This is a genomic window from Brevibacillus sp. MER 51 (assembly GCF_023714195.1).
In the GTDB taxonomy this organism is placed as follows: Bacteria; Bacillota; Bacilli; order Brevibacillales; family Brevibacillaceae; genus Brevibacillus.
The window spans coordinates 402,468-460,138 of the sequence record NZ_JAMAUS010000003.1; the positions used below are offsets into that span (position 1 = coordinate 402,468).

General features: G+C 47.6%; 58 protein-coding genes (1 of these 58 only partly in view). 49 read left to right on the forward strand and 9 right to left on the reverse strand.

The genetic code is table 11. The annotated features are described in order from the left end of the window. Positions 1–78: 78 nt before the first annotated feature. The 8 genes from M3630_RS09120 to M3630_RS09155 all read left to right on the forward strand — a co-directional run bounded on the left by M3630_RS09120 (position 79) and on the right by M3630_RS09155 (position 5,736). Positions 79–1,197 (forward strand): hypothetical protein, encoded by a 1,119-nt coding sequence (locus tag M3630_RS09120; RefSeq protein ID WP_173609494.1) that lies wholly within the window; start codon positions 79–81, stop codon positions 1,195–1,197. Between the two features lie 9 nt (positions 1,198–1,206). Continuing rightward, positions 1,207–1,422 (forward strand): IDEAL domain-containing protein, encoded by a 216-nt coding sequence (locus M3630_RS09125; protein ID WP_173609493.1) that lies wholly within the window; start codon positions 1,207–1,209, stop codon positions 1,420–1,422. A gap of 88 nt (positions 1,423–1,510) precedes the next feature. After that, positions 1,511–1,933, forward strand: a complete 423-nt coding sequence (locus tag M3630_RS09130) for a DUF2487 family protein (RefSeq protein WP_173609492.1) — start codon at positions 1,511–1,513, stop codon at positions 1,931–1,933. Between the two features lie 251 nt (positions 1,934–2,184). Beyond that, the gene (locus tag M3630_RS09135) at positions 2,185–2,703 is read left to right on the forward strand and encodes a Rieske (2Fe-2S) protein (RefSeq protein WP_173609491.1); all 519 of its coding nucleotides are present in this window, start codon (positions 2,185–2,187) and stop codon (positions 2,701–2,703) included. A 1-nt stretch (position 2,704) separates the two neighbouring features. Beyond that, entirely contained in the window at positions 2,705–3,376 is a 672-nt protein-coding gene (gene qcrB, locus M3630_RS09140) for a menaquinol-cytochrome c reductase cytochrome b subunit (protein ID WP_007716591.1), read from the forward strand. A 28-nt stretch (positions 3,377–3,404) separates the two neighbouring features. Then, entirely contained in the window at positions 3,405–4,196 is a 792-nt protein-coding gene (locus M3630_RS09145; protein ID WP_173609490.1) for a menaquinol-cytochrome c reductase cytochrome b/c subunit, read from the forward strand. A gap of 76 nt (positions 4,197–4,272) precedes the next feature. After that, positions 4,273–4,872: a DUF1405 domain-containing protein gene (locus tag M3630_RS09150; protein WP_017248137.1), complete on the forward strand. Its 600-nt coding sequence runs from the start codon at positions 4,273–4,275 to the stop codon at positions 4,870–4,872. Positions 4,873–4,920: 48 nt separating this feature from the next. After that, positions 4,921–5,736, forward strand: coding sequence for a sporulation protein YpjB (locus tag M3630_RS09155; RefSeq protein WP_251251873.1), 816 nt, complete (start codon positions 4,921–4,923; stop codon positions 5,734–5,736). A gap of 68 nt (positions 5,737–5,804) precedes the next feature. On the opposite strand, the gene M3630_RS09160 is transcribed toward M3630_RS09155, so the two are convergent. Next, a complete protein-coding gene (locus M3630_RS09160) occupies positions 5,805–6,662 on the reverse strand; it encodes a YitT family protein (protein WP_251251874.1) in 858 nt (285 codons plus the stop codon). Between the two features lie 215 nt (positions 6,663–6,877). Here M3630_RS09160 and M3630_RS09165 point away from each other — a divergent pair, with 215 nt between their 5' ends. The 15 genes from M3630_RS09165 (at position 6,878) to M3630_RS09235 (ending at position 22,435) form a co-directional block, all read left to right on the forward strand. Further along, a complete protein-coding gene (locus M3630_RS09165; protein ID WP_016740047.1) occupies positions 6,878–7,225 on the forward strand; it encodes a nucleotide pyrophosphohydrolase in 348 nt (115 codons plus the stop codon). Then, positions 7,218–7,970: a 4-hydroxy-tetrahydrodipicolinate reductase gene (dapB, locus tag M3630_RS09170; RefSeq protein ID WP_251251875.1), complete on the forward strand. Its 753-nt coding sequence runs from the start codon at positions 7,218–7,220 to the stop codon at positions 7,968–7,970. Before M3630_RS09165 ends, dapB begins: the two co-directional genes overlap by 8 nt. Before the next feature lie 50 nt (positions 7,971–8,020). Further along, positions 8,021–8,431, forward strand: a complete 411-nt coding sequence (locus tag M3630_RS09175; protein WP_173609486.1) for a methylglyoxal synthase — start codon at positions 8,021–8,023, stop codon at positions 8,429–8,431. After that, positions 8,428–9,123, forward strand: a complete 696-nt coding sequence (bshB1, locus tag M3630_RS09180; protein ID WP_251251876.1) for a bacillithiol biosynthesis deacetylase BshB1 — start codon at positions 8,428–8,430, stop codon at positions 9,121–9,123. The genes M3630_RS09175 and bshB1 overlap by 4 nt, the downstream gene beginning before the upstream one ends. 16 nt (positions 9,124–9,139) lie before the next feature. Next, on the forward strand, positions 9,140–10,282 hold the full coding sequence (gene bshA / locus M3630_RS09185) for an N-acetyl-alpha-D-glucosaminyl L-malate synthase BshA (protein WP_251251877.1): 1,143 nt from the start codon (positions 9,140–9,142) through the stop codon (positions 10,280–10,282). A gap of 127 nt (positions 10,283–10,409) precedes the next feature. Further along, positions 10,410–11,633: a CCA tRNA nucleotidyltransferase gene (locus M3630_RS09190; RefSeq protein ID WP_251251878.1), complete on the forward strand. Its 1,224-nt coding sequence runs from the start codon at positions 10,410–10,412 to the stop codon at positions 11,631–11,633. Further along, on the forward strand, positions 11,623–12,606 hold the full coding sequence (locus tag M3630_RS09195; RefSeq protein ID WP_251251879.1) for a biotin--[acetyl-CoA-carboxylase] ligase: 984 nt from the start codon (positions 11,623–11,625) through the stop codon (positions 12,604–12,606). The genes M3630_RS09190 and M3630_RS09195 overlap by 11 nt, the downstream gene beginning before the upstream one ends. 259 nt (positions 12,607–12,865) lie before the next feature. Continuing rightward, a complete protein-coding gene (gene panB / locus M3630_RS09200; RefSeq protein ID WP_173609481.1) occupies positions 12,866–13,729 on the forward strand; it encodes a 3-methyl-2-oxobutanoate hydroxymethyltransferase in 864 nt (287 codons plus the stop codon). Next, positions 13,726–14,592, forward strand: a complete 867-nt coding sequence (gene panC / locus M3630_RS09205) for a pantoate--beta-alanine ligase (protein ID WP_251251880.1) — start codon at positions 13,726–13,728, stop codon at positions 14,590–14,592. The genes panB and panC overlap by 4 nt, the downstream gene beginning before the upstream one ends. Positions 14,593–14,612: 20 nt before the next feature. Beyond that, positions 14,613–14,996 (forward strand): aspartate 1-decarboxylase, encoded by a 384-nt coding sequence (gene panD / locus M3630_RS09210; RefSeq protein ID WP_007723146.1) that lies wholly within the window; start codon positions 14,613–14,615, stop codon positions 14,994–14,996. Positions 14,997–15,078: 82 nt separating this feature from the next. Continuing rightward, positions 15,079–16,533, forward strand: a complete 1,455-nt coding sequence (locus M3630_RS09215; RefSeq protein ID WP_251251881.1) for a tetratricopeptide repeat protein — start codon at positions 15,079–15,081, stop codon at positions 16,531–16,533. Positions 16,534–16,624: 91 nt separating this feature from the next. Then, a complete protein-coding gene (dinG, locus tag M3630_RS09220; RefSeq protein ID WP_251251882.1) occupies positions 16,625–19,528 on the forward strand; it encodes an ATP-dependent DNA helicase DinG in 2,904 nt (967 codons plus the stop codon). Positions 19,529–19,569: 41 nt separating this feature from the next. Next, positions 19,570–20,475 carry a ComEC/Rec2 family competence protein gene (locus tag M3630_RS09225; RefSeq protein ID WP_251251883.1) on the forward strand — a complete coding sequence of 302 codons (906 nt, stop codon included), beginning with the start codon at positions 19,570–19,572 and terminating at the stop codon, positions 20,473–20,475. 15 nt (positions 20,476–20,490) lie between these two features. Next, the gene (locus M3630_RS09230; protein WP_251251884.1) at positions 20,491–21,114 is read left to right on the forward strand and encodes a redox-sensing transcriptional repressor Rex; all 624 of its coding nucleotides are present in this window, start codon (positions 20,491–20,493) and stop codon (positions 21,112–21,114) included. Positions 21,115–21,130: 16 nt separating this feature from the next. Continuing rightward, entirely contained in the window at positions 21,131–22,435 is a 1,305-nt protein-coding gene (locus tag M3630_RS09235) for an amidohydrolase (protein WP_173603902.1), read from the forward strand. A gap of 63 nt (positions 22,436–22,498) precedes the next feature. On the opposite strand, the gene M3630_RS09240 is transcribed toward M3630_RS09235, so the two are convergent. Continuing rightward, positions 22,499–22,678, reverse strand: coding sequence for a hypothetical protein (locus M3630_RS09240; protein WP_133257456.1), 180 nt, complete (start codon positions 22,676–22,678; stop codon positions 22,499–22,501). Between the two features lie 133 nt (positions 22,679–22,811). Between M3630_RS09240 and M3630_RS09245 the strand changes: the two genes are divergently transcribed. From M3630_RS09245 to M3630_RS09350, 22 genes are all read left to right on the forward strand, one after another. Then, the gene (locus M3630_RS09245) at positions 22,812–23,513 is read left to right on the forward strand and encodes a hypothetical protein (RefSeq protein WP_251251885.1); all 702 of its coding nucleotides are present in this window, start codon (positions 22,812–22,814) and stop codon (positions 23,511–23,513) included. A 29-nt stretch (positions 23,514–23,542) separates the two neighbouring features. Continuing rightward, complete coding sequence (locus tag M3630_RS09250) at positions 23,543–24,022, forward strand: cell wall elongation regulator TseB-like domain-containing protein (RefSeq protein ID WP_251251886.1); 480 nt, start codon at positions 23,543–23,545, stop codon at positions 24,020–24,022. A 151-nt stretch (positions 24,023–24,173) separates the two neighbouring features. Then, positions 24,174–24,701, forward strand: a complete 528-nt coding sequence (locus tag M3630_RS09255) for a hypothetical protein (RefSeq protein WP_173609474.1) — start codon at positions 24,174–24,176, stop codon at positions 24,699–24,701. Next, entirely contained in the window at positions 24,694–26,205 is a 1,512-nt protein-coding gene (locus M3630_RS09260; protein ID WP_173609473.1) for an AAA family ATPase, read from the forward strand. The genes M3630_RS09255 and M3630_RS09260 overlap by 8 nt, the downstream gene beginning before the upstream one ends. 177 nt (positions 26,206–26,382) lie before the next feature. Continuing rightward, positions 26,383–29,169: a WIAG-tail domain gene (locus M3630_RS09265; protein WP_251251887.1), complete on the forward strand. Its 2,787-nt coding sequence runs from the start codon at positions 26,383–26,385 to the stop codon at positions 29,167–29,169. Between the two features lie 216 nt (positions 29,170–29,385). Then, positions 29,386–30,675 (forward strand): asparagine--tRNA ligase, encoded by a 1,290-nt coding sequence (gene asnS / locus M3630_RS09270; RefSeq protein WP_221867089.1) that lies wholly within the window; start codon positions 29,386–29,388, stop codon positions 30,673–30,675. 120 nt (positions 30,676–30,795) lie between these two features. After that, the gene (locus tag M3630_RS09275; RefSeq protein WP_173609470.1) at positions 30,796–31,479 is read left to right on the forward strand and encodes a DnaD domain-containing protein; all 684 of its coding nucleotides are present in this window, start codon (positions 30,796–30,798) and stop codon (positions 31,477–31,479) included. Between the two features lie 105 nt (positions 31,480–31,584). Then, positions 31,585–32,007 carry a hypothetical protein gene (locus M3630_RS09280; protein WP_251251888.1) on the forward strand — a complete coding sequence of 141 codons (423 nt, stop codon included), beginning with the start codon at positions 31,585–31,587 and terminating at the stop codon, positions 32,005–32,007. Beyond that, positions 31,988–33,160, forward strand: coding sequence for a glycosyltransferase family 4 protein (locus M3630_RS09285; protein ID WP_232773199.1), 1,173 nt, complete (start codon positions 31,988–31,990; stop codon positions 33,158–33,160). Before M3630_RS09280 ends, M3630_RS09285 begins: the two co-directional genes overlap by 20 nt. Positions 33,161–33,282: 122 nt before the next feature. After that, positions 33,283–34,329: a glucose-1-phosphate thymidylyltransferase gene (locus M3630_RS09290; RefSeq protein WP_173609467.1), complete on the forward strand. Its 1,047-nt coding sequence runs from the start codon at positions 33,283–33,285 to the stop codon at positions 34,327–34,329. After that, the gene (locus M3630_RS09295; protein WP_251251889.1) at positions 34,326–35,129 is read left to right on the forward strand and encodes a glycosyltransferase family 2 protein; all 804 of its coding nucleotides are present in this window, start codon (positions 34,326–34,328) and stop codon (positions 35,127–35,129) included. The genes M3630_RS09290 and M3630_RS09295 overlap by 4 nt, the downstream gene beginning before the upstream one ends. Further along, complete coding sequence (locus M3630_RS09300) at positions 35,126–36,076, forward strand: NAD-dependent epimerase/dehydratase family protein (RefSeq protein WP_173609465.1); 951 nt, start codon at positions 35,126–35,128, stop codon at positions 36,074–36,076. The genes M3630_RS09295 and M3630_RS09300 overlap by 4 nt, the downstream gene beginning before the upstream one ends. A gap of 26 nt (positions 36,077–36,102) precedes the next feature. Next, positions 36,103–37,176: a glycosyltransferase gene (locus M3630_RS09305; RefSeq protein WP_251251890.1), complete on the forward strand. Its 1,074-nt coding sequence runs from the start codon at positions 36,103–36,105 to the stop codon at positions 37,174–37,176. Between the two features lie 12 nt (positions 37,177–37,188). After that, positions 37,189–38,475, forward strand: coding sequence for a UDP-glucose dehydrogenase family protein (locus tag M3630_RS09310; protein ID WP_251251891.1), 1,287 nt, complete (start codon positions 37,189–37,191; stop codon positions 38,473–38,475). A gap of 97 nt (positions 38,476–38,572) precedes the next feature. Further along, positions 38,573–40,432, forward strand: coding sequence for an oligoendopeptidase F (pepF, locus tag M3630_RS09315; protein ID WP_251251892.1), 1,860 nt, complete (start codon positions 38,573–38,575; stop codon positions 40,430–40,432). Positions 40,433–40,679: 247 nt separating this feature from the next. After that, positions 40,680–41,903 (forward strand): efflux RND transporter periplasmic adaptor subunit, encoded by a 1,224-nt coding sequence (locus M3630_RS09320; protein ID WP_251251893.1) that lies wholly within the window; start codon positions 40,680–40,682, stop codon positions 41,901–41,903. A 4-nt stretch (positions 41,904–41,907) separates the two neighbouring features. Beyond that, positions 41,908–45,003, forward strand: coding sequence for an efflux RND transporter permease subunit (locus tag M3630_RS09325; RefSeq protein ID WP_221867084.1), 3,096 nt, complete (start codon positions 41,908–41,910; stop codon positions 45,001–45,003). Between the two features lie 124 nt (positions 45,004–45,127). Then, a complete protein-coding gene (locus M3630_RS09330) occupies positions 45,128–45,916 on the forward strand; it encodes an SDR family oxidoreductase (RefSeq protein ID WP_251251894.1) in 789 nt (262 codons plus the stop codon). A gap of 20 nt (positions 45,917–45,936) precedes the next feature. Further along, complete coding sequence (locus tag M3630_RS09335) at positions 45,937–46,428, forward strand: YajQ family cyclic di-GMP-binding protein (protein WP_047069044.1); 492 nt, start codon at positions 45,937–45,939, stop codon at positions 46,426–46,428. 126 nt (positions 46,429–46,554) lie between these two features. After that, entirely contained in the window at positions 46,555–47,031 is a 477-nt protein-coding gene (locus tag M3630_RS09340; protein WP_173609458.1) for a hypothetical protein, read from the forward strand. Between the two features lie 141 nt (positions 47,032–47,172). Beyond that, positions 47,173–48,831, forward strand: a complete 1,659-nt coding sequence (locus M3630_RS09345) for an AMP-binding protein (protein ID WP_251251895.1) — start codon at positions 47,173–47,175, stop codon at positions 48,829–48,831. A gap of 115 nt (positions 48,832–48,946) precedes the next feature. Continuing rightward, a complete protein-coding gene (locus M3630_RS09350; RefSeq protein ID WP_251251896.1) occupies positions 48,947–49,453 on the forward strand; it encodes a GNAT family N-acetyltransferase in 507 nt (168 codons plus the stop codon). Positions 49,454–49,527: 74 nt separating this feature from the next. Here the strand turns inward: M3630_RS09350 and leuD are convergent, their stop codons facing one another. Beyond that, the gene (leuD, locus tag M3630_RS09355) at positions 49,528–50,112 is read right to left on the reverse strand and encodes a 3-isopropylmalate dehydratase small subunit (RefSeq protein ID WP_251251897.1); all 585 of its coding nucleotides are present in this window, start codon (positions 50,110–50,112) and stop codon (positions 49,528–49,530) included. Continuing rightward, positions 50,109–51,539 (reverse strand): 3-isopropylmalate dehydratase large subunit, encoded by a 1,431-nt coding sequence (leuC, locus tag M3630_RS09360; RefSeq protein ID WP_173609828.1) that lies wholly within the window; start codon positions 51,537–51,539, stop codon positions 50,109–50,111. The genes leuD and leuC overlap by 4 nt, the downstream gene beginning before the upstream one ends. A gap of 114 nt (positions 51,540–51,653) precedes the next feature. Between leuC and M3630_RS09365 the strand changes: the two genes are divergently transcribed. Then, complete coding sequence (locus M3630_RS09365) at positions 51,654–52,541, forward strand: LysR family transcriptional regulator (RefSeq protein ID WP_251251898.1); 888 nt, start codon at positions 51,654–51,656, stop codon at positions 52,539–52,541. Between the two features lie 28 nt (positions 52,542–52,569). Here the strand turns inward: M3630_RS09365 and M3630_RS09370 are convergent, their stop codons facing one another. Then, on the reverse strand, positions 52,570–53,157 hold the full coding sequence (locus M3630_RS09370) for a class F sortase (protein ID WP_251251899.1): 588 nt from the start codon (positions 53,155–53,157) through the stop codon (positions 52,570–52,572). Positions 53,158–53,291: 134 nt separating this feature from the next. Beyond that, positions 53,292–53,510 (reverse strand): hypothetical protein, encoded by a 219-nt coding sequence (locus M3630_RS09375; protein ID WP_173609453.1) that lies wholly within the window; start codon positions 53,508–53,510, stop codon positions 53,292–53,294. 150 nt (positions 53,511–53,660) lie between these two features. On the opposite strand from M3630_RS09375, the gene M3630_RS09380 reads away from it, so the two are divergent. Genes M3630_RS09380 through M3630_RS09390 form a run of 3 tightly spaced genes read left to right on the forward strand, consistent with a single transcriptional unit; the run spans position 53,661 to position 56,128 of the window. Then, on the forward strand, positions 53,661–54,008 hold the full coding sequence (locus M3630_RS09380) for a thioredoxin family protein (RefSeq protein WP_173609452.1): 348 nt from the start codon (positions 53,661–53,663) through the stop codon (positions 54,006–54,008). 33 nt (positions 54,009–54,041) lie between these two features. Then, positions 54,042–54,950 carry an RluA family pseudouridine synthase gene (locus tag M3630_RS09385; protein ID WP_251251900.1) on the forward strand — a complete coding sequence of 303 codons (909 nt, stop codon included), beginning with the start codon at positions 54,042–54,044 and terminating at the stop codon, positions 54,948–54,950. A gap of 59 nt (positions 54,951–55,009) precedes the next feature. Continuing rightward, complete coding sequence (locus M3630_RS09390; protein WP_251251901.1) at positions 55,010–56,128, forward strand: YheC/YheD family endospore coat-associated protein; 1,119 nt, start codon at positions 55,010–55,012, stop codon at positions 56,126–56,128. A 66-nt stretch (positions 56,129–56,194) separates the two neighbouring features. Here M3630_RS09390 and M3630_RS09395 read toward each other — a convergent pair whose 3' ends face one another. From M3630_RS09395 to M3630_RS09405, 3 genes are all read right to left on the reverse strand, one after another. Continuing rightward, positions 56,195–56,995, reverse strand: coding sequence for a VOC family protein (locus M3630_RS09395; RefSeq protein ID WP_251251902.1), 801 nt, complete (start codon positions 56,993–56,995; stop codon positions 56,195–56,197). Positions 56,996–57,079: 84 nt separating this feature from the next. Continuing rightward, on the reverse strand, positions 57,080–57,532 hold the full coding sequence (locus M3630_RS09400) for a GNAT family N-acetyltransferase (protein WP_173609448.1): 453 nt from the start codon (positions 57,530–57,532) through the stop codon (positions 57,080–57,082). A gap of 18 nt (positions 57,533–57,550) precedes the next feature. Then, a protein-coding gene (locus M3630_RS09405) for an NUDIX hydrolase (protein ID WP_285860368.1) crosses the window boundary here: on the reverse strand, positions 57,551–57,671 show its end. Its footprint extends 371 nt past the window's final position; only the last 121 of its 492 coding nucleotides appear in the window; its start codon lies off the right edge, out of view; it ends in the stop codon at positions 57,551–57,553.

Sequence of the window (57,671 nt, forward strand, 5' to 3'; positions counted from 1 at the left end):
CGGTGGCTTCCTGTTTATTTTTCCGCATTTTGGCAAGAATGAGTGACAAGTAAGCCATCGTAAAGAAGGGATGCACAGATGAACTTGGCTGAGATCTTGGTTTACACCGATATCCGGCAGCTCCATCAGATTGCCAACCATTACGGATGCGAATGCAACCCTCATTCCAAAAACGAATTGATTACGTCACTGTTGTCTAGCTTGAGGCACAGGTTGACAATCTCTCAAGAAGTTGAACAGCTGAGCAGTGTAGAAACCCATTTTTTGCTGCAATTGTTCCTGGACAAGCGTACGGTCATGTCGCTTGAGGATTTGTTGGCGAAGGCTGGAGTGGCACTGGCGTGTGAAAAGGAAAAAAAGCAGGAGGAAGGACGGAAGTTTGTCGCGGCTGCAATGAAGCGAGGATGGGTTTTTCCGGCGAAAAGTAAGACAGTAGGGCAGTACCAAATTCCGCTGGACATCCGCGAGCCGTACTTGCAAGCATGGCTGACAAAATGGCGTGAGTCAAACGCATCTTTTCATCCTGGGCCGCAAGCGTATAGGGATGAAGGAACAGCACTATGCGATGATATCATGCAATTTTTACAATTTCTCCAGCAGGAGCCAGTACCGCTAACCGCAGAAGGTGGCATGTACAAGCGACATCAGCAGCAGCTTTTTCAATTTTTGTACGTAAAAGAAGAGCCGCTATTGCCACAAAAATGGCGTTTTGGGTACGGGCTGCATTTTGATTTATACCCTGACCGCTTTTCCTTGCTCTACGATTTCTGCTACTATCACCGATGGATCGTCGAAGTCGACGGCAAAGTAGCCGTAACGGAAGCAGGAAGAGAACGACTGGAGCAACCGTATACCGATCAATTGTACCATGATGTCATTCGCTTCTGGATGAGGCTGTACAAGCGGGCTGTCCCCAACTTGCCGATGTTGGTTCAGCTCATTCCGTTGATCGCGTCGGCTGGATGGGTAAGTCAGCAATCTCTAATGGACACGCTACTCCATTGGATGAAAGAGTTTTACTACGATTCACCCACAGATATCTTGGTGAATCGGGTATGCAAAATGATGGTGCATCTTGGATTGTTGCGCGTCGGCCAAGACGAACAGGAGCAGTGGCTATACACCGCGACGTATGCGAGCCAGACTTGGCTTCGAAAATACAATGGTTTTACCGAAACGACTATTTTATTGAAGTGAGGGATGGGTATGGAGTGGCCGAATTTCTATTCCAACGCGTACGGAACGAACAATCAAATGGTTTCCGGTTTGCTATCTGAAATGGTGATCGACGAGCAGATGCGTCAATACCGCAAGCGCACGCTGATCCAGGAGATTGATGAGGCACTTGCATCGAAAAACAAAGAGCTGTTTATGCGCTTAACAGACGAATTGAAAGAAATCATGGCTTACGAGCAAGCCTAAATACATATCGTATGCGTTATTGCGAGTCTCCAACCATTCATGGTACGCTTGTTTCCAGAAATGAACAAGGAAATGAGGAGACGGCTCTATGCAGTGGAACTTGAACGATTTTGAAAACTGGGAGGAGTTGCGATCCTTTGTGGATACCGCGCTGCTCCCTCTTTATTTGTACAGTACGGACAGAAAAGTAGAAGAGCATGTTGTTCGGATGAACTACTTGTTAAATGTAGCTGCCGGGATTGAACAGCGCCTAAAGGGGCGCGTGCTGCTGTTTCCGTTAAGCTATCAAATAGGAGAAGAACAGCTGGAACAACGAACACCGGCGGAATTCCCCTATAAAGTACTGCTTCATTTTCGCGGAGAGCAGATTCAAGTAATGGAGAGGGCAGAAGAAGGCGTGTTGACGTTATTGGTAGGGGATGAAGACTTGGAATCTTCTTTGCGCTTCGAAGTGACCGTGGATGTGCTGTACAAAGAGGTCATCAAGTTGTGGCAAACTGGGCAGCGATAATCGATTTGACTAAAAAAAGAGACGCAATAGAGAAAGCGTTTTCCGGTAATACTACAGAAAAATGGGTGGGGCAAGGTCTTAAATTTGACAATCTGGCAACAATATACTGTCACACATCGTTTGGGCAAAGACATGTCCACTGGACATTCTTGACATCTTTATAGGCGTTAGCTATGATTGGGATTGACCTAGTGTATATGTATAAAAATGCCATCGTAGCGCTATTTTACAGGATAAGGAGGGAAAAAGATATGGGAGACAAACGCGAAATTTCCAGGCGTACATTTTTGAACTACGCCCTTATGGGAACTGGCGGATTCCTTGCTGCGGGAATGATCACCCCAATGATTCGTTTTGCGGTAGACCCCCTTCTGCAAGGACATGCAGGTGGAGATAAAGTAGCTGTCGGCAGTCCGGATGAGTTTAGTGCCGTGCCAAAACGCGTTGAATTCAAGGTCCATACCAAGGACGGTTGGTATGAATCAGAATCAACACTTACTGCATGGGTTACCAAGAACGACAAGGGTGAGATTCTTGCTCTGTCCCCGATCTGTAAGCACTTAGGGTGTACGGTTGACTGGGGAACTGGTGCAGGCCAACCGAATGAGTACTTCTGTCCTTGCCACATGGGTCGTTATACGATCAATGGCGAGCACATTTTGGGAACGCCACCCACGGCCTCTCTCGATGAGTATGAGACAGAAGTCAAAGATGGAAAATTGTATTTAGGTAAAGTAAAAGCAAATCCTCGTCCGGGGGTGAACGGCTAAAATGATGCAAAAAATGTATGATTGGGTCGACGAGCGCTTAAACATCACTCCGATGTGGCGTGACTTGGCTGACCACGAAGTACCTGAGCACGTGAACCCGGCACATCATTTTTCCGCTTTTGTTTACTGCTTTGGTGGACTTACGTTCTTTATTACCGTTATTCAAATCTTGTCTGGTATGTTCTTGACGATGTACTATGTACCAGACGTTATCAATGCTTACGAATCCGTTAAGTACCTGCAGAACGAAGTAGCGTTCGGGGTAATCGTGCGCGGTATGCATCACTGGGGTGCCAGCTTGGTCATCGTGATGATGTTCCTACATACTCTGCGTGTATTCTTTACAGGTGCATACAAAAAGCCTCGTGAATTGAACTGGGTAGTCGGCGTATTGATTTTCTTCGTTATGCTGGGTCTCGGTTTCACAGGTTACCTCTTACCTTGGGATAACACCGCATACTTTGCGACCAAAGTAGGTGTGCAGATCGCTGACTCTGTACCTTTAATCGGTCCATACGTGAAAACATTGCTTACAGGCGGAGACATTCTAGGAGCGCAAACGCTTACCCGTTTCTTCGCAATTCACGTGTTCTTCCTTCCAGGCGCGCTGCTTGGTCTGTTGGGAGCTCACTTTGTAATGATCCGTTCGCAAGGTATCTCGGGTCCACTATAATCGGTCTTCGAAAAAAGGAGGAAATAGCATGGCAAAACAAGATAAAGATGCTACCTTCGTCGGAGATTCCCGAGTATCGGCGAAGCGTATTCCAAACATTTCTCCATCCTACTCCGACTTTCCAGGAAAAAATGAGCCGTTTTGGCCAAACTTCCTGCTGAAAGAGTGGATGGTGGCAGCCGTTTGCTTGGTTGGTTTCCTTGTGTTAACGGTTTCACACCCGTCGCCGTTAACTGACAAAGCAAACCCGAATGATACATCATTCATTCCGTTGCCAGACTGGTACTTCTTGTTCCTGTATCAATTGCTGAAATATCCATGGGCTGCAGGGGATTGGGTCGTTCTTGGAATCGTTGTTATTCCAGGTATCGCATTTGGTGCACTTATGCTGGCTCCTTGGCTGGATACCAGCAAAGAGCGTCGTCCTAGCAAACGTCCAGTTGCTACAGGCTTGATGCTGACTGCACTCGTTGGTATTTTCTACCTGACTTGGGCAGCAAACCATGAATATCATCTGGCTCACCCAGATAAAGGTAAAGGAACTGGTGGCAAAGAGGGATCGAGTGCAACTGCACCTGCTCCAGCTGACACCAGCTTTAAAGCAGATGCGCTTTGGAAAGCGCAAACAAGCTGTATGGGGTGCCATGGTAAAAACATGGAGGGTGGCATGGGTCCAAACCTCCAAAAAATCGGCGCAACTTTGGATGCAGCCAAGATTACTGATATCATCAAGAACGGTAAAGGCGCAATGCCAGGCGGTATGATCAAAGATGATGCAGAAATCGCAAAGCTGGCTGACTACTTGGCTGGCTTGAAATAAGCTAATAGGGGAAAAGCTGGCTGGTAATGCGGTCAGCTTTTTCGTTAGCGGCGTACACAGCGGGAGACGATTATAGATGATCTGGATATGGGAGTGGTTTCGGCAATCTTTGGGCAAAAGGTGGTTTCTTTGGACGCTGTTCGTCGTCAACTTTTTAGGAACCATATATGGATTCATCTGGTATGGTAACCAATTGGCTGAGACACCAGCATATTTGATTCCTTTTGTTCCGGACAGCCCGACAGGTAGCGGACTTTTTTCGCTTGTACTCCTTACCTATTTGTTGGGTCGCCACATTCCTGTACTGGAAGCTTTGGCTGGCATCACCAATTTTAAGTATGGTGTCTGGGCCGTCTGCATTATCGTGGCTGGTTGGATGATGGGCAATGAAGTGCGTTGGACAGACGTGATGCTGATTATTTCCCACACGGGCATGGCTGTGGAATCTGTTTTGTACGCACGTTTTTACAAGCTAAGTCTTCTGCCGGTGGGAATCGCTGCTCTGTGGACACTGAATAATGATTTTCTCGATTACGTCATGGATATCCATCCATGGCTGCCGAGTGTGCTGGATCCGTATGAGGGCTTCGTAGGTTTGTTTACGGTTCTTCTCAGTCTGATCTCGATCTCGGTGATTTGGTGGGTAAATATGAAGTATACGACAAATAAGGTCTAATCTTGTCCTCCTTTCCATAGTCTGTACTAGGGAAGGAGGTTATTTGCGTTGAAGAAAAACATCCGGTTTTTATTATTCTTTCTCATGATCGGGTTGTTGTTGTCGTGGCCCATTCATAACTTGTACACGAAGCTAAATCAACCGATAGAACAAAAGCAGTTGGCAGCATTGGATCAAATTGCGCATGAGTTCCTGACGTATGCAAAAAAGGGAGATCTTGAAGGCGCAGAGCAGCGCATCGTCCAGCTAGCAGACCGATTTCCGAACCAGCATTTGCCCAATCCGATACGTATTGAGAGTCTGAATGCAGTGACCCAGTCTATATTGGCAGCCAAGCAAAGCTTTGCTTCCGCAAATGCAAGTGAACAGCAATTGCTGTGGCATGCCACGCGGGTCCGTATCGCCATAGACGCCCTTACCCATGATCACCAGCCGATGTGGCGTAGCTACTATCCTTCTCTCGTAACACAGGTCCAAAACCTGCAGCTATCCGCTGTTGAGCGGAATTTCAGTCAGTTTCGCGAACAGTTCGATGAGAACTACCGGTTATTTTTGGCCATCAAGCCGGGGATGAGTATTCAGCTTCCAGAGGGGCAAATGTCCTCGATTACGGTTGCGTACGATATCATATCCAAAGAGATGCGGAACACCCAAGTAGATTGGCAGCTGGTTCGAGAGGCATTGCGAGAATTGAACAGTTCCTTTCAAGTGGCTTTTGTGGGAGAAGAGAAGAGTACGCTTGCTCGTTTGATGATGCGTCCAGACTCTCCGATTGTTACTCTCGCTTCTATCATGATAGCTTTGATCATGGCCTTGTCTTATGTGGCATGGAAGAAATACAACGGAGAAATCCGTTCGACCTAATAGGTGCAAAAAGGTGCAAAAACCCTTGCCTGTATGAAAAGGCAAGGGTTTTTCTGTGCTGCTTCATGTTAGTCGTGAAGCGGTTTCTTGTTTTCATCAAGGGTGAAGCCTTCTCCGAGAACTTCATGCACATCATTAACGATGACAAAAGCATGCGGATCAATTTCTTGCACAATGGTTTTAAAACGCATGACTTCGTTTCGGCTGACAACGACATAGATGACTTTCTTTTCCTCGCCAGAGTAGGCGCCTTTACCGGCTAAGAGTGTCACACCACGACCTACATCGAGAATGTGCTTGGCGATGCTATCTGCTTCGTTGGAGATGATCGTCAATGCTTTTCCTGCATAAGCGCCATCTTGGAAAAAGTCGATGACACGTGCTGCGATAAAGACGACGACAAGGGTGTACATGGCGCTTTCTAGATTCAAATAGACGAGGGACGCCCCAATGACCAAGATGTCTCCGAAGAACAACGTCCTTCCCATACTGATACCCATGTATTTCTGAAGCAGTCTGGCAATGATGTCCACACCGCCGGTCGTTCCGCCGTAACGGAAAATAATCCCTAACCCGACACCAACAGCTACCCCGGCATACAGGGAAGCAAGCAAGCGATCTTTCATTGGCAACAGAAGCACGCCATCAAATAAGGATAAAAAGACGGAAAGAGAAACCGTTCCCAAAATCGTGTAGAAAAAAGAGGTTCGTCCAAGAATTTTCCAGCCCAAGAAAAATAACGGTACGTTCAGGACAAAGAAGACGATTCCCTGATCCACAACAGGAACTAACAGCTTGATCAAAATACTGATACCGGTGATACCGCCCTCAGCTAGATGATTGGGAATGTTGAACGCGTTAATACCAAATCCCATAATGGCAGAACCGATGATAATGGCAATGATACTGTCAAGACGAATTTTCATATTTCCTCCTGTTCGCCGGACCAGGAAAAGGCTTCCCCCCGGACTTGATGTGCAGGTAATACTTGTGTTACCTGAGGGCTATCCGAAAGCCATTATAAATGAACGCTCGTTTGATTGTCCATATGCTGGAAAGACGAAGTATTGTGATTTGGCAAACGAAGCCTTTTTTAGTACGATAGGTGAAAGAGAGAAGAATGTGAAAAAGGAGTGGTCGGATGGAACGGCAAAAGACTATGCAAGAGATGCAGCAAGAAGTTGATCAATACATATCGCAATTTAAAGAAGGATATTTTTCTCCGCTGTCCATGCTGGCTAGAATGACAGAAGAAGTAGGCGAATTAGCCAGAGAGATTAACCATTTTTATGGAGAAAAACCGAAGAAAAAGGACGAAGGCGAAAAAACAGTAGAGGAAGAGCTGGGTGACGTACTCTTCATTGTAATTTGTTTCGCAAACTCACTCGGAATCGATTTGCAGGAAGCGTTTGATCGTATTATGCACAAGTTTAATACACGCGATAAAGATCGCTGGACAAGAATAGAGGAGAACGAGCAGCATGACTAAACAAATTCGTGTAGCAGTTGCTGGCGCAAATGGTCGAATGGGGCAAGAAGTAGTGAAAATGTTAGCGCAGGATACCGCGCTCGTTTTTACAGGCAATTTGGATACGCGTGTGAGCGAAGAGGGAATCAATCAACAATTGGACGAAATGAAGCCGGATGTTTTGGTAGACTTTACGACACCGCATACGGTGTATCGTCATATGGAGATCTGTCTGGCTCGTGGTGTGCGACCGGTGGTTGGTACAACAGGGCTGACAACAGAGCAGCTACAAGAGATGACGGAGCGCTATAGAGAAGTGGGACTGGGCGCCATCATTGCTCCGAATTTTGCAATCGGAGCGATTCTATGTATGAAGTTTTCCGCAATGGCAGCAAAATATATGCCACATGTGGAAATTATCGAGCTGCATCATGACCGAAAGCTGGATGCGCCAAGCGGAACGGCATTGAAGACCGCCGAGATGATTGGAGCCGTTCGTGAAGAGCTCAAGCAAGGGCATCCTGAAGAGGTAGAAACAATTCCAGGCGCTCGCGGAGCAGATTACGAAGGATTCCGAATTCACAGTGTCCGCCTGCCAGGCATGGTCGCCCATCAAGAGGTTTTGTTTGGGGCAACAGGCCAAACGCTGTCCATACGCCATGATTCGATTAACCGGGAATCTTTCATGCCAGGGGTAAATATGGCTATTAAAGCCGTAATGAATATGAACGGATTGATTTACGGATTGGAACATCTGATTGATTAAACGTTTGATTAACATACACACGATACCCAGCCATAAAGGGAGAGGTTTTCTTGAAAATTGCATTGATTGCCCATGATCGAATGAAAGAACAGATTGTGCAACTAGCGATGGCCTATGAATCCATTTTGGCAAAGCATGACCTGTATGCCACAGGAACAACTGGGTCGCGAATCATGGAAGCTACGTCGCTTTCCCTAACCCGATTTCTTTCAGGGCCATTAGGAGGCGATCAACAAATCGGTGCGATGATCGCCCGCAATGAGATGGATTTGATTATCTTTTTGCGTGATCCGCTTACCTCTCAACCGCATGAACCTGATATTATCGCACTGCTTCGACTGTGTGATGTGCACAAGATACCGTTTGCCACCAATCTCGGTTCGGCAGAAATCATGCTGAAGGCCTTGGAAATGGGACAACTGGATTGGCGCGAAGTGGTGCGTGAGGAGAATGAAGCATGAGTTCACTCGATATTTTGGCAATCGGCGCTCATCCTGACGATGTCGAGATCGGAGCGGCAGGCAGTCTGATATTGGCAGCTAATGAGGGAAAGCGCGTGGGGATTCTCGACTTGACCTACGCAGAATTGTCTTCGAATGGAACGGTGGAGAGAAGGCAACAAGAAGCGGCTGCGGCTGACCAAGTGATGGGAGTGGCTGCACGCTTTAATTTTGGACTGCCTGATCGCGGCTTGGAAGCAGTCAGGGAAAGTGCGATTGAACGTGTCGTAAAGCTCATTCGTGAAACACGCCCAGCCATTGTGCTTGCGCCTTATTACGCGGATCGTCATCCAGATCACGAAAGCGTAAGTCGGATCGTTCGAGAAGCGGTGTTTAATGCGGGTATCCGCAAGTATTTGCCGGAGCCTTCTTTGCCTGCCTATCGCCCATCGCAATTCCTCTACTATTTTATTAATTCCACTGTCACGCCACAGGTTGTCGTGGATATCACTGCTGTTTATGAGCAAAAAATGGAAGCGCTGCGTTGCTATCGCAGTCAGTTTGAGCTTGAAGAAGGCAGTGTCCAAACACCACTTACCAACGGTTATCTGGAGTCTGTTGAGTATCGAGAGCGACTGTTTGGTCAGCAGGCTGGTGTAGCCTACGCAGAAGGATTTGTCAGTGCAGCTCCGTATGTATTAAAGAGCTTGTGAGAAGGGGTGACACTGTATGAAGATCGGGATTACTTGCTATCCGTCATTGGGCGGATCGGGCGTAGTAGCCACAGAGCTGGGCAAGCTATTGGCTGAGCGAGGACATCAAGTCCATTTCATTACAGGTGGAATGCCATTTCGTTTAGGCGCGTTTCACCCGAACATTTTCTATCATGAAGTAGAAGTGAACAACTATGATGTTTTTAAATATCCACCCTATGACTTGACCTTGGCGAACCGAATGGCGCAAGTGGCGAAAAATGAAAGCCTGGACTTATTACATGTGCATTATGCTGTGCCACATGCATTGTGTGCGTTCCTCGCCAAGCAAATGGTAGGGGATCATTTGAAAATTGTGACCACACTGCACGGGACGGATATTACTGTTCTGGGTTATGACTCGAATTTGAGTGATATGATCCGCTTCGGCATTGAGCGAAGCGATTTGGTAACAGCGGTGTCCAATGATTTGATCAGGCAGACAAAAGAGCTGCTGCATACTGAAAAAGAAATTGTTCCTGTGTATAACTTTGTAGACAAGCGGCGTTATTACCCGAAAGAGGTTACGAAGCTGAAAAAGGTATTTGCACCGAATGGTGAAAAAATTCTTATGCACATTTCCAATTTCCGTCCGGTCAAACGAGTGCCGGATGTGATTGAAATATTTTCGCGTGTACGTGAAGAAGTGCCTTCCAGACTGATCCTTATTGGGGAAGGTCCCGAAATGGGGCTGGTCCGCAAGATGATTGCCGAGCTGGGTCTGAATGACGATGTATGCTTCCTCGGCAAGCAGGAAGACGTCGCCGAGGTATTGTCGATGGCAGACATTATGCTGCTTCCATCAGAAAAGGAAAGCTTCGGTCTCGTCGCACTTGAAGCAATGGCTTGCGGTGTGCCAGTCGTTGCAACAGTGGCAGGTGGTTTGCCTGAAGTCGTACTGGATGGTGTGAACGGCTTCTTGCGTCCAATTGGCGACGTGGAAGGCATGGCGAAAGAAACAATACGTCTCTTGCAAAACGAAGAGCTCTACCGCGAATTCTCCGCGAATAGCATTGAGCGATCCTGCAAAACGTTTTGTCACGAAACGATTGCTTCGCAGTATGAAGCACTGTACGCCAACTTGCTGGCAAGAAAAACTGAAGAAAACCTAAGTTTTTGAACGTAAGATGGAGTTTTTAGCTAGCTGATGCACCTTGGATATAAAAATAAACAATCCATACAAAACTCTCATGATAAACGCCTCCTTGAGTAGATCAGGCGGAGCAAACCAGAAAGGGGGGATTGGATTGGCGATAGAATTGGCAAAGCGTGTTCTCGACAGATTGGAGGAACACGGTTTTGAAGCTTACTACGTGGGTGGTTGCGTCCGCGATTGGCTATTGCAACGACCTGTTCATGATATAGATATATGCACGAATGCCCATCCCGGCGACGTCATCCGATTGTTTCCCGATCATGTCCCGACTGGTCTGAAACACGGTACTGTATCTGTAAAAGTCGAGGGGCAGCTGTTCGAAGTCACCACGTTTCGGACGGAAGGAAAATATGAAGATTACCGTCGACCCGCTGAGGTTCAATTTGTTTCGGAACTTCGGCTCGATCTGGAGCGACGGGATTTTACGATGAACGCAATGGCGATGGATCGTCATCAAGTATTGCACGACCCGTTCGGTGGACAAGAGGATATGGAGCATCGGCTGGTTCGTGCTGTAGGCATTCCGCTAGAGAGATTTCAGGAGGATGCCCTTCGGCTTTTACGGGGTGTGCGATTTGCTTCCCAGTTAGGTTTTGCTATAGAAGACCAGACCATGCTCGCCATGAAACAGACTGCGCCATTGTTAGCTCATATTGCTGTGGAACGCATACGGGAAGAGCTGAATAAAACGCTCGACAGCAAAGCCCCAGAGGTTGGTTGTCAGTTGTTGAATGAAACGAGGCTCATGGCTTATGCCCCCGAGGTAGAAAAACTGTTCATCTTCTCGAATGAGCATACTTGGCGGCTCCGTCATTTGCAAACCGTGACGCAAAAATGGTCGTTGCTACTGTTTGCAGCGAAATATTCGCCTGTGCAATCGCGTGAAGTATGCCAATTCCTCAAAATGTCCAAACGCGAAACAGAAGCAATTTGTTGCTTGGTTGAGCTTTTGACGCGATTGCAGCCGCAATGGGATGTCCCCCAAGCGATGGAGTGGGGGCCATTGCTGCTTGAAGTCGGGTGGGACACTTGCAACGAGTTTTTCCTTTTACTGCAAGCGTGTTGGTGGAAGGAGAGGCATTCGTTTTCGAAGCAAGCACTCCTCGATCAATACGAAAACATGCCTGTCAAAACCATCAAGGATTTGGCAATTACGGGGCTTGACCTGCAAGTAGCCGTTCAGAAAAAGCCCGGCGAGTGGATTGTCCGCGTCTTGGAATCGTTGCTTAGACAAACGGCACTGCACGGTTTACCAAATACACCAGAAGCACTCGTCGAAGTTGCAAAGAAAGAGGTTGCACAAGATGAAAATTAAGCAAGTCATCCTTCAAGCATTCCGTGATCAGCCAGGCAGTTTCATCTCAGGTGAAGAATTGAGCCAAACATGCGGTTGCTCCAGGACGGCGGTTTGGAAACATATCGAAGAGCTGCGCCGGGATGGTTACGAGGTAGAGGCGGTGCGGAAATCGGGGTATCGCCTGTTGGTTGCCCCTGATCGCTTGTCAGCAGCAGAAATCATGGCTGGATTGGAAACGAACCGGATTGGTCAAAATGTCATCGCTTACGATGAGGTGGTATCTACACAGCCACTCGCACACGAGGCTGCGGCAAAAGGGGCAGTAGAAGGTACGATTGTACTGGCAGAGCTGCAAACAGGTGGGAAAGGCAGACTCGGTCGCCCCTGGCATTCTCCGAAAGGAACGGGGATCTGGATGAGTTTGATCATCCGACCTGCGATTCCGCTACCAAAGACACCTCAGATGACGTTGCTAACGGCGGTTGCTGTAGCGAGAACGATCCGGGAAGAGACTGGGCTCCCTGTCAAAATCAAATGGCCGAATGATATTTTTATTGGTGACAAAAAAGTATGCGGGATTTTGACAGAACTCAATGCCGAATCTGATCGGGTCAATTATTTAGTGATCGGAATCGGGCTCAATGCCAACAGTATCGAGGCGGATTTTCCATCTGACTTGGCACAGATTGCCACTTCACTTCGAATTGAATCTGGCGAGCCACTGAAGCGCGTTTCGTTTATTCAACGGCTCTGCCGAATTTTTGAAGAAGAGTACGACCACTATTTGCAGGCTGGCTTCGAGCGTGTAAAACAAGAGTGGGAGAATCATTCGTACACCATTGGCAAATGGGTGACCCTCCAGACGATTTCACAACAGCTGGAAGGTCGTGCCGTTGGCTTGGATGAAGAAGGGGTACTCAAAGTCGAGGATCAGACTGGACAGATTCACAAAGTTTATTCGGCTGATGTCAATTATCGTGCAAATGATTAAATCATTTGCTATACTCCAATTTGGAGGCTGTATCACCTGGTGAACGGTACTCCCGGAGTATTTTTGTATCTATCGTGTAATCTTAAATCAATACGTGTAAGGACAAAAATCTGCTCAGAGCCTGTGTGGACCGAGACAGAAGGAATCCGCTAACGCAAAATGTCTTTTTGACATGGACAACCTTCTCCCGATTGACGCGAGAAGGTTTTTTTATTCCTCACACGATCCACGGGCTTGATGCGAAGAGGAGCAATGAAAAATGGCACAAAACGACAGACCTATTACGACTTCGAGTATCCGCAAGAAAAAAGAAATGCGAACCCCGATTACCATGGTGACCGCTTATGACTATCCGTCAGCGAAATTAGTGGATGAAGCTGGCGTTGATATGATTCTGGTCGGTGATTCGTTGGGAATGGTCGTACTCGGTTATGACTCCACCATCCCTGTTACGATGGAGGACATGCTACACCATACGAAAGCAGTAACGAGAGGGGCCAAGCGAGCATTTGTCGTGGCAGATTTGCCTTTCCTCAGCTATCACGGAACAGTTGAGGAAGCGGTGAAAAACGCGGGCAGACTAATGCAAGAAGGGCTGGCCAAGGCCGTCAAAATGGAAGGGGGCCGCGAACTCGCCCCAATCATTACACGCTGTGTACAAGCAGGCATCCCTGTCGTTGGACATATTGGACTTACTCCGCAATCGGTACATCAATTAGGCGGTTACAAAGTACAAGGAAGAGATCTGGAGGCAGCCAAAAAATTGCTGGACGAAGCCCTTGCGATTCAAGAAGCAGGTGCATTCGCCATTGTGCTGGAATGTGTTCCGGAAGAGGTCGCTGGCATGATTGCAGACAAGCTGGACATCGCTGTGATTGGAATCGGAGCGGGTGCGACTTGTGATGGGCAAGTGCTGGTGTTCCATGATATGGTCGGCTACGCATCGGATATCACACCGAAATTCGTGAAGCGCTATGCAAACATTGGCGAAACAATCCGTGAAGCAGTGGAGACTTATAACAAAGAAGTGGAAGCAAGAAGCTTCCCAGCGCAAGAGCATGTCTTCCATGCCTCCGAAGAAACCATCAAGGAACTGTACGGGGAAGGAGTGAAGCAGTCATGATGCAAACCATGATGCAGCAAGTCTCCACGATTGCAGAGATGCGTGTTCATATAAAAGAAGCGCGTCGGCAAGGAAAAACGATCGGAATGGTACCAACCATGGGCTTTTTGCATGAAGGACATCTCAGCTTGGTGAAAGCTGCCCGTGAAGTATGTGATTTGGTTGTGATGAGCATTTTCGTAAACCCGCTGCAATTCGGACCGAATGAAGACTTTGAACGTTATCCACGCGATATCGAAAGGGATAGCAAAATGGCGGAAGAAGCGGGAGTGGACTTTCTTTTTACCCCGGAAGTCAGCGAGATGTATCCGACGCCGATGTTGACCAATATTTCAGTAGGAAATGTGACGACACCATTGTGTGGAGCTTCTCGTCCAGGTCATTTTGATGGCGTATCGACCGTCGTCAATAAATTGTTTCAAATTGTCCAGCCCGATCTCGCCTTTTTTGGACAAAAGGATGCCCAGCAGGTAGCCGTTGTAACGCAAATGGTCCACGATTTATCGATGCCAGTACAAATCGTTCCATGCCCGATAGTACGGGAAGCGGATGGGCTTGCCATGAGCTCTCGGAACGTGTACTTGTCAGCAGATGAGCGAGCACAAGCACTCGTGCTATCACAGAGCCTGAGGCAAGCAGAAGAATGGCTAAGTGAGGGTGTGGCTCTTTCTACAATCAAGGATCGTATCACGCAAATGATTTCCGCGAAGCCGTTGGCTGATATTGATTATGTGGAAATTTTGAGCTATCCAGCGCTTACTCCATTGGAGCAGGAAACGGCAGGTCAGACCATCATCATCGCGCTGGCTGTTCGTTTTGGCAAAACACGTCTGATCGACAATACGATTACATCAATCAAGTAGAGATAAGGGAGGAATTGTTAGTGTTCCGCACCATGATGAAAGCAAAAATCCATCGCGCAACAGTAACTGAAGCAAACTTGAACTATGTCGGCAGTATTACCATCGACAAAAATTTGTTGGATGCGCTGGATATTTTGCCAAATGAAAAAGTACAAATCGTCAATAACAACAACGGAGCGCGTCTGGAAACATACGTTATCGAAGGTGCTCCAGGCAGTGGCGTCATTTGCTTGAACGGAGCAGCTGCACGTCTTGTACAAGAGGGCGACATCGTTATTATTATTGCCTATGCGATGATGACGGATGAAGAGGCGAGAACCTACAAGCCACGTGTCGCCATCATGGATGAAAAAAATCAGATCAAAGAATTGATTGCAGAAGAAGTACACGCGACGATTCTGTAAGCGATCTGTCGACTCCTGCATAGAGCCACCTGCCTTGTGAGACAATGAAAGTACTCATGCCTCATAGGGGGTGGCTTTTCTTGTGAAAATCGAAGACTGGTTTCATACGCTTCGGAACAAAGCGCAGACGATTGAAGAGAAGTGGCAGGGGGCTTCTGAACAAGAACGTCTTCAGCTCGCGGAACAATTGTTTCAATTGCGCCAAGTAAGTGATACAGTCGTAGACCTGTGGCTGCAATTCGAAGAAAAATTATCAAATGCGATTCGTAACATCAAGGAAATGGAAGGACAGCTTCCGGCAGAAGAGAAAAAGCCGGATCAGTTGAAGGGTAATGCAGAATCACCAAAGGCAGTAGAAACAGAAAAAACAGCAGAGGGAAAAAAGAAAGGGTATTCCCCGGAAGCGGGTCCATACGAGCCGATTTTTCGACGTGGGGAAGGCTTTTATCATCTGCGCATGTTTCAAGACGCAAAAAAGTGCTTTGCAGAACTAGTTCAAAAATCGCCAGACTGGGAAAGTGGGCGCTTGTACTACGCTTACAGTCTCCTTTTGTGTGAGGAAACAGAATTAGCCTTTCGGGAATTCCGTCTTCTCGGCAGGACGGCAGGCTCACCTACCGTTGTGGCCATCAGTTTTAATGCCATCGGATGCATACTTGCGGAGGAGGAGCAATGGCTGGAGGCGGCGCAAGCTTTCAAGACGTCTCTCGAGATCAAGCCAGAACAGGAAGAAGCCAAATACAACCTCGCGCTATGCTATTTAAGAGATGGCGATGCACAGGAAGCTTTGGACGAATTGGAACCGTATTTAGAAAAAAACGAGCACGATTGGGAAGCGCAGATGCTATGGCTGCGTGCTGCCAAGTTATTGCATACGATGGACCAGACGGTGGAATGGAGCCCACCGAAAGGCTTGCAACTGCCGACACGTGATTTGGACAGCGATACTCTTCAGGAAATGGCCTCTTTATACGAAACAGTGGGCAATTACCACCGGGCACAGATTTGCTATCACTTTTTGACGGAGCGTTCCCCAAAAGAAGGCTGGGCGTGGCATGGCTTGGCCTGGAATACATGGCTCATTGCGGGTACGAAAAGGGCATTGACGCTCGTTAAAAAATCGATTAGTCTCGCACCCGAAAATGATGACTTTCTTTTTAGTTATGGCTGGATGTTGTTGTTTGACGGAAGGGTAGACGAAGCGATCAAAGCGTTTCGGATCATACTGGAAAAAAACCGAGACAATCGCCTCGGACAATCCGGGATGATTTCCGCATACGAAAAGCTGGGGGATACACAAGAAGCAAAACGGTTGGCAAAGTATTTCCTGGAAGACGCTGAGCCATATGTACGTTCGTTAGGGTATTTTCATCTGGGAAGAATCGCGGTTGTGGAAGAAAATTGGCGCCTAGCTGAACAATATTTTCAACGGGCATTGCCATTCGCAGAACAGTTATGGGAAATCCCCATCTATCTGCAATTGTGTGCAAGCAAGCTCGGTCAAACAGAAATGCAAACCGAGCTCGTACAGCCTTAAATGTACAGGAGAGCAGGAATATTTCCCATCGTTGCCGAATGTGAATGGGTGCGGATTGAATGTTTCCGCCCAGGTTACGAGGTGACAACGTTTGAATCGATTACTAGTTGTAGATTTTGAGACGACGGGAAGCCATCCACGCCAAGGCGATAGCATCATTCAGATTGGTGCTGTCGCAATCGATGACGGGCAGATTACCGAGAGTTTTTCCACCCTGATTCATCCGGGCCAGGATATTCCACCGTTTATTACTCAATTAACAGGGATTACCAATGAAATGGTTGCAGATGCTCCTTCCTTGGAAGAAGTGTTTCCAGATTTCTTACGTTTATTGGACGGACGAGCATTTGTAGCACATAATGCAAGCTTTGATCTCCAATTTTTACAAGAAGCCCTGCTGAGCCAGGGCTATTATGCGTTTGACGGCTACGTGCTCGATACAGTGGAGCTATCCCGTGTTCTTTTGCCAATGCAAAATAGCTACAGACTCGGAGAACTGGCGTCTGAGCTGGAAATCGAGCACGATAATCCCCATCAAGCAGATAGTGATGCACTCGCAACGGCGCAGCTGTTTCTCCACTTGCTGGATATTTTAAAGAGACTGCCACTCGTGACGATCCAGCGCCTGCAGATGCTCGTTTCTTCGTTTCGCTCGGATATCGAGGTTCTTTTACGTCAGATCGAGATGGAAAAGCTCATAGAACTGCCAGAGCTGGATGGAATCACAACCGAAACGGATTCCTCAGACATGTGGGATATTTATCGCCAGTTGGCTCTACGGAAGCGCGAAGAAAAATTAACAGCGTCTCTAAAGCGTCCTCATGTCGATGCGACAGTGACTAAAGCGTTTGCCAACCAGCTCGAGGAGGTTTTGGGCGAAAACGGGTACATGCAGGCAAAAATGTCGGGATATCAACGTCGGGATGCTCAGGAAGCAATGATGCATGCCGTTTATGAGGCAATGGAGAATGGCGCCCATTTATTGGTAGAGGCAGGGACTGGTACGGGAAAATCATTAGCCTATCTCTTGCCGGGGATCATTTGGGCTCATTACAATCAGCAACAGCTGGTGGTCAGTACCAATACCATTCAATTGCAGGAACAGCTATTCCATAAGGAAATCGCTACCTTGCAGGAGTCGTTGCCGTTTTCGTTTACGGCTTCGACGCTAAAAGGCAGAGGAAACTACTTATGCTTGCGTAAATTTGAACAAGCCGTAGACGAACCTGTAGAAGGAAGCAGCCAAGAAATGCGCTTGGTCAAAGGACAGATGCTGACGTGGCTCACGCAAACCGTTACCGGTGACGTGGAAGAGCTAAGCATGCCTCCAAGTGGTCAACTGCTGTGGCAACAGGTAAAAAGTGATACGAGCTCTTGTTTGAATCGGGCTTGCCCGTGGTTTAGTCGCTGCTACTATTTCCAGGCGAAGGAACGGGCTCGCGATGTCGATGTCCTCATCGTCAATCACGCCCTATTCATCAGCGACTTGCAAGCGGAAAACAGAATCCTCCCTTCGTATGAAGTTGCTATCGTCGATGAGGCCCATCATTTGGAGGATGCAGCGACACAGCATTTAGGCAAGCAGTTTTCAACCACGCAGCTTCTTTTCTTGTTAGATCGTGCATCGGTTGAGGAGGGTGGGGCTATAGCCCGCTTCGCAGAAGAGCTGCAAAGCTGGATGCCTGCGGTACAAGAAGATGTCGCTGCCAAGCTTTTGGAGCTAAGAAAACAGTCCGCTGCCTTGCGAGAGAAAGCGCAGCAATGGACACAGCTCTTGTATGCATGGGCATCAGATCGTGCGGAGGAGACGACGGACGCTGGTCGTGAGACAGTACGATATCGGATCGAATCGTTTGTAGGTAAACACGAGAAGATACGCAAAGTAACCAAAAAGCTGATTGAAGGGATGACCGCATATGCAGCGGGCATCGAACAGCTTTTGCGAACGACTCCGCAAGAGGAAAAGCCTCCTTTTGCCGTACGCAGTCTACTGACAGATTTATTCGGTCTCATCAAAGACTGGCAGAACGCCGTGGAGCTGCTTCACTTCTTTTTACTTGAGCAGGATGCCGAGTATGTGTATTGGATGGAAGTAGAGTCCCGTACAGCTCGCAAGCAGGTTCATTTGTCAGCGGCACTCTTGAAGGTTGCCGACTCACTGGCAGAACCGCTTTTCGCACAAAAGCGGAGTCTGATTTTGACATCAGCCACTCTGACGGTCAAGAACAGCTTCTCCTACATCAAAAGCCAGTTTGGTCTCGACCAGCTTCCCGAGGAACGAGTGCGTACCTTGTCACTGCCATCGCCGTTTCATTATGAAGAGCAGGGGCTGCTGTTGATTCCATCTGATTTCCCTGCACCAGGCAAAGAGAGTGACCACACGTACTTGGAGGCGGTCATTCAAGGGTGCGTGGACGTCGTACTGGCTTCGAAAGGAAGGACGCTGATCCTGTTTACCTCACATTCGATGCTTCGACTTGTTTACCAAGCGATGAAAGAACGACTGGCAGATGCTCCAGAACCGTATACGTTATTCGGTCACGGGATTGATAGCAACAATCGGAGCAAGCTGGTGCGACTGTTCCGAAGCATGGAGAGAAGTGTGCTGCTTGGAACTAGCAGCTTCTGGGAAGGTGTCGATATCCAGGGGGAATGGCTGAGCAGTTTAGTTATTGTTCGCCTTCCGTTTGCTCCGCCGAATCATCCTGTCTATCAAGGAAGGGCAGAGCTTTTGAAGGCAGAAGGAAAAAACGCCTTTATGTCGTTGTCTCTTCCACAAGCCGTTCTGCAATTTAAGCAAGGGGTGGGGCGATTAATTCGCCATCACTTGGATAGAGGGGTCGTGATCGTTTTCGACACGCGTGTGGTTGAGTCCAGATATGGACGCTCATTCCTTCAATCTTTGCCGCCATTTCAAATCGAAAGCGGTCCATGGCCAACTCTGCGAGAGCGCATAGAGCCATTCCTTAGTATGCAATCCCTGTCAGATTCATAAAATGAAGCAATAGTCTCATAGGGATTAAGGTGATAAAATAAATGTTATGGAAAAAAGAGTGGCGTTGGTGGATAGTAGTTCTGAGTGTGTTTTTCCTTTGCGCATGCTCGATTGATAGCCATTTGTATTTGCAAGAAGCAGCAGTGAAGATAGATGACCCGTTTGAAACCGAGACAGAACAGGAATTTTCGGGTCTCATAATCACCTACTTCGCACTTCCACAAGGTGAGAGTACGCTTTTGAGAATGCCAGGCGGCAAAACGATGCTGATTGATACGGGTACGTCAGAAGATTGGCCCGTTCTTTCAGCGCGCTTGGCAGAGCTCAAGATTACACGGCTCGATTATGTGGTGTTGACGAACGACCAGCCGGAACATATGGGAGGCTACACTTCATTGAGCCAACAAGTGCTCATCGATGCTGTCATTTTGCCAAAGCTGATCGCACCATCCATTCGGCATGTCGTGCTGCTTCGCTCCAACCAAAAGCAGATGGAAGCAGAGCAAGGACAAGTACTCACTCTTGACCAAGAAATCTCCATGGAAGTATTGCTTCCGGATGAACCGTTATTTTTATCGCCTCAGAACAATTCTCTTGTTTTTCGATTGACGCACGGTCAACTGCGATTTTTGTTTATGAGTGCCGTGAATGAAAAAGCAGAGGAGCGACTGTTGGAACGGCAAAATGACAAACTGAAGGCGGAAGTGCTAAAGGTAGCCGGTCAAGGAAGCAATCAGGGATCTTCGCAACCGTTTCTGACGCAGGTCGATCCTCAGGTCGCCATTATTCAGACAGGCCGATCACGGGATCAAATGAAAGACGGTCAGACGGAGGTCATGGAGCGTTTGGGTGAGTCATGGGCCGAGACATACGTTACCAGCCACGACGGTTCCATTACCATTTTATCGAATGGAAAAGAATATCGGATTTTGAAGCAAAAGAATTAGGGGGGAAGACCGAACGTGGCAAAACACGAAAAGATTTCAGAAGCGGTCGTCCGTCGTTTGCCGATTTATCTGCGTTACCTCAGTTATTTGCAGCAAGTTGAGGTGACCACCGTTTCCTCCCAACAGATGGGCAAGAATCTTGATGTGAATCCTGCCCAAATCAGAAAAGATCTTGCAGCTTTTGGTGATTTTGGAAAAAAGGGAATCGGCTATGATGTCGATTATCTGGTGGAAAAAATACGTGAAATCCTGAAGCTAACGGATGAAATCCGTGTCGCTTTGGTCGGAGCTGGGCATTTGGGCCATGCCATCAGTAACTACAACGCTTATTTGAAAGATAACATGCGGATTGCGGCCATCTTTGACAATAATCCAGAGAAGCAGGGCAAAAAAGTCGCAGGTATACCGATTCAGCCTTTATCAGAGCTGGAAGAGACAATCGTTAAAAAGCAAATCAAGCTGGCGATTATTACGGTACCGGCCCCTGCAGCGCAATCCGTATGTGATCAGTTGACTCAAGCGGGTATCAAGGGGATCTTGAATTTTGCCCCTACGACGATTCGCGCAGGAAAGGATGTTCGCATTCACTATGCGGACGTGACGTCCAACCTGCAAAGCTTGGCCTACTACTTGACATAAGAATGGAGTGTATACTATGAAAAAGACGATCCTCATTCACGCAACAGTCATTACCGTTAACGATACGAATGAAGTCATTTACGATGGTGCCGTAGCATTCGAAGGCAACAAGATTACGTATGTGGGCCCAACTCCTGAGGACCTGTCGGAAGCGGGATACGATGAAGTTATCGATCAAAAAGGAGACTACATACTGCCTGGGTTAATCAACACGCATGGACATGCTGGTATGTCCCTCCTACGTGGTTATGCAGATGATTTGCCGTTACAACAATGGCTGGAAGACAAAATGTGGCCATTGGAGGCGCAATTCACGGGTGACACAGTAAAATGGGGTACCCAACTGTCGCTTATTGAGATGATTCGTACCGGAACTACCACGTTTGTGGATATGTATGACCATATGGATGTTGTGGCGAAGGAAGTCGATGCAGCTGGAATGCGTGCCCGCCTTTGCCGAGGAATGATCGGTCTGTGCTCTGAAGAAGAACGTCAAACAAAGCTGAAAGACGCGACACTTTTTGCAAAAGAATGGCATAATCAGGCAGACGGGCGTATTACCGTCATGATGGCACCGCATGCGCCGTATACCTGCTCGCCTGAATTTATTACCCAAATTATCGAAAAAGCCGATGAGTTGTCCTTGCCGCTTCATATCCATATGTCAGAAACCGCTTGGGAAGTCGGTCAAAACGAGAAGGACTACGGACTGCGTCCAGTCGCTCACTTGGAAAAGCTGGGTATGTTCAATCGTCCAACACTCGTCGCGCACGCTGTTCACCTAACGGATGAAGAAATCGACATTTTGGCAAAATACAACGTGAGAGTTTCTCATAATGTAGTCAGCAACTTGAAGCTGGCAAGCGGTGTTGCGCCTGTTCCGAAAATGTTGGCAAAAGGCGTAAGCGTATCGCTCGGTACAGACAGCTCTGCAAGCAACAACAATTTGAATCTGTTCGAAGAATTGAAGCTCGCTGCGATTTTGCACAAAGGTGTGAACAACGATCCAGTAGCAGTTCCAGCAGAGGAAGCGCTTCGCATGGCTACCCGTTATGGCGCAGAAGGGGTATTCCAAGAAGAAACGCTTGGAAGCATTGAAGTAGGCAAGCAAGCTGACTTGATCGTGATGGATAGCCATCAAGCCCATTTCCACCCGGCGCACCAACCGATTTCACACGTGGTGTACGCAGCAAATGGACGAGATGTGAAAGATACGATTGTAGCGGGTAAATTCTTGATGCGTAACCATAAGCTGTTGACCATTGATGAGGAGCGCGCGATTTACGAAGCGAACCGCGTATTCCAAACGTTAAAACGGTAAAAGGCTCCTGTCAGGTGGGGGACAGGAGTAAGGCAGTGCAGGTGTAGGTAGGGGAATTGGATACTACGACGTTCCGTTGTTCATTTTTGCCACAGCTTTTGTCAGGAGATGATGGCGAAAATGAAGAGTGGGTGTGTGCGACCATTGACGCAAGGGAGACGACAATCCTGCCCAGGAGACGCGGTATTCCTGTAACAGAAACCCAAGTATGTCAGGAGATGTAGTTTGTTGCGAAGATGTCACGCGCTCACCTCCTCGGGGTGTATGTGTAGTATGACCGCCCGACCTTAAGCTATGATTAGCAACTTTTCCGTGTCGTTCTAAAACCTTCCCGTATAGCATAGGCTAAAGACAAAAATGGGACAGGGGGGACGACATGTACATCCGGCCCAAATTGCTGTGGTGGCTCATTCCTATCCTACTCGGTCTATTTCTCCTGGGGATTGTATTGGGGACAGTAAGTCGATCAGCCAATACAGGCAGCACAGATCCTGCGTCTGCGGTCAGACAAACAACAGGAACGGGGCAGACGACAACGGTAGCGGAGCTTTTGGAGCAGATTACGCAGAACGAGGAACGCTCATTTCTGGTTTACATGAAGGATCAGACCTTACATGGGCGATTTCAAAATGAGCAATTTCAGCTCGCAGGAGAAATCGGTGGCCACCAGCTTGAAATAGCCAGAAAAGATGGGCAGCCAGTTTCGGTTCGAATTGATGGCCAGATAAAGGACCATGCTGCACTGCCGTATGCGCTGTTCACCCCGTATGAGCACGCAGTATTGCTCAAGGGAGTTATGCAATCCGTTCGTCCTGAACGCCTTGAAGATACTGCGGGGCAAGGATGGAGTGGATATCGGATTGCGGTTCCACCTGAGAAAGTCTCTTCGTTATTATCGATGTGGCTAGGTCCATCCTTCCCTATTCATGATTTGACTTCGAATGTAACGAACGGAATGAAAGTCAATTACCAACTATGGTACGAGTCAACTACGGGGCAGCTTCGTCAACTGGAGCTGGATTTGCAAATACAAACGGCAGTTGGAGTGAAGAGAGACCAGCTTCGATTCCGATTGTAATGTCAGCCACGTAAAGGAGTTACTTTGCTGTGTTAGTACGAATTATCCTATCAATCGTTGCCGTCATTTTACTTACGGGAGCTGGGTTCGCCTATCACCTGACGGCTTCTGTAGCAGGGGAACGCAATCAATTTGAGGAAACCGTTCGTCAGTGGATCCAGGATCGCACAACGATCACGGAGATTGAATCCATTGATGAATATCGAGGCAAGGAGAGCTACGCTGTCGTCATTGGGAAAAATAAGGCGGGGACACAAGTTGTAGCTTGGATGACTGATCAGAAAGTTAGCTTTGATCGAATGGATCTTGCTGTTCCAAAAAAGAATGTAGAAGAGGCAGTTTATAAGTCCTTCCCACAATCGGAGATCACTCATTTGGTTCCTGGTCTCGAAAACGATAAGAAATTTTGGGAAGTCACTGTAAAAGACAAAGACGGTCGTTATCACTACATTCACTATGATCTATTCACGGGCGCTCTGTTAACCTCATACGTGCTCGCTCCAACCTGAGACGCTTGCATACGACAGGCCTTTTCCTTATGGGAGAAGGCCTGTTTGGCATTCCATCCAACATCTGTATAAGAAATTGATATACTCATATGATATACTTTGGATGTTGCTTAGAGAGAAAACGAGAACGATATTTATGGGGGGAGTAGCCGTGCAGTTGAAAAAGAGCGCAATAGGATTATCTTTGGTGGCAACATTGGCACTCCTGTTCGGAGGATGGTTCTTGTACCAAAAGATGGAGATTGAGGAGCCAATCCGTGCAGAAATTGGCCAAATGCAGTCCGCAACATTGGGCAATTTGGAGATCAGCAAAGATAAAATTCAAATAGATGTAACTGTTACAAAACCAGACACATTTCCAGCAGAATATCGAAATCTGCTAACGGAAACACAAAAGATCGCAGGTGAAAAAGAAGTGGTCATTGACATCGACAATCAGTCGACAGCGATGGACGATATTTGGCAAAGCGGTCAATTTGTGTTTACCGAAGCAGTGGAGTTGCATGAATATAGCCGCATTCCAGCCCTCGTGGCACAATGGAAAAAAGGGAATCAACTCGACGAAGCATCTGCATCGATGGATGACGAAAACATTTATGTTTATTTGAAAAAAGGAACGGAGGATTTTTACACCATCATACCTCGTTCCATTGAAAAAGAGGTGAAGGCACGTGCGTAAGGAAGTACTGATCGGCGTCGTACCTGCACTGTTGATTTTTCTTGTTTTTCTAGGTGTAAACATTACCCCATTTTTGGTGTTCGGAGTCGTACTGGGTGCGCTTTACTTTCTGGTCATCCGTCAGCAAAATGGACAAGGCGGAAATGTCGCCCTCGGTGGGAAAAGAAAAATAAACAAGCATGAGCTGCCGAAATCGGACGTGCAGTTTGCCGATATCGGTGGACAGGAACGCGCCAAAAAAGAGCTGAAGGAATCGCTTGATTTTCTCGTGTATAAGGACAAAATTGAGCAGTACGGGATTCGTCCGATCAAAGGTGTTCTTTTGACAGGTCCTCCTGGTACGGGTAAGACACTGATGGCGAAAGCAGCAGCGAACTATACAAATTCTGCTTTTGTGGCGGCATCAGGTTCGCAGTTTGTAGAGATGTATGTCGGTGTCGGTGCACAACGCGTCCGTGAATTGTTTCAGGAAGCGAAGGCATTAGCAGAGAAAAATGGGCAAGACAGCGCGATTATTTTTATCGATGAGATCGATGTCGTCGGTGGAAAAAGGGATGGTCAACAGCAGCGGGAATACGATCAAACCTTGAATCAACTCTTGACGGAGATGGATGGTGTGGCTACGACCGACAAGCCGCGGGTTTTGGTCATGGCTGCTACGAACCGGAAGGACATGCTCGACGCAGCGCTGTTGCGACCTGGTCGTTTTGACCGTCATATTAGCGTTGATCTTCCAGACAAGCCAGCACGCGAGCAGATTTTGACCATTCACACGGCCAATAAACCGCTAGGCGAGGATGTCACACTGGAAAAAGTGGCACAGGAGACATTCGGATTTTCTGGCGCGCAGCTGGAAAGCGTAGCCAATGAAGCAGCTATTTATGCCATGCGTGACCGTCAGGAAAAAATCACTGCGAAGCATTTTGCCTATGCCGTAGACAAGGTTATGCTCGGGGAGAAGGTAGACCGTCAAGCATCAGAGGAAGAGAAGAAGCGTGTTGCTCTTCATGAATTGGGCCATGCCATTGTCAGTGAGAGCGTGCGACCAGGCTCTGTCTCGCAGGTCACGCTGAGTCCACGAGGCAAAGCATTAGGATACGTCCGACAAAATCCGATGGAAGACCGCTATCTGTATACCAAGGAAGCGATGGAGAAGCAAATCATGGTTAGCCTTGGAGGAGCCGTAGCGGAGGAAATCTACTACGGTGGGCGCAGCACTGGATCGAAGAATGACTTCGAGCAAGCGCTGGGAATGGCACAGGAAATTGTACAAAGCGGTATGTCCGATCTGGGGATTGTACATTTGCAATATGTGGATAAGAACCGGATTCATGACGAGGTTGAGCGTCTGCTGGAAGGATTGCTCGCAGAAACCCGCAATCTTTTGAGACAGTATGACTCCGTATTCCAAACAGGCTTGTATACATTGTTGGAAGCGGAAGTTCTGCAAGGCGATGAGTTCAGGGCGCTATTGTCACAAACGAAGGAAGAAGTTGCTGTATAAGTAAGATGAAGAACCTGTTAGCCAATGGAAGAGTTGGCGAAGCAGGTTTTTTTGTGTTAGCTGGCAACTTGAGCAAATCAGGATGAAACAATTTTGTAGACACGGTGCCAAATAGGGAAATGGTTGAATATCTTACAAAAGTGATACGGGAATGAAATCAGGAGGCAAGGAGACCCTATGGCCAATGTGAACCGGCGAAAAGCAAACAAAAGTCTGAGCAAAACCTTTAGGCAGACCATGCACGAGTTACCGCTCTCATATACATCATCACCCGATCGGGAGTGGATGGAAGACCTCGAATTAAATCTGCTTGAAAGTAATTTGGAGAGCAGTCACAGAATACCTCCCATTTCTGCTGCCACACCGAAAGAGCAACAACAACCGATTCCCAAAGTACCCAAGCAGGACCTATCCTCCAAACAGGACTCGCTTTCCAGACAGGATTTAACTCCCAGGCAGGATTCGACTTCCAAACAGGACTCGTCTTCCAGACAGGATTCACCTTCCAAACAAAACGTATCGTCTAAACAAAGCGTATCCTCTAAACAAAGCTCAACTACCAATCCAAACTTTTATTCGAAGGTCATCAAAGACCGAAATGATGATCGTGTCCAATCTTTTGTTTATACAGACGACTTGACAGATCAATCGGTGACAACAGAAAAAATTGCGAACCGTGCCATTGACGCGTCCAAGATTAAGCAAGGCGCCGTGGATAATTCGATTCTAAAGGATTATGCCGTGGATAGCAGCAAACTCGCGGACAAGAGCGTAACTTCCACCAAACTCGCACCGCATTCAGTACAGAGGGATCATTTGGGGCAGGGAATCGTAAGCGGCGAGCATTTGCAGGATTATTCGATTTCCGCACAAAAATTGATCAACCATAGCATTACATCCGAGAAGTTAGCCGATAAAACCATCGACTCGATGAAATTTGCCGACCACTCGATCCAAAGCAAGCATATTCAGGAGCAAGCGATCACGAATGAGTTGATCCAGGATCAATCGATTACCTCAGAAAAAATAAAGATGGGGACCATTCAGACAAGTAATCTCGCCAATTATGTGATCAACACCGTGAAGATTGAGGATGGAGCCGTCACGGGCGATAAATTACGCGATGGTGCAGTAACATCCACGAAGATAGACGAAGATGCAATTGAGTCTCAACATATTCGTGAAGGCTCCATTTACCATCATCATCTCACGGAAGAGCTGATAGATGGCAGTAATATTAGCGCTGGAAGCATCACGGATCATCACATTGCATTTCAGGCCATTTATAGCCAGCATTTACATCCAGAAGCGGTGACCAGTGATAAGGTAGGGCCATACGCGATATTAACCGAGCATTTGGACAACAACAGTGTCACGGCAGAAAAGCTCGCCAAAGAATCAATCGGCAGCACACATTTACAAGCTGGCAGTGTCCTATCGAGTCACTTGCAAGATGGGATGCTGACGGCTAAAAAAATTGGGGATCAGCAGATTACCACAGCCAAGATAGCTGATAAGGCTATTACTACCGACAAATTGGCGAACAGGAGTGTAGGAGAGCAACACTTGCTTGATGAGAGCGTGAGTTCACGACATCTGATTGACGGGACCATTCGCTCAGAAAAGCTGGCAAGAAGATCTATAGAAGAACAGCATTTAACTGACAGAATCATTGGGGGCAATCATCTACGCGAGTACATCATCCAGACCCAGCATCTGCATGACCACTTGGTAACCACCTCAAAATTGGCACCAGAATCTGTTTCCACAGACAAAATTTCAGATCTAAGCATTACGACAAGCAAACTTGGAGATGCCGTCATCACAGCGCCCAAAATAGCCAAAGATGCGATCAAGACACGCCATCTCGGCAGATCAGCCGTCACGGGGGAAAAGATTGCGGAAAAAGCAATTTCATCTGCACATCTCAACACTCACATCATTCAAGCTGACCATCTCCAGGGTAACTCCATTTCTAAGGAAAAAATACAGGACGGAAGTGTCACTCGAGAGAAAATAGCCGATCAGAGCATTGATGCGAGCAAGCTGGATAGCCATTCCGTTCATGGTGCTCATGTCATAAAAGGCAGCTTGGATGGAACTCATATTAAGGAAGGGACGCTCAAAGGAAATCATCTTGTTAGCAGGAGCATAACAGAACAGCATCTGCAAAACCGGATCATTACGCAGGAAAAACTGGCAGAGGACTCCGTGACCGGTTCTAAAATTGCGTCCAAAGCTGTCACTACCCATCACATTGCGGATCAGTCTATTGATGCTGAGAAATTATCCTTTCCGGTAATTGAGACGCATAATCATATAGGAGTAACCTTGCAACAATACGGTTTTGTCCCCTTCAGACTTTCTGCCGCAAGCAAGTCTACAGATGTGACCGTTCGATTGCCACAGCCTTATGCGGATACCCATTATTGTATGGTGGCGATGACAAACCAACCGGGCATTTATACGTCGCTCAAATATACGAAAAGGACTTCCGCGATCATCACAGTATTTCGCAATCAAGAGGGGCAGGAAGCGACAGGTGTGATTCACTGGATCGGGATTGGAGTAAAAGGAGTAGATGTTCCACACGAAATGTTGGAATGGTCAACAGAGAGGGGACAACTGGGGGCAGAAGAAGTCGAAGAAGATCACGACTTTGAAGAGGAAGACATGAATGATGAAGATACGGATGATGAGGACATGGAAGACCAAGATACGGATGATGAAGACGTGGAATATGAGGACATGGAAGACGAAGATACAGACGATGAAGATGAGGAAGATGAGGATATGGAAGACGAAGATACGGATGAGGAAGACATGGAAGATGAGTACAGGGACGAGGATGACATGGAGGATCACGACACGGATGAAGATGAGGAAGGCACAGATGAAAGTGATCTCGAACAAGATTATGAAAGTACTGAAGAATACGATAGCGATATCGAGAACGATAAATAATTCGGTAGGAAACAACAATGGGGCGAGTGGATGATTCAGGAGCAGGGAGGCCGATGCTGAGATCAGGTCTCCCAAATGCACATTTGTTTACATAATTAAATTGTGGTTAACATTATGTAGGGATACTTTCATTGAATTTGCAGGCCCCCAATAGTATAATTGTTTGGTATACTTAGTCTGTATTTGCGTGGCATGGTAAATGGAGGGAATCATTCAATGTTGACGACGATTGCCCGAATCGGGCAGCATGTTGGACAAGAAGTACGCCTAGGATGCTGGTTATACAATAAACGCAGCAGCGGCAAGATTCAATTTTTGCAGCTCCGCGACGGATCTGGCTTCATCCAAGGGGTAGTAGTCAAAGCAGAAGTAGCAGAAGAAGTGTGGGAGAATGCATCGCAGCTCACACAAGAAAGCTCACTTTACATAACCGGTGTAGTTCGTGCGGATGACCGTGCACCAAGCGGTTACGAACTGACAGTAACAGGTGTGGAAATTATTCAGATCGCCCAGGAATATCCGATTTCCTTGAAGGAACACGGTGTTGACTTCCTCATGGACCATCGCCACCTGTGGCTGCGTTCTCCACGTCAGCGTGCAGTCATGGCTGTGCGTTCCGAGGTGATTCGCGCCATGTATGAGTTCTTCCACGAGAACGGTTTCGTAAAAGTAGATCCACCAATTTTGACACCGACCTCTGCGGAAGGCACCACCAATCTGTTCCATACCAAATATTTTGATGAGGATGCGTATCTCTCGCAGTCCGGCCAGCTTTATATGGAAGCAGCCGCTATGGCGTTAGGTCGCGTTTACTCTTTCGGTCCAACTTTCCGCGCCGAAAAATCCAAGACACGTCGTCACTTGATCGAGTTCTGGATGATCGAGCCGGAGATGGCTTTCGTGGATCACGAAGAAAATCTGCGTATTCAAGAAGCGTTTGTTTCTCATGTGGTACAATCCGTATTGAAAAACTGTGAGCGCGAACTGAAAACGTTGGAGCGCGATACAACAAAACTGCAAAATGTAACGGGATCGTTCCCACGTATCTCTTATGATGATGCGATCAAACTCTTGCAGGAAAAAGGTAGCGAGATCAAATGGGGGGACGACTTCGGAGCACCGGATGAGACGATGATTGCGGACCACTTCGACAAGCCTGTTTTCATCACCCATTATCCTACCGAAATCAAGGCTTTCTACATGAAGCCTCACCCTGAACGTCCAGAGGTGGTTCTGTGCGCGGATATGATCGCACCGGAAGGCTACGGTGAAATCATCGGGGGTAGCCAGCGGATTGATGATCCAGAACTCTTGGAGAAACGTTTTGCTGAGCATGAGCTTTCGGAAGAGGCTTATCGCTGGTATATGGATCTGCGCAAATATGGTACAGTTCCTCACTCCGGCTTCGGTTTGGGTCTGGAGCGCACCGTTGCATGGATTTGCGGTCTGGATCATGTGCGTGAAACCATTCCATTCCCACGCATGCTGAATCGTCTCTACCCATAGAGTTTCTTTATCGATGAACGATCTACACCCTGTTGCGCGAGGGCAGCAGGGTGTTCCTATTGTTTGAAAGCGCGTTTTACGCACTCCCTTGTTATTCCAACCCAGAGGTGAATATGCGTTATGGACTCCCATATATTGCAACTGTTGCAAGAAGGAGCAACATCCGTCTCCAACCTTCTTTTAAAAATGTATAAGCGTATGTCATTGACTGATGACGAGATGATGCTACTGATTCATCTGCTGTCCTTTCAGCAGGAAGGGAATCGATTCCCGACCTTAACAGAGCTGGAGGAACGCATGTCCATGACGAGCAGGAGATTGATTCAATCTCTTCAAAAGCTATTAAAAGAAGATTGGATTACGATAGATGAGTTTATCGATCCACAAACGGGCATGCGTCATGAGCAATACAATTTGACCCCCTTGTACAAAAAGCTGTACCACACCTGGCGGGAGCAGCAAGTAGACCCGAGAAGCATGGACCCTTTTATGGAAGTGGCTGTTTCTCTGGATGCCGAACCTGTTGCCATTTACGCTCGTTTCGAGCAGGCATTTGGCCGCCCGCTAGCGCCGTTTGAATTGGAGAATATCCATATGTGGACCGAACAGGACGGCTATCAGGAAGAATTGATTTTGACCGCTTTGCGTGAGGCTGCAACCGTCGGTAAGCTCCACATCCGCTATATCGACAGGATCTTGCTCGAGTGGCAAAAGCAACAGATAACAACCGTAGAACAAGCGCGTCTTTACAGCTTGAACTTCCGTAGACAAGCAAATATGAGAGACCACGGGCAACCGCTTTGATTTCATCCAAATCAAGCGGTTTTTTCTATGTCACCGTACACGTACCCATTTTCCTTGGCTGTCATAACATATTACGTAGATGCAAGCTTCAGGAGGCGATAACTTGTGGAAAAACGGAAAAAATGGGATCTGTCTCATTGGGTGACACCAGGTGTGTTTTCAGGGAGTTATGTCGTAGATGAGGCAGTTCAACGTATTTCAATTGTAAAAGCCAATGAAAAGCAAGAAGAGGAAGTAACGGAAAACGTCCAGGAGTTGGTCGTAAATACAACAGCAGAGCAGCCAAAGGAACTGGTCTTGGAGCCTACCTTTGAAATTATTATGAGAGAGACAGACGAGGCTGTCGTGGAACAGGTTCACAAGTTTGAGCAAGAAGTGATGGAACTGAAAGAGGCGCTTGCGTCGTGGGAAGAAAGATGGGAGAAGCTTGAAGAAAACCATACCAAACAATTGCAATACTTGTATCAAGTAGTTCTTTCACTGAAAAAGGAGTGGGAGATCGAGCGAAATGAACATCGCAATTATTAGTCCGGGCCCCTTTTCAGTGCCACCGGTCAAAGGAAGCTCGGTCGAGCACGATATTGACGAGGTCACAAAGATGATTGAGCCTATGCATAACGTAACCATCTACACTCGTCAATGTGCAACCTATCCTACCTCATCCGTGGAAGAAAACCGGCAGTTCATTCGCGTCCCGTATCAAGGGCCAAAGCCTTATTTGCGCCGGATTATTAACCATATCAAGAAGAACAAGCCAGATGTCATCCTCGTGGAAAACAGACCAATCTATGTTCTCACATTAAAACGCCATTTTCCCAAGATCCCAATCTTTGTAAATATGCACTCTCACGTGTATGGATCACAGCCGACCATCAGCAAGGAAAATATGCGGCGCTCCGTTCGACTGGCAACAGGCTTTATTACGAACAGTGAATTTTTACGTCAACATTTTATTCGGACGTGCAAGATTCCTGCAAATAAAATTCATGCGGTTCACCTCGGGGTTGATGTCACGCCTTATCAGGTTGCAAAGATAGCAGTCAAAAAAATGCGTCAAGAACTCGGGTTGAAGCCAGATGATCGCGTCTTGTTTTATGCCGGAAGACTCATGCGCGGCAAAGGGGTACATGTGCTGATCAAAGCATTTCGCCGGGTGAGCAAACAAGACCCGAAAGCCAAACTCGTCATTGTCGGCGGTACGGGATACGGCAGTAATCGCTTGAATCCGTATGTTCGTGAGCTCAAGCGCCTTGCGAAGCCGTTGGGGGAAAAGGTGCGTTTCGTCAATTTCGTTCCATCCGCAAAAATGCCGCTTTACTACCAAATTGGGGATGTCGTGGCGACACCGTCTGTTTGGAAAGAAGCGTTTTGCCGTGTCAATTTAGAAGCAATGGCTTCCGGAAAGCCCGTCATTTCCACTCCACGCGGCGGCATTCGTGAAGTTGTTGCCCACGAGAAAAGTGGCTTTATCATCCCGCCAAAAGATTGGGAAAAAGGATTGCCCGCTGTCTGGGAACTGTTGTGGAGTTCACCTGCTGTCCGGAATGAAATGGGCAAACAGGCCCTCCAGCGAGCCAAGTTTTTCTCTTGGTATGCAACTGCGCAGGGCTATCTGAACATATTTGAATCAGTCGTTCCAACACGAAGTGAAGAGAAACAACAGCTTTTAAAAACAGGATAGTTCGAGTGGAAATGATATAGGTGGTTGCCTTTTCTTGTGTCATTGTGGACGTCTGCCCTGTCCAGCAATCCAGATACGCATACCTTATAAGTATCGCAGAGCACAACTGGGGAGTGATACTTGTGAAAGGGTTAATCTTGTGTGCTGGACGTGGGTCGCGACTGCACCCCTTTTCCTATTCGCAACCGAAAACCCTCCTCCCTGTGGCCAATCACCCGGTCTTACACTATTGCATTCGCAAACTGCGTGAAGTGGGCATTCAGGACATTGGCATCGTGATACATCCTTCTCAATCACAGATTCCTCCCATGGTGGGTGATGGTAGTCAATTCGGGGCTACCATTACGTTTATCAGGCAGGAGGTACGACTGGGAATTGCCCATGCAGTCCAGCTAGCGCAACCGTTTTTGCAAGACGAACCGTTTATCTTGCTACTAGGTGATAATTTATTGATGGATTCGCTTCACGGGCTTACCAAAGCGTTTGCGAAGGGGAAATCTGACGGTGTCGTGATGCTAAGTCAAGTGGAGAGACCACAGGATTATGGGATCGCAGAAGTACAAAAAGGACGACTAATCTCTGTAGAGGAGAAGCCACGTCAGCCAAAGAGCAACCTCGCTGTGATTGGCGCATACCTGTTTACGCCACCTATTTTTGAGTCAATTGCTACCCTACAGCCATCTCCCCGAGGCGAACTAGAAATAACGGATGCGATTCAATCGATGATTAATCGCGGATTCAAATTGGCTCACTCCGTTACCAACGGAAAATATTCGGATGTGGGAACTATTGATCGCTGGCTGGAGGCCAACCAGTGGATGCTTACGAGGGAGCTAGGCAATCAACATCAAATTGGCAAAGGAACGATTGTAAAAAATTCGAAGATTACGGGTCCCGTACTAATCGGTGAAGATTGTGTGATCGAAAATTGTCAAATCGGACCCTACGTCTCGATCCAAAATGGCGTAAGCTTGAAAAATTGCTCGTATCTCGAAAATAGTATCTTGCTGGAAAACTGCTCGTTGCATGACATTGCCTGGAAAATAACTAACAGCGTTTTCGGCCGCTCATCGATGATGACGGGTCAATCTTCTAACAGTACGGGAGTCTTCATTGTAAGCGACAAATCGTCCATTTGCATTCCGGCTGTAAAGAGGGAGGACGTATGAATCCGACCTTTACTGTAGTCATTCCGACATACAATCGCGCCAAGTTTATTCGCAAAGCCATCAAAAGCGTCTTGAATCAGACCTCAAAAGATTGGAAGCTGCTGATCATTGACGATGCGTCCACCGATCGCACCAGAAGTAAAATTGAAAAATATATGTACCACCCAAACATTATGTATCATCGAATGGAACAAAATTCTGGAATCGGCAAAGTCATGAATCAGGCATTGTCAATGGTGGATACCCCATATCTCGTACAACTCGACTCCGATGACTGGTTACCGAAACGAACGCTGGCCGTACTCAAAAAGTACATTCACAAAAGCAAGAAAAGCACAGCTCTCTTCTACGGAAACATGAACATCTGGAAAGTTAGGCGCGGAAAATATACCAAGTCTATTAAGGTGAAGCACAAGACATTTCATAACAAATACCAGTTTCTGAAATACAATCGCTGGATGGTTTCTCCACGTTGCTATCGTGTTGAAGCCCTACATCAAGTGGGTGGTTGGGATACCTCGGATCGATACGAGGGAAGGATTATGGAGGATCGGCGAATCATTTTGCGATTAATTGAAAAGTATCGGGTGAGGTACATCAACCAAACCCTTTACAACCGGACGAAGCATAAAGGTCAGCTCACGGATAGCAAGATGAAGTTTCGCCGTAATTATTTGCGGAAAAAAACATTCAAATTTTATCTGAAAAGGTGGGGCAAGAAGTACAAGGCCATCTATGGTTACAAGAACGGTTATTTAGTCATTAAAAGGCTCAAGAAAGTGAGGCGTCGGAGGCGATGAAGAAAGCTCTTGTCACCGGCTGTGCAGGTTTTATTGGGTCTCATTTGACGCAGCGATTGTTGAACGATGGCGTGACAGTCATCGGGATCGACGGATTCATCGATAACTACGATGTAGCTGCGAAACTGCGTAATCTGGCCGAAATAGGAAAGCACCCCGCCTTCACCTTCCACTCCACAACGCTTCAGACCGGGCGTTGGGACATTTGGCTCGAGAACGTCGATGCTGTTTTCCATCTCGCTGCCTTGCCAGGTGTGAGAAACAGCTGGGGAAAATCCTTTGCTGATTATGTTAGCCATAATATTTTGGCCACACAAGAATTGCTGGAGGCGTGTTTGCAAAGACCGAAGCCACCTGTCATCGTGGTCTCGTCTTCCTCTTCGGTATACGGAACGATGCAAGGGACAGTAACCAATGAAAATGCGCCTCTTCGCCCAGTTTCCCCCTATGGGGTGACCAAGGAAGCGATGGAGCAAATCTGCTCGGTTTATGTAAAAGCTTATGGACTCCCGGTTAGCATGCTTCGCTACTTTACGGTATATGGTCCCAGACAGCGTCCAGATATGGCTTTTCATCGTTTCTTTCGTCAAATGCTGAAAGGCGAGCAGGTCATCGTCTATGGTGATGGACAGCAATCACGAGACTTTACGTATGTAACAGACGCGGTAGAGGCGAACCTGCTCGCTGCACAGCATGCAGTTCCTGGTGACATTTTTAATGTGGGTGGAGATCGGGAAATCAAGCTCATCGATGTGCTGTCCATCATGGGCACGTTAATGAATCTGACTCCTCGCATTACGTATCAAAATGGGCCGGCAGGTGACTCCTTACGAACCTGTGCGGATATCCAATTTGCCCAACAACGCTTGGGATACAAACCAAAAGTGACGCTAGAAGAGGGCCTTCGCCATCAATTAGCAGAGATTCGTTCGCAATCAAAGGGGTAACACCCGTCATAAAGGAGGCCAGTTGCATGCATCGGGTCCTCGTTTATCGCAGAAAGTTTCTTCCCAAGAGTGAAACATTTATTTACGAGCAATTGCTTGGACATCAAGTGGTCAAACCCGTGGTGTTGACCCGACAGCGAGCCTTTAACCGAAAACAATTTCCTTATTCGCCGGTCTATGTGCGCAAGCATATGGCCGGCCTCTCCACTTGGCTGCGACAAAAGAAAATTAAATGCCTGCACGCCCGTTTTGGTCCTGCTGGATTAGAATTGCTTCCTTATGCACAAAAAAGCAAGCTCCCCCTGATCACTTCCTTTCACGGCTTTGATGCGACTAAACGCGTAAAAGAAAATCCAGTGTACAGAAGGTCCCTTATGCGTCTCTTTCGAAAGGGCCAGGCGTTTACAGTCGTCAGCAATCACATGAGAAAGCGCTTGATTCATCTGGGCTGTCCCCCGTCCAAAATTACCCTTATCCGCTCAGGAATTGATTTGCGCAAATTTCCCATGCTGCCGCCTCAACCCGTGGAAAATGGGGAGTACCGTTTACTTAGCGTAGGAAGACTGACTGAAAAAAAGGGGATGGATACGCTTATCAAGGCGTTTGCTCACGTGCATAAAAAACATCCCAAGGCAAAGCTGATCATCGTCGGTGATGGAGAAGAAAAAAAGAAGCTCAAACGACTGATCAAGAAAAACAGGTTAGGCACACAAGTCGTGCTCAAAGGAGCTCTGCCACATCGTGAAGTCCAGCGTGAACTGGCCAAGTGCCATTTGTTCATCATCGCATGCAAGACCGCGAGAAATGGCAATCAAGAGGGGATTCCCAATGTCATCATGGAAGCGATGGCTAGTGGACGCCCTGTCATTTCCACCTATCACGCGGGGATTCCGGAGCTGGTCGAAAACAAAGTGACGGGATATCTGGTGCCGGAGAAATCACCTACTGCGCTTGGGAAAATGATAAACCGAGTACTATCAGAAAGTCACGAGTGGGCACAGATCACGGCGGAGGCTCGACAGAAAGTAGAAAAAAACCATGATATCCATAAGCAACGGATGAAGCTAGAAGAGCTCTATTTGCGTGTGTCAAAAAAATGATGAGGTGAAGGAATGAAAGTTGCCGTTATTGGGACCGGCTACGTAGGTTTGACAACTGCTGTTTCCCTTGCCATGAACGGTCATCAGGTGACTGGTATTGACCTCGTTGCATCCAAAGTAGAAAAATTGCGCCAAGGGATTTCGCCGATTTACGAGCCGGGCTTAGATGAGGCATTGAAAAAAGTATTGGATGATGGCGCGCTCACTTTTTATACGGATCTGACAGAGGCGAAGGATGCAGAAATTTTTTTCATTTGTGTAGGGACACCTGAAGCAGCAGACGGCACAGCCGATTTAACCTATTTACTCGGGGCAGTTTCTGACATTGAAAAGGTACATTCGCTCGCACCGCAAGAACGCATCGTGGTAATCAAGAGTACCGTACCAGTCGGAACAGGGGAAAAAGTAGCGGGGATGCTGGCTGGCTGCCAAGGGATATCTGTTGCATCCAACCCGGAGTTTTTACGGGAAGGGAGTGCATTGTTGGACGCATTGGAGCCTTCGAGAATTGTCATTGGCGTAGATAATTCACAGGCAGCGGATCGCATGGAGGAACTGTACAACCGTGTGAAGGCACCGCGAGTAGTCACGACCAGAGCAAACGCGGAGCTGATCAAATACGCTTCAAATGCATTTTTGGCCACCCGAATCTCCTTCATGAATGAGCTAGCACGGTTAAGTACTGCGCTGGGGACGGATATCGTGACGATCTCGAGAGGAATGGGAATGGACAGCCGAATCGGTCCGCAATTTTTACGGGCCGGAGTAGGCTATGGCGGCTCCTGTTTTCCGAAGGATACGATTGCGCTATTGCAGCTAGCAGCTGAGCACAATATTCAATTAAGCATTTTGGATAAAGTGCGAGAGGTGAATAATACGCAGCCTGCCTGGTTTTTGGAGCAGTTGTGCTTGCAACTCCCTGATCTGAAAGGGAAACAAATTGCCGTTCTGGGGTTGACATTTAAACCGGATACGGATGACATCCGCGAAGCGCCATCGCTCAAATTGATAGAAGCACTTCTGCAAAAAGGTGCTTCGGTGAAGGCGTTCGATCCGATTGGAGCATCTGGTGTCAGTAAGCAGTTTCCACAGATCACGTATTCGCAATCTGCGACAGAAGCATGCGAAGGAGCACACGCCGCATTATTGGTCACAGAATGGGAACAGTGTGTCCAACTGGATTGGAAACAGGTTCACCAAAGCATGGAGCTGCCGATCTTGGTAGACGGTCGAAATGCCTGGCCGAACCAGGAGGTAAAGGAAGCAGGCTTTCATTATATCGGAGTAGGAAGAAGCTGACTTTTCCATTTCGGGAAAGCTCAGCTTTTTTTCTGTGGAAAACATGAAAGCGTCTGATTGATTTGAACCTGTAGGCATAATACGATAGGATACACATATGGATGATTTGACCATTTCATCTTACATGAATAACGAGGGAGTGATCACGGTGAATAAAAGCAAAACACTGCCGAAACGCAGTGACGTCCCCGCTGAATACAAATGGCGTCTTGAGGACATGTATCCCACGGATAATGATTGGGAAGCGGACGTTCAAAAAGTAAAACAGCTCACAGAAAAAATCGCAGCAATGAAAGGCTCTCTGGCTACTTCCGGTAAACAGTTGCTGGCCGTGTTGACTCTGCAAGATGAATTGTTGAAGACGCTTGACCAAGTGTACGTCTATGCACGTATGCGTCGTGACGAAGACAATGCGAATAGCAAGTATCAAGGGCTAACCGACAGAGCGACCAGCCTGAGCACGCAAGTATACGGTTCCATTTCGTACATACAGCCGGAGATTTTGGCGATTCCGACGGAAGACTTGCAAACGTGGATCAAAGAAGTTGAGGGTCTTGAGCACTACCGCATTTTGTTGGAAGAGATTACTCGCTTCAAGCCACATACGCTATCCGCCGAGGAAGAAGCATTGCTGGCAAACATGAGTGAGCTTGCGTCCTCGCCTTCTAAAATTTTTGGGATGCTCAACAACGCTGACATGAAATTTCCGATGATCACGGATGAAAACGGCGAGGAAGTCGAGCTGACCAAGGGACGCTATACGCAGTTCATGGAAAGCAAAGACCGACGCGTGCGCAAAGAAGCATTCGAAGCGTTGTACAGTACGTATGGCAAGTTCCGCAATACGATCGCAGCCTCGCTGACATCTGCCATCAAAGGGGATGTTTTCTACGCGCGGACGAGAAAATATCCGTCTGCCCTGTACGCAGCCTTGTTTGCCGACAATGTGGAGCTCCCTGTGTACGATAACCTGATTGCAACAATCCACGAGCATCTTCCGCTTATGCACCGTTACATTGCCTTGCGCAAAAAATTATTGGGTGTAGATGAATTGCACATGTACGATTTGTACGTGCCGATAGTACCTGAGACGGACATGAAAATCCCGTATGACCAAGCTGTCTCAACGATCAAAGAAGCACTTCATCCACTGGGTGAGGAGTACGGTCGCATTTTGGAAGAGGGCTTTACCAACGGTTGGATCGATGTGCATGAAAACGAAGGGAAGACAAGCGGAGCTTACTCATGGGGCGCTTATACGTCGCATCCGTTTGTCCTCATGAACTATCAGGACAACGTCAATAACATGTTTACGCTCGCGCATGAGATGGGGCATGCTTTGCATAGCTACTATTCCAATCACGCACAGCCTTACACGTATGCTGATTACAAGATTTTCGTAGCAGAAGTAGCCTCCACATTGAACGAAGCACTTCTGATGAATCATTTGCTCGAGACGACGACAGACAAGAAACAACGTATGTACCTGATCAATCACTATCTGGAGCAGTTCCGTGGCACCGTATTCCGTCAAACCATGTTTGCTGAGTTTGAGAAAATTGTGCACGCAAAAGAAGAGCAGGGAGAGCCGCTCACAGCCGAATCTCTCAGTACGATTTACCGTGAGCTCAATGTTGCCTATCACGGTCCAGATATGGTCGTAGACAGCGAAGTTGATTTGGAATGGGCACGGATACCTCATTTCTATCGCGGATTCTATGTGTATAAGTACGCGACTGGCTTCTCGGCCGCGACGTCTCTTTCGAAGCAGATTTTGGAGGAAGGTCAGCCAGCCGTGGATCGTTATTTACAGTTCCTCAAGGGCGGCAGCTCGGATTATCCGCTCAATCTGCTAAAGGGCGCAGGCGTAGATATGACGTCGCCAACACCGATTGCAGAAGCATTGAGTGTCTTCAAGGAATTGCTCGAAGAACTGGAACAGCTGGTCGAACAATAAAATGGATCAAATCCTAAGGCAGTTCAGGTCTATGACTTGACTGCTTTTTTTTGTAAATTTTTCTTCAAGATCGTCCAATAAAAGGTAACTTTCCCAGTTATCTTACGTATCTATTTATGCGCTGTTCGGTACTGTTATCCGTCTCGGGGCGGAGATGAATTTCCACCCGCTGACTGTTTTGCAGCGGAGGTAAAAACTGGCACAATTACGCCATGAGGAATGATTGTGAAAATTTGGAGGAATTCTTGTGAAAAAACGGGCATCCATTATTCTGGCTTCGGTCATGTTGGTCGCTGCTGGTTGTTCAGCACCAGCACCAGAGGCACCGCAGCAGACAGAGGTAAAGGCAAAGGTAGTAGAGGTTGTAAAGGTACAAAAGGCAACAAAGCCAGTGATGCTCGCAGTCACAGGGATGGTGGAAGCCAAGCGTGACGCGGTACTGTCGTTTGGTACAGGCGGAACAATCTCAGCGATCTCCGCGACCAAAGGAGCAAAAATCGCGCAGGGTCAGTTATTGGCCACATTGGATACGCGTTACCACCAAAAAGAAATTGCAGCGGCACAGGGGCAGGTAGAGGAAGCAGCAGCGCGTAAAATCAAGACGTTAAAAGGTGCGACAACAGAAGCACTTGAACAGAAACGTTTGCAAGTAAAAAGTGCGCAAGACAGCCTGGATAAAGCAAAGCAGGATCTCGCAACAAGTGAGAAGCTGTTTGCCGGTGGAGCCATTTCGCAAAACGAAATAAATGCAAGTAAACGGGCTGTTACGCAAGCAGAGATTACACTGCGTGACGCTCAGCTATCTCTAAATGAGCTACAAAAAGGAGCAGAGCCAGAAGATGTCATGGTCGCCAACGCATCGATTAAAGCTGCTGCCGGCGGTGTAGACCGTGCGAAGAAGAGCTTGGATGATGCGAAAATTCAGGCGCCATTTGCGGGAACAGTCGTGGATGTAAGGCTGCAAAGGGGAGAGCAGGCTTCTCCAGGTCAAGAAATTATTCGTATTGTCGATTTGTCTGACGTAAAAGTAACCTTGGATGTCTCCAATGAATTGATCGGTCAATTCCGTGAGAAAACGAAGGTGCAGGCTTTGTCGGACGATGGTAAGAAAAGTGAAGGAACCATTGCATTTATATCTCCAGTTGTGAACAAGGATACTGGGAAGTACCGCGTCGAGATCACGATTCCGAATGCAGATGGTTACTGGCGTGGAGGAATGGCCGCGACAATTGAGATACCGCGCCAAGTGAATGGCTTCCTCGTGCCGCTGGAAAGTGTCGGCGTGAGTCAAACCGACCATTACGTGATGGCAGTAGAGAATGGCCTGACTGTAAGAAAACCAGTGAAAACCGGTCAAATGGTCGGAGACTCTATCGAAATCGTATCTGGAGTGAAAGAAGGCGACCAGCTCCTTAGCAGTGGAATTACATTCTACGTCGAAGGGCAAAAAGTAGAGGCGAAGGGAGAATAGTTGCATGAACAAGATGATTCTCTTTTTGCTTAAGAGACAACTGATTGTCTATTTGTTTACTTTTTTGCTCGTCATTGCCGGACTGGGGTCCTTGTTCAGCTTTAATATTGAATTGGTACCGAAAACGAACTTCCCGGACATTTTTGTTCGGATATCGGGTGGGTCACTTCCTCCTGAAGAGATGGAAGAGAAAATAACGAAAAAAGTAGAACAAGAGCTAAAATCGATTAATGATATTAAAAAATATTCTTCTTCAACGAGTGCTGGGCACGTAAGCATCAATATTTCTGCGAACGAAGGAAAAGGCGAGCAAGTCAAGCAAGATGTGCAAAATGCCGTTAACCGCCTTCGCAATGGGTTCCCGAAAGCCATTGATTCCGTAGAAGTCAACCAGAGCAGCTTTGGTGGCGAACAGATGATTGACTATGCTCTCGTAGGTGCTGATCCGAAGACGATGCTGAGTCTGGCCAAAACATCGATCAAGGACCGCATTGAGGAAATCGAGGGAGTCAAGGAAGTATCGGTTTCTGACCGAAGCTTCGAAAATAAAATTGCCATTTCTCTGTTGCCTGAGCGATTGAATGCATATCAAACCAATCCTGCAGCAGTCATCTCGCAACTGCAGGATACGAACTGGAAACAAGGGATTGGGACGCTGGAGAACAAAGGTTTTGACACAGTAGTCATGATCGACAATTCGTACCAAAACGCGGAGGAAATGAGGGCTCTGTCGATCGATACGCCGAAGGGAGCGGTTTCCCTAGATCAGCTCGCAGACATTGAAGACCTGCGTGGAAAAGTGAAGGATCAAGTAGCGCTTACGAACAGCTCCGTTTTTGTTCATTTGAGCGTTACACGATCGGATGGTTATGATTTGATTACCACGCAAGCGAAGGTAGAAGAGGTTGTTCGCGAATTAAATGCAGAAGCGAATGGCAAATATACCATCAAAGTCATGTTTGAAGGAGCGTCCTTCATTAAGCATGCGGTTTCCAACCTCAGTCGTGATGTGATGATTGGTGGAGCGCTTGCGATTATCATCCTGTTCGTTTTCCTTCGTAACTGGAGGGTTACTCTCGTTATTGCAACGACGCTGCCACTCTCTGCTTTGATGACATTTATCGCGATGAAAATCGGCGGGTACAACATAGACATGATCAGCTTGTTGTCCTTGAGCTTATCCGTCGGATTGATTGTTGACGCCGCGATTGTGGTGCTGGAGAGTATTTATCACTATCGAGAGAAAGGCGAGGAGCTCAAACAGGCGATTGTAAAAGGAACGAGAGAAGTACTGACGCCTGTATTTACTTCGCAGCTTACGATTATTATCGTTTTCTTGCCGCTCGTCCTTGCAGATTTTGAAGACTGGCTCAAACCGATTTTGGGAACAATCGCGTTTACCGTATCTGCTGCTATTATCGCTTCAACAATCGCCGCATTCTTTTTTGTTCCCGTATTCTCCAATCGCTTCTTGCAAAAGGATAAGCACGTTTCGCTAGAAGGTGAAGGGAAAGAACACTTTATCATCCGTGCGTTCAGCGGACTTTTGCAAATTGCGATTAGACATCGCGTCAAAACGATTTTACTGGCGATTTTGATGCTAGTCGGATCAGCATTCCTTACGCCAATGATGAAAACTGGCCAAGGGATCAATCCAAATGAAAATATCATTTTTGCCAATATTGACATGCCGATTGGGTCTACACTGGAAAAAACACAAAAAGCAGCTGTAGCCGGGGAAGATGCGCTGCGTAAAATCCCCGAAATTAACGATGTATTCTTCTTTGCTTCCAAGGAAAGTGCAGAGTTATTCATTTCCTTGATTCCGAAAACAGAAAGAACAAGGGATAAGGAAGCTTTGAATGAAGATATCAACAATATTTTGAATGGCTTGCCAGGAATTGAAACGGTCTCTATGTCTTACGGACAACAGGGTGGCAGTGCGCCGATCCAATTGGAAATCTTCGGGGACGACATGGAGCAGATGAGCAAGATCGCTACCGATCTGGAAGGAATGCTTTCTACCATCTCCGGTGTCGGCAACATTCGCAACGACTTTAAAGAAGGCAAGGAAAAGGTCACGTTATTGCCAAAAGAAGAAGCTCTCGCAAGGCTGAATGTAGATCATCGTTCGTTGTTACAACAATTGAGCGTGCTGATTGGCAGCCAACAAATTACTTCTATCACGCAGGACGGAATCGAAGTGAACGTAGTGGCTAAAATGCCTGATAACTGGCTGAAGCACCCGGATCAACTTAAAAACGTCATGGTGAGTGCGAAAAATGGTGCAGCAGTGCCTTTGGTTGACTTGGTAGAGATGACCTATAGCAAATCTCCCGTTACGATTCAGCACAAAAAAGGCGAGCGGATCATCACCGTTTCCGCTGAGCTTCAAGGTGGCGATTTGGCCGGAGTTGGTCGTGAGATCGGAGAGAAGCTCCCAGGTGTAGTAATTCCAGCAGGCTACAAAGTAGAGATCGCCGGAAAATTGAAAGAACAAAGCACGAATATGACACAAGCGATCTTTGTATTCGTTGGTGTACTTGCCTTGATCTATGTCGTCATGGTTGCTCAGTTCGGACGTCTTTCCCAGCCGTTTATCATCATGCTGACCATTCCAATGGCACTGGTCGGTGTCGTGTTAGGATTCGTCCTTACACAGCGGACATTCGGTGAAATGGCGATGATTGGGATTATTATGCTGGTTGGTATCGTCGTTTCCAATGCGATTCTTCTGATCGACCGGATCAACTTGCTCCGCAAGCGTGGAATGGATACAGCCGAAGCCATTATCCAAGGAACCAAAGAACGGATTCGTCCTGTTATCATGACGAAGCTGACGGCGATTCTCGGGATGCTGCCGATGGGACTTGCGATGGCAGAAGGCTCTGATTTGGAGGCACCGCTCGCAACTGCTGTAATCGCTGGCTTGATCTTCCATACCATCGTTACGCTGGTGCTCGTTCCTGTCCTGTACTCCCTGTTTGAGGGGGCGAAGGAAAAAAGGCTGGCGCGCAAGGCGGCTCGTCAAGCGAAGCGAGAAGCAAAACGAGAGGCAAAACAAAACAAAGACAAGAACGTACCTCCGACAGAGGTATAGTGATTTGCAAGAGAAGGGGAGTATATGCTGTACCCCTTCTCTTTTGCTTTTCCTTCGTCTGAAAGTTCTGTAGAATAAAGAGGTCAAGATACATACCTGAGTGAACCATGAAAGGAGCAAGCATATGGATCTATTTTTGCAAGGAAAAACGGCTCTCGTACTCGCTTCGTCAAAAGGCTTGGGCAAGGCAACAGCCCAGTGCCTCGCCGAAGAAGGAGCGAATGTCACGATATGCGGTAGAGATGAAGCTACTCTGGAAATCGTTCGAGCTGAGATCGAACAGGCTACTGGAAAATCACCTCTTGCCGTAACAGTGGATGTGACAAAGGAGGAAGATATCAAGCGAGTTGTGGAAGAAACAGTCAAGCATTTTGGCAGCGTCGATATATTAATTAACAATTCAGGTGGGCCTGCAACAGGCAGATTCGATCAGCTCACCGACGAACAGTGGATGCAAGCCTTCCAGCTAAATTTGCTCAGCTATGTACGTGCTATTCGTGCTGTGTTGCCCCATATGCGAGCGAACCAATTTGGCAGAATCATCAACTTCGCTTCCTCGTCCTTTAAACAGCCGATTGAGAATTTACTTCTTTCCAATACGTTTCGTACAGGGGTATTGGGCCTTTCCAAGACGCTTTCTTCAGAACTCGGACCAGATGGGATTCTGATTAACACCATTGGACCTGGCAGAATTGCGACGGATCGGGTGGCACAACTGGATGGGTTTACCGCAGAGGCGAAGGGCATCAGTGCTGATGAAGCAAGGGAAAATTGGGAGAAGCAAATCCCATTGGGCAGATACGGTCAGCCTGACGAGTTTGCTCGCATGGTGACGTTTTTGGCTTCGCCAGCAAACAGCTACGTGACAGGTCAATCCTTTCTCGTCGATGGTGGTTTGATCCGCGCGATCTAATAAAAGAGAGGAGAATTCATTTGAGTAAAGAGAGCTCATTTGATATCGTGTCCAAAGTAGAGTTGTCCGAAGTGAACAATGCGATTCAGACCGCATTAAAGGAAATAGAAAATCGCTTTGACTTCAAAGGAAGCAAGAGCAGTATCTCCTTGGAAAAGGAAGAGCTCGTCCTCGTCTCCGATGATGACTTCAAGCTCAGTCAGGTAAAAGATATTTTGCTTGGCAAGCTCGTCAAACGGGATGTCCCGATCAAAAACCTCGACTACGGCAAAATTGAACCGGCAGCGGGCGGCACTGTCCGTCAGCGTGTCAAGCTGGTGCAAGGGATCGACAAAGACAATGCGAAAAAGATCAACAGCATCATCAAAGATACAGGACTCAAAGTGAAAACACAGATTCAAGACGATCAAATTCGTGTGACAGGAAAAAGCAAAGACGAATTGCAGCAAATCATCAACGCAATTCGCAAGGCTGATCTGCCGTTGGAAGTACAATTTATTAACTATCGCTAACTACTTGCTGAAAAGCCAACTTTTTGAGCAGTGACTACTAGAAAAGTTTTTGCTTCTAACTCTCTTCACTCTCGCATATGCATGTACAAATAAGTGACAAGCACTTGCGAAAGGGAGAGTAGAGACATGAAGGTCTTTATTATCAGTATGCGCAATCTCATTTTAGGCGGAATTGTTTTTCTTGTAGCACTGGTGGCGGGAATCGTACTTTTGGTCAAAGATCCCCTGAGCGTCTCGGACTCTTATCGACCGTCAGATCCAACTGCTTCTGTTACAGCGACGGCTCCCGTGAACCAGCCAGCAGGGTCAGAAAAGCCTGCGCTGAATATGGCGGTCAAGGTGGATGGGACGACGGCAGAAGTATCCTTGCTAACGGAGAACTTCACGTTTGTCCAGGATAATGGCGAATTGGCCGAAGCCCCAGTTTTTGGAGAGGGACACGCACATTTATACCTGAATGGCGAACCAAAAGGGATGATTTATCAACCAGAGTTTTTACTGAAAAAGTTGCCCAAGGGAGAGCATGAAATTCGCGTAGAGCTCAACTACAGCAACCATCTGCCATACAAGATAGAAACTACGAAAAAAATCGTTGTGAAGTAAAACAGATCGCGTTCCACAAAAGGGACGCTTTTCTTTTTGGGAGGAGAAATCGCATTTTATCAAGGAACACGAGAAAAAGAAGGGATTGTGGCGGAAAGGAAGAATCCTACAGAATAGTCTGAATGTTTTGGGGGTGCTTGTATGATTCATATGACCACAATCGGCAACATGTTAGACGACACAGCTAGTAAGTATCAGGAAAAGGAGGCTCTAGTTTATCACGAACGAGGGCTTCGCTATACGTTTGGAGAATTTCAAGCGATATGCAATCAGGCAGCGCGGGGATTTATGTCTCTTGGCATTCAAAAAGGGGATAATATCGCGATTTGGGCGACCAATGTGCCTGAATGGGTGATTTCGCAATTTGCCACAGCGAAAATGGGTGGAGTGCTGGTAACGGTTAATACGAGTTACCGGGTGCATGAACTGGAATATTTGCTGCGTCAATCAGAGTCGACGACGCTTCTCTTAATGGATTCCTATCGCGATGCAAATTATCTTGCCATGATTCAGGAGATTTGCCCGGAGTTACAGACATGTGAACCTGGAGCGTTACAATCCAAAAGGCTTCCGCATTTAAAAAATATCATCTATCTAGGGAATGAGCGACAACCCGGAATGTTTTCGTGGAGTGATTTGCTCGAGCGTGCTTCACGGGTCACCGAAGAAGAGCGGATGGCACGCCAGGCGACGCTTTCACCTGATGATGTTATCAATATGCAGTATACATCCGGCACGACTGGTTTTCCAAAGGGAGTCATGCTGTCGCACGTCAATATCGTCAACAATGCCATCAAGGTAGCGGAATGTCAGCGGCTCGGGTTAGAGGATAAGGTGTGCATTCCGGTTCCGTTTTTCCACTGCTTTGGCTGTGTGATGGGGACCTTGGCATGTGTGGCGACAGGTGCAACGATGGTTCCTGTCATCGCCTTTGATCCCGGCGTTGTACTTGCGGTTGTGGAGGCCGAACGCTGCACAGCACTGTACGGTGTGCCCACGATGTTTATTGCCGAGCTGAACCATCCGACGTTTGCCGAGCGAGATCTCAGCTCGCTGCGTACAGGCATCATGGCTGGTTCTTTATGCCCGATTGAGGTCATGAAGAAGGTCGTCGATCAAATGGGAATCCGTGACATTACGATAGCGTACGGTCAAACGGAAGCTTCTCCTGTCATCACACAGACTGTACCAGAAGATTCCCTCGAGCGAAAAGTATCCACTGTCGGTCGTTTGCATGCAGAAGTAGAAGCAAAAATCATCGATCCAGCGACAGGTGACATTTTGCCGCCAGGTGTACAAGGCGAACTGTGTACGCGAGGATATTTGGTTATGAAGGGCTATTACAATATGCCAGAGGAGACAGTCAAGGCCATCGATCACGAAGGCTGGCTACATACCGGAGACTTGGCAACCGTCGATGAAGAAGGCTACTATCAGATTACAGGCAGGCTTAAAGACATGATCATACGCGGAGGGGAGAATATTTATCCTCGTGAAGTAGAAGAGTTCCTCTATACACATCCAAAAGTGCTGGACGTCCAGATAGTAGGTATACCGGATGCCAAATACGGAGAGCAGGTATTGGCGTGCATTCGGGTAAAGCCCAACGAGACGTTGTCCGAGGATGAGGTGCGGGACTATTGCGAAGGGAAAATTGCTCATTACAAAATTCCCCGTTACATACAGTTTGTAGACGAATATCCGATGACCGCTTCCGGTAAAATACAAAAGTTCAAGCTGCGGGAGCAAGCGTTACAGCTGTTTGGACAAAGCAATTCAAATCATACGGGAACTGCATAGGATGAGGTTCAAGCGCTAAGGAGATGCTCCTGGCGCTTTTTTAGATAGTTCTTTACTTTCGAGCAACTCTTGACTAAGATAAGTGGAAATCAAAATAGGAGAGGTGCAGCCAAGCATGGAAATCAGATTTTTGGGACCAGAAGATGCAGAAGAGTTGGTAAAGATTAGACTGGAAGGGCTGCAAACAGATCCAGACGCATTCGGCTCTACCTATGAAGAGGCTATGCAGGTATCGATGGAAGAGTGGCGGCAAAGACTTTCTCAAGGGGATTCAGGCGATAGCGGCTATTTTGGTGCATTTGTGGAAGGACATCTGGCTGGCATCATCGGTTTTTTCCGCCACCGAGGGCTAAAAGCGAGACACAAAGCTTCTATCATCTCGATGTACGTTTGTGAAGTGTATCGCGGGACAGGTGTCGCACAAGCGCTCATGCAGGCAGAACTTGCCTACTTAAAGGAGCGGGGAGATATTGATACGGTACAACTCGCTGTCGTCACGACCAATCCGGCTGCCATCCGTCTCTATGAGAAAATGGGCTTTATTCCATATGGGTTAGAAAAGCGTGCACTGAAAAATGGCGATCAATACTTTGATGAGAGCCACATGTATATTCTTTTATAGAAAACATGAAAAAGCGAAGGCTCACATTAGCGGATGCCTTCGCTTTTTCTATGCGCTACGCTATGGATGGAAGCTTATCGGCTTGCCTCGTATGCAGTGATCTTATCTTCATACTGCAACGTAATTCCAATATCGTCGAGACCATTCAGCAGGCAGTAGCGACGATAGGCGTCTACCTCGAACGGGTAGGAGAGACCTTCACTGTCACGAACAACTTGTTCTTGCAGATCGATGGTCAGCTGGTAGTTTGGCTTGTTTTCGGCACGGTTGAACAGCTCATCGACTTGCTCTTCACTCAACTTGATCGGCAGGATGCCGTTTTTGAAGCAGTTGTTGTAAAAAATGTCCGCAAAGGATGGAGCAATCACACAGCGGAAGCCATAATCAAGGAGTGCCCATGGCGCATGCTCACGAGAGGAGCCACAGCCAAAATTGTTGCGGGCAAGAAGGACAGTAGACTCCTTGTACGCAGGCGTATTCAGAATGAACGAATCGATGGGCGCACCATCGACAGTAAAGCGCCATTCATAGAACAGGAATTGACCAAAACCGCTGCGTTCAATGCGCTTCAAGAACTGCTTAGGGATTATTGCATCCGTATCTACGTTTACACGATCGAGTGGGGCTACCACTCCGGTGTGGATGACAAATGGATTCATTGGAAGACCTCCTTGCTAGCGTTCTCGTTTTTCCATTCACGAACATCTACGAAGTGACCTGCGATAGCTGCTGCTGCTGCCATTTCCGGGCTGACCAGATGTGTCCGTCCGCCGCGTCCTTGACGTCCTTCGAAGTTCCGGTTTGAGGTAGAAGCACAACGCTCACCTTCGGACAGGATATCCGGGTTCATTGCCAGACACATGGAGCAACCAGATTCGCGCCAGTCAAATCCTGCTTCTTGAAAAATGAGGTGCAAGCCTTCTTGCTCAGCGAGCTGCTTAACTGCCTGAGAGCCAGGAACGACCATCGCGTGTACGGAAGGGGAGACCTTGCGTCCTTTTGCCACTTCGGCTGCCTTTCGCAAGTCTTCGATCCGACCGTTTGTACAGGAGCCGATAAAGACGCGATCGATTTTGATTTCGCTCATGGGAGTGCCAGGGGCAAGGTCCATGTACGCCAGAGCATCCTGGGCCGCTTTGCGCTGTGCGGCTGTCTCGAATGACTCAGGACTTGGAACAGTGCTCGTAATGTTCGTCCCCATACCAGGGCTCGTTCCCCATGTCACTTGCGGTGCTATCTCAGCTGCCTCGATTTCTACACAGGCATCAAACACAGCGCCTTCGTCCGTGCACAGCTCTTTCCAAGCCTCAACAGCTGCAAGGAAATCTTCCCCTTGCGGAACATAACGCTTGCCTTTCAGGTAATCAAACGTAGTCTGGTCAGGAGCGATTAAGCCAGCACGAGCGCCACCTTCAATCGTCATGTTGCATACCGTCATGCGTTCTTCCATGGTCAGGTTGCGGATCGCAGCACCTGTGTATTCTACGACGTAGCCAGTTGCAAAGTCAGTTCCGTATTTTGCGATAATCGCCAAAATTAAATCTTTTGCACTGACACCGAATGGCAGGTCGCCGTTTACGCGTACTTCCATCGTTTTTGGTTTGGATTGCTGCAAGCATTGTGTTGCGAGTACATGCTCCACCTCACTGGTACCAATACCGAAGGCGAGGGCACCAAATGCTCCGTGAGTGGAGGTGTGGCTATCACCGCAGACAATTGTTTTGCCTGGATGTGTGAGTCCGAGCTCAGGACCAATGACGTGGACGATCCCTTGATCCGGGCTGTTCAGATCCGCGAGTGTAATCCCGAACTCTGCACAGTTCGCCGTCAAGGTTTCCATTTGTTGACGAGAAATTGGATCCTTGACATTAAAACGGTCAGCAGTCGGTACGTTGTGGTCCATGGTTGCGAAGGTAAGCTCTGGACGGCGTACTTTGCGGCCAGCCAAGCGGAGTCCTTCAAAGGCTTGCGGCGAAGTCACCTCGTGAACCAGGTGCAGGTCGATATACAAAAGGCTCGGCTTGCCTGCCTCTTCGTGAATAACGTGATTGTCCCAAATCTTTTCAAACATCGTACGGGCTGTCATCATGTTTTCCTCCTTCGTTCAAAAACTCTTAACAAGGTTGTAACATGGCAAAGAGAATAGTTCAAAGATATAATAATTATAAGAAGGATAGTTTTTGCCTATCGGGAGGTCTATATGGAGTTACGACAAATTCGTTATGTACTTGCTGTTGCGGAAGAACGCAGTTTCTCCCGTGCAGCCAATCGATTACATTTGGCCCAACCGTCGTTGAGTCAACAAATTGCGAAGCTGGAGAAAATACTCGGTGTCAGCTTGTTCCATCGCTTGCCGCAGCACGTAGAACTGACTGATGCGGGCCAACGCTTCATACAGGTGGCGCAAACGCTCGTCGACATGTCAGAGGGGCTAGAGAGGGAAATGCGCGCTTATGCCGTAGGTGAAAGTGGCAAATTGTTAGTCGGAAGTTTACCGATCACAGGGGCGTACGTGCTTCCAAGGGTGTTGCCTACGTTTACACAGCAATTTCCAGGTGTCGAGCTGCAATTGATGGAGGAAACGTCGAGTCATTTGGAGCAGCTACTTGTGCGGGGGAAAATTGACGTCAGTCTATTAACCATGCCCATTAGTGATCCGTCTCTGGAAATCATCCCCGCAATCAACGAAGAAATCTTTTTGGCGGTACCAGCCAATCATCCGCTCGCGAAACGAAAAGAAGTCGATCTCGCGGAGGTAGCCGATCAGCCTTTTATCCTGTTAAAAGAGGGGCAAGGTTTCCGCACGATCTCGCTTCGGCTCTGTGAGCAGGCGGGATTCCGACCGCGAATCGTGTTTGAGAGCTCAAACATCCAGACGGCTCAGTCACTTGTTGCAGCAGGCATGGGGTTGTCGTTTGCACCGAAAATGATTACACTCGCACCCGGAACGATCGAACCGCCAATCTATGTTCGGATAAAAACAAAACCTTCACGCACACTCGTCGTGGCGTATCGTAAGGACAAACCGCTGTCACGCCCGGCTGAAGCGTTTGTACGATGTCTCATTGAGCAGGGTGGGAAAATATAAAGGCAAACAAGAAACCCAGTCGCCGCAGTTATTTGCGAACACTGGGTTTTTCATCTTGCGGTTTTGTATCTTGAACAAGTTCGGAAAAGACGACGAGCCTTTGAGCGTGTTCCTGTGTTTTCTTGTTAAATTTGCCGGAGCAGGTAATCAAATTCAGATGGGAGCTCTCAGCCTTCCCGAAAATCTGATCGATGGGGGCCTCGGCTGTCTGGAAGCTTTCTACTTTGCGAACCTGGAAGGTTAGCGTCCTTCCTTTTGCTTCACGCACTCTGATTTTGTCGCCGGGCTTTAGTTTTTTCAGATGGTAAAAAACAGCTGGACCCGTATAATGATCAAAATGGCCGGCGATCACCGCATTCCCCTTCATCCCGGGCTTTGTCCATGGCGCCAAAATACCGACGCGATCAAAAGCCTTTGGGACGTCCATTTGCCCATTCGGTAAAACGCCAACCGGTTCTACACGAGCTTGAAGGTTCAGTTTTGGAATATGTAGAAGGGTTGGCATGATTCCGTCTGGAAGAGGAGGGGCAGGAAGGAACGTCGGTTGAGGGGGCAGCGAGGGACCATAAACGGTAACCGTTTGTTTGATATGAATGGGCCCTGCTGGTTTTTGCATGGTACTTGCAATTTTTGGAGCTTCGACAGGTTCTTTAGTTGTATGGCCGCAACCAATTGTAACCAAACTAATGAATAGTAGGGACCCGAGCAGTTTTTTCATAGGCTGCAAAGAAAAGGGGGGAAGCTCCCCCTTTAATTGCTTGCTCCACCCATACCGGTTTTCGGCATAGCCTTGATATGCACTTTGCCTTTATGTGCCTTGGTTTTCATATGGTGAGCTTTGGTCTTCATATGATGCGCTTTTGTTTGTACCTTGTGGTGTTTCTTGTGACCGTCATGAGTCTCAGCAGATACAGGAATTGCAGTAGTTACCAAGCATGCAACCATCAACAAAGCAGCGAATTTTTTCATGAGTAGCACCTTCCTTAAAAATTATTTGCTTACAACCAATAGGATTTCCGTTTGCTCGTTTGTTAGTTATGGCAATTGTTTCTCCTAAACGACCCAAACAGCCCACACCTGTGGTACACTATTTCCAAATCATTCTGGGAGGAAGATAACATGAGAGAAATTAAGACAGAAGCTGAGTTCGAGCAAGTAATCGCAGCAACCAAGCCAGTCATCGTCAAATTCTTCACGGATTGGTGCCCAGATTGTCATCGGATTGATCCATTCATGCCTGCCGTGGAGGAAAAATACAAAGAACAGCTGGATATGATCGAAGTCAACCGTGATACTCTCCCGGACCTGTCCGAAAAGTACGATGTCTTCGGGATTCCAAGCTTTATTGCGTTCCATAATGGAAAAGAACTGGTTCGCTTCGTAAGCAAGCTCGGAAAGAGTCGTGAGGAGATCGAGCATTTCCTGGACCGTGCCATTCAAGTCAGTAAAGGTCTCGAGCAAGCATAATTGCATGAACATCGAACAGGGAGATAGACAGAAATGTTATTCATGAAAAAAGAAGGGGAATGGCTCGTTGCTCATTTACGAGACAATGACGGTGCTATCCCGATTGGGAACCTGCTGCGCGAAGTGTGGAAGTTGCCTCGCAAGCAGGTCCATCTTTTATTCCAAAACAAAGAAGTACTACTGGACGGTGCACCTGTTGCTCAGCATGTTGCTGGAAAAGCAGGGCAGGAAATTCGCCTGCGGATGTGCAAGCCTGAGCCATTGGGGCTCGATCCGGCCAGTGAAGCACCGGAGATCTTGTACGAGGATGATCATTTGCTCATCGTGAATAAGCCGGTTGGTCTTCTGTTGCATCCGACCGAACGCTATCATCATGTGACGTTGGATCATCTTGTGTCGGGGCACTTTTTCCGTACGGGTTTGGAGGCAAAGGTCCGTCATGTCCATCGACTGGATCAAGATACGTCAGGCGTCGTCCTGTACGCGAAGCATGCGTGGGCCTCTGCACTTTTAGATGAAATGCTGCGTGAACGCACAATCAAGCGTACATATGTCGCGTATGTTTCGGGGCGAATGCCCAAAGAGCGCGGAAAAATTAATGAACCGATCGGGAAAGATCGGAATCATGGGACCCGCAGAAGGGTCACACCTAACGGCGACCCAGCGATTACCCATTATCAGGTGAAAGAACGTTTTCAAACAGCTACGAAAGTAGAATGTCAATTAGAGACCGGGAGAACCCATCAAATTCGCGTTCACTTCAGTCATATTGGGCACCCGCTTTTAGGGGATGAACTGTATGGTGGCAAGCGTGAACTCATTAAGCGACAAGCGCTCCACGCAGCAGTGCTCAAATTTGTGCATCCATTCGGAGGAGAAGTCATCGAAGTCACGGCTCCGTTGCCACTCGATCTGTTTCATTTGGAAAAGAAGCTGAGATAATCGCCATTTGACGACGGACTGAATAAACTGCCAAGGAGGAAACGAGAGAGGGTGGTCTTTTGAAACGACCCATAATCGGCATCTTGACTTGGCGGGAAGGCAAACGTTTTGCAGAGCCAACCTATTTTCGGCGACTGCTCAAGGCTGGACAAGAACTGGGCTGTACCGTTTTCCTGTTTTCACCAAACGATGTACTTGGAGCCGGCAAACAGGTGAGAGGGTATGTCCCGGGGAAGAGTGGCGGCTGGCAAGCAAGGATATTTGACCGTCCAGACGCTGTTTTCGACCGATACCGCTATACACCGACACAATCGTTTAAGAACTATGTGGCCTTTCGGCGGACGAGTAATTTTTTGTACGCAAACAATCGCTTGGCAAACAAATGGCGTGTACATGAGGTGCTACATCGGAACCCCAGAATGCATCGGTGGCTTCCGGAGACGCACCTGTACAACCGACACAGCTTGGCCAACATGCTAGGCAAGCATCCATTGCTCTACGTAAAGCCACTCAATGGAACAGGGGGACGAAACATCCTGTCCATTGAAAAGCGTGGCGACGAACTTCGACTGCTCGGCCGGAACAAGCAAAGGGCGAAAGTGTCCACAGTAGTAAAAGACAAAGCCGCTGCCCAGAGATGGGTAGATCGTTGGACGAGACAGGAGAAATACATCGTTCAGCAAGGGCTTCGTTTGCAGTTGGTTCCTTCGCGGGCAGTAGACATGCGTCTCTTGATTCAAAAGAATGGGCAGGGAGAATGGAGCATTACAGGCCATGGGATTCGCGTAGGTCCAGAGCGCAGTGCCACCTCTAATCTGCATGGCGGCGGAAAAGCGATTCCTGTATCGGTATTTCTCCGACCGAGGTTTGGGGAGGAACGTACCGCGCAGATCGTGCATGATTGCGAGCAGCTCGCTTTTCAAACAGCGGAAACCCTCGAGGATCATTTTGGACGGATGGTTGAATTTGGACTAGATATTGGCATCGATGTAGAGGGTCGTGCGTGGCTGATCGAAGTGAATCCCAAACCAGCTCGGGAAATTTTCCGGGAGATGGGGGCAATGGAGCAGTACAAGAATGCCATTACTCGCCCGCTTGAATACGCCATCTACCTAGCCAAAACACAGGGACGCGAAGGTCGCGAGCCACTGTTGAAGAGAAAAGTCGCCAGAGGATAGTGTGAAAAAAGAACAGCGGCAGCCAGGGACAATGCATGAAGCCAGTCCTCGTCTGCCGCTGTATTGCTAGGTGGAGATGGAAAGCGGTAATTGCAATTTGCTCGGGATGTCAGGGGCGAAATCGGGTGTATGAATAACAGAAAAAGAGTACCCTTCCCGGACGAATGTAAGCTCATGAGCATCCGAATGGAAGAGGACGTTACTTTTTTCAAAGCGCCTCCGCACCTTTTGCAGGAACGTTTGGTCAGGCGTTCCAAAAGTCACGTGCATTTTTGGTGGTAGCGCTTTCATGGCAATGGGAATCCAAGGTCTTTTTTTCCATGTGGCTACGATATGTGCCGTTCCCCCGATGACGAAGTTAAAAATTTCGCCATCCTCGTAAGTTTTCAGGCTTAGATTCGATTTTAGCCATTGCGTAAAAACAGGCACACTTTCTACGGGACAGCCCACTTCCCGTAAATACAAAATGTGCAGGGGAGTGGATGGCATAATGACCTTTTCTGACACATAGTCGTGGGCAATAATCTCAAGAAGATTCCCGTCTCCATCGCGGAAATACAGGTTCATCCGTCCTTTTTCCTGATCAATGTCATGCCCATCCTCCCATCGAACAATCAACAGACCAGATTCTTTGATCTTTTTCGCTGATTCATGAAAAAGGGTATAAGGCACTTGAAAAGTAATATGGGCGGGGGAGATTGGTTCATACACTTCTTCAAAGGTTAAACGAAAATCGGGTGTGACTTGAAACGTAATCTGTTTGTCTGATTGAGACAAAATCGGAAAACCGAGACGGTCTGCGTAAACCTGGTGAACTCCTTGGATGGACACCGTTCGTAAGGTTAATTTAGAAAAGTGCGTAATCACCTGCCATCACCTTTTCCTATAAAAAGATAACATAATATAAATTATGTATACTCATTCGGTTCACACTGTTGCTAGACAATCTTCTCAAATATCTTGGGAGAGGCGAACCATATCTATCACCTGAATCCCGTTTTCGTAAATCTCTTCCTCATAATGCCGCAAGAAAAAGTCCCGATCGATCCAATTCATGCGAAATCCACACTTTTGATACAGGGCGAGCTGACTCACACTAGAATTCCCTGTTCCAACCTCGATTGTCTTATAACCGAGAGATTTGGCTACTGCTATGGAATGAAGAACGAGCTTTTTGCCAATGCCCTTGCCATGATACGCTTCATCGACTGCAACATTCACGAGTTCAATCGTATCCGGTCTGGTTGGTATCAAGACGTAGACACCTACGATGCTCTCCTCCAGAACAGCGACATAGCAATGACCTCTTTGTAAATAATCCTCCACCAATCTGACAGAGGGGTCAGCCAATAAGAGTAAATCCATTGGTGGTTGTTCCTGTGCTGCAAGCTTGCGAATTTCCATCCGTGTTTCTCCTCCGATTCAAGTTGTTACTGGCTTTTGCAATGGAGCTGTTTCGTAGTTGACAACCAGGTTCTTTTTGTACGTAAAGATATGCCGACAAGGTTCGGCATCTTCCAACATGTATGGTAAAAATATGGGA

Bases quoted from the DNA above. Each gene is read 5' to 3' on its own strand.
- leuC (WP_173609828.1), bottom strand. From the start codon at position 51,539: ATGACAGCCCGTACGATGTTTGAAAAGATTTGGGACAATCACGTTATT.
- panB (WP_173609481.1), top strand. From the start codon at position 12,866: ATGGCACAAAACGACAGACCTATTACGACTTCGAGTATCCGCAAGAAA.
- pepF (WP_251251892.1), top strand. From the start codon at position 38,573: ATGGATGATTTGACCATTTCATCTTACATGAATAACGAGGGAGTGATC.
- M3630_RS09235 (WP_173603902.1), top strand. From the start codon at position 21,131: ATGAAAAAGACGATCCTCATTCACGCAACAGTCATTACCGTTAACGAT.
- M3630_RS09365 (WP_251251898.1), top strand. From the start codon at position 51,654: ATGGAGTTACGACAAATTCGTTATGTACTTGCTGTTGCGGAAGAACGC.
- M3630_RS09340 (WP_173609458.1), top strand. From the start codon at position 46,555: ATGAAGGTCTTTATTATCAGTATGCGCAATCTCATTTTAGGCGGAATT.
- bshB1 (WP_251251876.1), top strand. From the start codon at position 8,428: ATGAGTTCACTCGATATTTTGGCAATCGGCGCTCATCCTGACGATGTC.
- M3630_RS09375 (WP_173609453.1), bottom strand. From the start codon at position 53,510: ATGAAAAAATTCGCTGCTTTGTTGATGGTTGCATGCTTGGTAACTACT.
- M3630_RS09165 (WP_016740047.1), top strand. From the start codon at position 6,878: ATGGAACGGCAAAAGACTATGCAAGAGATGCAGCAAGAAGTTGATCAA.
- M3630_RS09345 (WP_251251895.1), top strand. From the start codon at position 47,173: ATGATTCATATGACCACAATCGGCAACATGTTAGACGACACAGCTAGT.
- M3630_RS09135 (WP_173609491.1), top strand. From the start codon at position 2,185: ATGGGAGACAAACGCGAAATTTCCAGGCGTACATTTTTGAACTACGCC.
- leuD (WP_251251897.1), bottom strand. From the start codon at position 50,112: ATGAATCCATTTGTCATCCACACCGGAGTGGTAGCCCCACTCGATCGT.
- M3630_RS09295 (WP_251251889.1), top strand. From the start codon at position 34,326: ATGAATCCGACCTTTACTGTAGTCATTCCGACATACAATCGCGCCAAG.
- M3630_RS09130 (WP_173609492.1), top strand. From the start codon at position 1,511: ATGCAGTGGAACTTGAACGATTTTGAAAACTGGGAGGAGTTGCGATCC.
- M3630_RS09195 (WP_251251879.1), top strand. From the start codon at position 11,623: ATGAAAATTAAGCAAGTCATCCTTCAAGCATTCCGTGATCAGCCAGGC.
- M3630_RS09350 (WP_251251896.1), top strand. From the start codon at position 48,947: ATGGAAATCAGATTTTTGGGACCAGAAGATGCAGAAGAGTTGGTAAAG.
- qcrB (WP_007716591.1), top strand. From the start codon at position 2,705: ATGATGCAAAAAATGTATGATTGGGTCGACGAGCGCTTAAACATCACT.
- M3630_RS09310 (WP_251251891.1), top strand. From the start codon at position 37,189: ATGAAAGTTGCCGTTATTGGGACCGGCTACGTAGGTTTGACAACTGCT.
- M3630_RS09400 (WP_173609448.1), bottom strand. From the start codon at position 57,532: ATGGAAATTCGCAAGCTTGCAGCACAGGAACAACCACCAATGGATTTA.
- M3630_RS09125 (WP_173609493.1), top strand. From the start codon at position 1,207: ATGGAGTGGCCGAATTTCTATTCCAACGCGTACGGAACGAACAATCAA.
- M3630_RS09370 (WP_251251899.1), bottom strand. From the start codon at position 53,157: ATGCAAAAACCAGCAGGGCCCATTCATATCAAACAAACGGTTACCGTT.
- M3630_RS09150 (WP_017248137.1), top strand. From the start codon at position 4,273: ATGATCTGGATATGGGAGTGGTTTCGGCAATCTTTGGGCAAAAGGTGG.
- M3630_RS09225 (WP_251251883.1), top strand. From the start codon at position 19,570: ATGTTATGGAAAAAAGAGTGGCGTTGGTGGATAGTAGTTCTGAGTGTG.
- panC (WP_251251880.1), top strand. From the start codon at position 13,726: ATGATGCAAACCATGATGCAGCAAGTCTCCACGATTGCAGAGATGCGT.
- M3630_RS09275 (WP_173609470.1), top strand. From the start codon at position 30,796: ATGGACTCCCATATATTGCAACTGTTGCAAGAAGGAGCAACATCCGTC.
- M3630_RS09160 (WP_251251874.1), bottom strand. From the start codon at position 6,662: ATGAAAATTCGTCTTGACAGTATCATTGCCATTATCATCGGTTCTGCC.
- bshA (WP_251251877.1), top strand. From the start codon at position 9,140: ATGAAGATCGGGATTACTTGCTATCCGTCATTGGGCGGATCGGGCGTA.
- M3630_RS09145 (WP_173609490.1), top strand. From the start codon at position 3,405: ATGGCAAAACAAGATAAAGATGCTACCTTCGTCGGAGATTCCCGAGTA.
- M3630_RS09245 (WP_251251885.1), top strand. From the start codon at position 22,812: ATGTACATCCGGCCCAAATTGCTGTGGTGGCTCATTCCTATCCTACTC.
- M3630_RS09385 (WP_251251900.1), top strand. From the start codon at position 54,042: ATGTTATTCATGAAAAAAGAAGGGGAATGGCTCGTTGCTCATTTACGA.
- M3630_RS09300 (WP_173609465.1), top strand. From the start codon at position 35,126: ATGAAGAAAGCTCTTGTCACCGGCTGTGCAGGTTTTATTGGGTCTCAT.
- M3630_RS09285 (WP_232773199.1), top strand. From the start codon at position 31,988: ATGAACATCGCAATTATTAGTCCGGGCCCCTTTTCAGTGCCACCGGTC.
- asnS (WP_221867089.1), top strand. From the start codon at position 29,386: ATGTTGACGACGATTGCCCGAATCGGGCAGCATGTTGGACAAGAAGTA.
- dapB (WP_251251875.1), top strand. From the start codon at position 7,218: ATGACTAAACAAATTCGTGTAGCAGTTGCTGGCGCAAATGGTCGAATG.
- M3630_RS09380 (WP_173609452.1), top strand. From the start codon at position 53,661: ATGAGAGAAATTAAGACAGAAGCTGAGTTCGAGCAAGTAATCGCAGCA.
- M3630_RS09330 (WP_251251894.1), top strand. From the start codon at position 45,128: ATGGATCTATTTTTGCAAGGAAAAACGGCTCTCGTACTCGCTTCGTCA.
- M3630_RS09305 (WP_251251890.1), top strand. From the start codon at position 36,103: ATGCATCGGGTCCTCGTTTATCGCAGAAAGTTTCTTCCCAAGAGTGAA.
- M3630_RS09265 (WP_251251887.1), top strand. From the start codon at position 26,383: ATGGCCAATGTGAACCGGCGAAAAGCAAACAAAAGTCTGAGCAAAACC.
- M3630_RS09120 (WP_173609494.1), top strand. From the start codon at position 79: ATGAACTTGGCTGAGATCTTGGTTTACACCGATATCCGGCAGCTCCAT.
- M3630_RS09325 (WP_221867084.1), top strand. From the start codon at position 41,908: ATGAACAAGATGATTCTCTTTTTGCTTAAGAGACAACTGATTGTCTAT.